This window comes from uncultured Gimesia sp., from assembly GCF_963976445.1.
GTDB lineage: Bacteria > Planctomycetota > Planctomycetia > Planctomycetales > Planctomycetaceae > Gimesia.
The window spans coordinates 1-48,149 of sequence record NZ_CAXBKP010000036.1 but is presented as its reverse complement, the minus strand read 5'-3'; the positions used below and the strand labels follow the sequence as shown (position 1 = coordinate 48,149).

Annotated in this window: 33 protein-coding genes and 1 tRNA gene; 21 read left to right on the top strand and 13 right to left on the bottom strand. The window is 50.3% G+C overall.

All coding sequences use genetic code 11. From position 1 onward, the window contains the following. The first annotated feature begins 328 nt into the window (after positions 1-328). The 4 genes from AAC022_RS25325 to AAC022_RS25310 all read left to right on the top strand — a co-directional run bounded on the left by AAC022_RS25325 (position 329) and on the right by AAC022_RS25310 (position 9,314). Positions 329-400 (top strand) — tRNA-Gly (locus AAC022_RS25325). Between the two features lie 199 nt (positions 401-599). After that, on the top strand, positions 600-2,072 hold the full coding sequence (gene tig, locus AAC022_RS25320; RefSeq protein ID WP_339735763.1) for a trigger factor: 1,473 nt from the start codon (positions 600-602) through the stop codon (positions 2,070-2,072). 131 nt (positions 2,073-2,203) lie between these two features. Next, a complete protein-coding gene (locus AAC022_RS25315) occupies positions 2,204-3,013 on the top strand; it encodes an SGNH/GDSL hydrolase family protein (RefSeq protein WP_339735761.1) in 810 nt (269 codons plus the stop codon). Between the two features lie 169 nt (positions 3,014-3,182). Beyond that, on the top strand, positions 3,183-9,314 hold the full coding sequence (locus AAC022_RS25310) for a hypothetical protein (RefSeq protein WP_339735759.1): 6,132 nt from the start codon (positions 3,183-3,185) through the stop codon (positions 9,312-9,314). Positions 9,315-9,329: 15 nt separating this feature from the next. Here AAC022_RS25310 and typA read toward each other — a convergent pair whose 3' ends face one another. Next, positions 9,330-11,153 carry a translational GTPase TypA gene (typA, locus tag AAC022_RS25305; RefSeq protein ID WP_339735757.1) on the bottom strand — a complete coding sequence of 608 codons (1,824 nt, stop codon included), beginning with the start codon at positions 11,151-11,153 and terminating at the stop codon, positions 9,330-9,332. A gap of 287 nt (positions 11,154-11,440) precedes the next feature. On the opposite strand from typA, the gene AAC022_RS25300 reads away from it, so the two are divergent. Together AAC022_RS25300 and AAC022_RS25295 are read left to right on the top strand one after the other, a co-directional pair. Continuing rightward, a complete protein-coding gene (locus AAC022_RS25300; protein ID WP_339735755.1) occupies positions 11,441-13,054 on the top strand; it encodes a D-aminoacylase in 1,614 nt (537 codons plus the stop codon). A gap of 1 nt (position 13,055) precedes the next feature. Beyond that, positions 13,056-13,826: a (5-formylfuran-3-yl)methyl phosphate synthase gene (locus AAC022_RS25295; protein ID WP_339735753.1), complete on the top strand. Its 771-nt coding sequence runs from the start codon at positions 13,056-13,058 to the stop codon at positions 13,824-13,826. Here the strand turns inward: AAC022_RS25295 and AAC022_RS25290 are convergent. Beyond that, a complete protein-coding gene (locus tag AAC022_RS25290) occupies positions 13,818-14,912 on the bottom strand; it encodes a PDZ domain-containing protein (RefSeq protein WP_339735751.1) in 1,095 nt (364 codons plus the stop codon). The genes AAC022_RS25295 and AAC022_RS25290 overlap by 9 nt on opposite strands. 85 nt (positions 14,913-14,997) lie before the next feature. Next, positions 14,998-16,005, bottom strand: coding sequence for a trypsin-like peptidase domain-containing protein (locus AAC022_RS25285; RefSeq protein ID WP_339735749.1), 1,008 nt, complete (start codon positions 16,003-16,005; stop codon positions 14,998-15,000). Between the two features lie 382 nt (positions 16,006-16,387). Here AAC022_RS25285 and rfbC point away from each other — a divergent pair, with 382 nt between their 5' ends. From rfbC to AAC022_RS25270, 3 genes are read left to right on the top strand one after another with little or no spacing between them, the layout of a single operon-like run. Beyond that, complete coding sequence (gene rfbC, locus AAC022_RS25280; RefSeq protein WP_339735747.1) at positions 16,388-16,936, top strand: dTDP-4-dehydrorhamnose 3,5-epimerase; 549 nt, start codon at positions 16,388-16,390, stop codon at positions 16,934-16,936. Continuing rightward, positions 16,933-17,970 (top strand): 4-hydroxythreonine-4-phosphate dehydrogenase PdxA, encoded by a 1,038-nt coding sequence (gene pdxA, locus AAC022_RS25275; protein ID WP_339735745.1) that lies wholly within the window; start codon positions 16,933-16,935, stop codon positions 17,968-17,970. The genes rfbC and pdxA overlap by 4 nt, the downstream gene beginning before the upstream one ends. Before the next feature lie 32 nt (positions 17,971-18,002). After that, entirely contained in the window at positions 18,003-18,671 is a 669-nt protein-coding gene (locus AAC022_RS25270; RefSeq protein ID WP_339735743.1) for a histidine phosphatase family protein, read from the top strand. 26 nt (positions 18,672-18,697) lie between these two features. Here the strand turns inward: AAC022_RS25270 and AAC022_RS25265 are convergent, their stop codons facing one another. Together AAC022_RS25265 and AAC022_RS25260 are read right to left on the bottom strand one after the other, a co-directional pair. Next, positions 18,698-20,155, bottom strand: coding sequence for a pectate lyase (locus tag AAC022_RS25265; protein WP_339735741.1), 1,458 nt, complete (start codon positions 20,153-20,155; stop codon positions 18,698-18,700). 43 nt (positions 20,156-20,198) lie between these two features. Further along, positions 20,199-22,376 (bottom strand): FAD-dependent oxidoreductase, encoded by a 2,178-nt coding sequence (locus tag AAC022_RS25260; protein ID WP_339735739.1) that lies wholly within the window; start codon positions 22,374-22,376, stop codon positions 20,199-20,201. A 289-nt stretch (positions 22,377-22,665) separates the two neighbouring features. On the opposite strand from AAC022_RS25260, the gene AAC022_RS25255 reads away from it, so the two are divergent. Continuing rightward, positions 22,666-23,145, top strand: coding sequence for a hypothetical protein (locus AAC022_RS25255; RefSeq protein ID WP_339735737.1), 480 nt, complete (start codon positions 22,666-22,668; stop codon positions 23,143-23,145). A 16-nt stretch (positions 23,146-23,161) separates the two neighbouring features. Here AAC022_RS25255 and AAC022_RS25250 read toward each other — a convergent pair whose 3' ends face one another. Beyond that, positions 23,162-23,707 carry a gamma-glutamylcyclotransferase family protein gene (locus AAC022_RS25250; RefSeq protein WP_339735735.1) on the bottom strand — a complete coding sequence of 182 codons (546 nt, stop codon included), beginning with the start codon at positions 23,705-23,707 and terminating at the stop codon, positions 23,162-23,164. 476 nt (positions 23,708-24,183) lie between these two features. On the opposite strand from AAC022_RS25250, the gene AAC022_RS25245 reads away from it, so the two are divergent. The 5 genes from AAC022_RS25245 (at position 24,184) to AAC022_RS25225 (ending at position 29,489) form a co-directional block, all read left to right on the top strand. Then, a complete protein-coding gene (locus AAC022_RS25245; protein ID WP_339735734.1) occupies positions 24,184-26,181 on the top strand; it encodes a PAS domain-containing protein in 1,998 nt (665 codons plus the stop codon). 135 nt (positions 26,182-26,316) lie between these two features. Next, on the top strand, positions 26,317-27,357 hold the full coding sequence (locus AAC022_RS25240) for a TauD/TfdA family dioxygenase (protein ID WP_339735733.1): 1,041 nt from the start codon (positions 26,317-26,319) through the stop codon (positions 27,355-27,357). A 150-nt stretch (positions 27,358-27,507) separates the two neighbouring features. Then, positions 27,508-28,014, top strand: coding sequence for a YbaN family protein (locus tag AAC022_RS25235; protein ID WP_339735731.1), 507 nt, complete (start codon positions 27,508-27,510; stop codon positions 28,012-28,014). Positions 28,015-28,195: 181 nt separating this feature from the next. After that, positions 28,196-29,119 (top strand): TIM barrel protein, encoded by a 924-nt coding sequence (locus AAC022_RS25230; RefSeq protein ID WP_339735729.1) that lies wholly within the window; start codon positions 28,196-28,198, stop codon positions 29,117-29,119. A 1-nt stretch (position 29,120) separates the two neighbouring features. Then, on the top strand, positions 29,121-29,489 hold the full coding sequence (locus tag AAC022_RS25225; protein WP_339735727.1) for a DUF2237 domain-containing protein: 369 nt from the start codon (positions 29,121-29,123) through the stop codon (positions 29,487-29,489). A gap of 95 nt (positions 29,490-29,584) precedes the next feature. Here AAC022_RS25225 and AAC022_RS25220 read toward each other — a convergent pair whose 3' ends face one another. The 4 genes from AAC022_RS25220 to AAC022_RS25205 form a co-directional block, all read right to left on the bottom strand. After that, positions 29,585-30,790, bottom strand: a complete 1,206-nt coding sequence (locus tag AAC022_RS25220; RefSeq protein ID WP_339735725.1) for a PQQ-dependent sugar dehydrogenase — start codon at positions 30,788-30,790, stop codon at positions 29,585-29,587. 136 nt (positions 30,791-30,926) lie between these two features. Continuing rightward, on the bottom strand, positions 30,927-32,132 hold the full coding sequence (locus tag AAC022_RS25215) for an NPCBM/NEW2 domain-containing protein (protein ID WP_339735723.1): 1,206 nt from the start codon (positions 32,130-32,132) through the stop codon (positions 30,927-30,929). A 40-nt stretch (positions 32,133-32,172) separates the two neighbouring features. After that, positions 32,173-33,270, bottom strand: coding sequence for a prenyltransferase/squalene oxidase repeat-containing protein (locus AAC022_RS25210; protein ID WP_339735721.1), 1,098 nt, complete (start codon positions 33,268-33,270; stop codon positions 32,173-32,175). A 112-nt stretch (positions 33,271-33,382) separates the two neighbouring features. Continuing rightward, entirely contained in the window at positions 33,383-33,703 is a 321-nt protein-coding gene (locus tag AAC022_RS25205; protein WP_339735719.1) for a hypothetical protein, read from the bottom strand. A gap of 383 nt (positions 33,704-34,086) precedes the next feature. On the opposite strand from AAC022_RS25205, the gene AAC022_RS25200 reads away from it, so the two are divergent. Beyond that, positions 34,087-34,902, top strand: coding sequence for a phosphoribosylformylglycinamidine synthase subunit PurQ (locus AAC022_RS25200; protein ID WP_339735717.1), 816 nt, complete (start codon positions 34,087-34,089; stop codon positions 34,900-34,902). An 18-nt stretch (positions 34,903-34,920) separates the two neighbouring features. Here AAC022_RS25200 and AAC022_RS25195 read toward each other — a convergent pair whose 3' ends face one another. Next, positions 34,921-36,141: a pyruvate carboxyltransferase gene (locus AAC022_RS25195; RefSeq protein ID WP_339735715.1), complete on the bottom strand. Its 1,221-nt coding sequence runs from the start codon at positions 36,139-36,141 to the stop codon at positions 34,921-34,923. A gap of 269 nt (positions 36,142-36,410) precedes the next feature. Between AAC022_RS25195 and AAC022_RS25190 the strand changes: the two genes are divergently transcribed. Continuing rightward, the gene (locus tag AAC022_RS25190; protein ID WP_339735713.1) at positions 36,411-38,222 is read left to right on the top strand and encodes a cation:proton antiporter; all 1,812 of its coding nucleotides are present in this window, start codon (positions 36,411-36,413) and stop codon (positions 38,220-38,222) included. Positions 38,223-38,281: 59 nt separating this feature from the next. Here AAC022_RS25190 and AAC022_RS25185 read toward each other — a convergent pair whose 3' ends face one another. After that, positions 38,282-39,739, bottom strand: coding sequence for a Gfo/Idh/MocA family oxidoreductase (locus AAC022_RS25185; protein ID WP_339735711.1), 1,458 nt, complete (start codon positions 39,737-39,739; stop codon positions 38,282-38,284). Between the two features lie 304 nt (positions 39,740-40,043). Next, positions 40,044-40,757, bottom strand: a complete 714-nt coding sequence (gene bshB1 / locus AAC022_RS25180; protein ID WP_339735709.1) for a bacillithiol biosynthesis deacetylase BshB1 — start codon at positions 40,755-40,757, stop codon at positions 40,044-40,046. A gap of 218 nt (positions 40,758-40,975) precedes the next feature. On the opposite strand from bshB1, the gene AAC022_RS25175 reads away from it, so the two are divergent. The 4 genes from AAC022_RS25175 (at position 40,976) to AAC022_RS25160 (ending at position 47,394) form a co-directional block, all read left to right on the top strand. Then, positions 40,976-41,269, top strand: coding sequence for a hypothetical protein (locus AAC022_RS25175; RefSeq protein ID WP_339735707.1), 294 nt, complete (start codon positions 40,976-40,978; stop codon positions 41,267-41,269). 298 nt (positions 41,270-41,567) lie between these two features. Continuing rightward, complete coding sequence (locus AAC022_RS25170; protein WP_339735705.1) at positions 41,568-45,122, top strand: DUF1553 domain-containing protein; 3,555 nt, start codon at positions 41,568-41,570, stop codon at positions 45,120-45,122. Positions 45,123-45,126: 4 nt separating this feature from the next. Next, complete coding sequence (locus tag AAC022_RS25165; protein ID WP_339735703.1) at positions 45,127-46,599, top strand: DUF1501 domain-containing protein; 1,473 nt, start codon at positions 45,127-45,129, stop codon at positions 46,597-46,599. Between the two features lie 87 nt (positions 46,600-46,686). Continuing rightward, positions 46,687-47,394: a DNA alkylation repair protein gene (locus AAC022_RS25160; protein ID WP_339735700.1), complete on the top strand. Its 708-nt coding sequence runs from the start codon at positions 46,687-46,689 to the stop codon at positions 47,392-47,394. Positions 47,395-48,149: the final 755 nt, after the last annotated feature.

The following is a 48,149-nucleotide window of genomic DNA, read 5'->3' as shown; positions in this document are numbered from 1 at the left end:
GAGAGACATTTCCATAAAATGCTTTCATGTATAGAGTTAACGCGAAGATGCTTCGCCGCAACATGGTGAGAAAACACAACACGAAATGAAGAGGCCTACTCGTGGTAAGAATCTGCCTGAATAATCCGATCGATTGATAGAGTCAGATAAAAACAGACGGAACGATCTCTGATTCAAGCTAATAATTCAAAAAAGTCACTGATATCCACGATTTACTTCGCCTCGTTCTCTTGACCTCTGCGAATAACAAGACATAATCTCAAGCACAGGAACCACATATCGTTACCTATGGTATTCAATTCACCAATGAATAGGTATGTGTTGACTTGCGGGCGTAGCTCAGTGGTAGAGCACCACGTTGCCAACGTGGATGTCGAGGGTTCGAATCCCTTCGCCCGCTCTTTTTTTCGCACATAGAATCTGCAGGGATCTACTCCAGCCCCCATCATAAATAGATAATGTGGGGCTTTTACTACATTAAGTAGTATCACGAAAAAGCAGCGTCGCAGTATAATACTGCGACCCTCAGATTGAGTGCAGAAATTTGGGAATGCCCCCACAGCTGTTTTCTACACATAAGTAAAGAAAAGGATTGGACCGTGTCTGACGAACTCGCCACAACTGATGCCACCGCTGAAGAAACTGTCTCTGCGGACAGCGAGTACAAGATGTCCGTGACCGCCAAAATTGATGAGGTTGGTCCCTGCAAGAAACATGTCACTGTTACTGTTCCTCGCACGGACATTGATCATTTCTATTCTGAATCCGTTTCAGAATTAGGAGGCCAGGCAACGGTTCCTGGTTTTCGCGTTGGTCATGTACCTAAGAAACTAGTCGAAAAACGTTTTCGCCAGGAACTGACTGATCAGGTCAAGCAACGGGTTTTGATGGAAAGCCTGGAGCTGATTGCAGAAGACAATGATCTCGACCCAATCAATGAACCAACGATTGATGTCGAAAGCCTGGAAATCCCCGAAGAAGGTGAATTCCAGTTCGAATTCGAAGTCGAAGTTCGTCCTGATTTCAAATTGCCAGAATACAAAGGCCTGAAATTAGAACGTCCTGTTCGCGAGATTGCAGACAAAGACATTGACGAATATCTGAATCGCTTCCTGAACCAATATGGTGAAATGGAAGAACGCGAAGGGCCAGCCGAAACGGAAGACTACCTTGAAGTCTCCATCAAATTCGAACACGATGGCAAACCACTCAGCGAAGTGAACGAACTGGTTATCCCACTACGACCCATTTTACGCCTACAGGATGCGGAAATCAAAGATTTCGGTGAGCTGATGGCCGGAGTCAAGACGGACGATACCCGCGAGACCGAACTCGAAGTCTCGGAAGAGGCAGAGCAGATCGAAATGCGGGGCGAAAAAGTCAAAGCCACATTCACCGTCAAGAGCGTGAAGTTCATCCAGGTCCCTGAGATCAACGAAGAACTTCTTGAAAAAGTCGGTGCTGACACTGAAGAAGAGCTGCGAGAAGAAGTCAAAAACATTCTCGAACGCCAGGTGACCTACGAACAACGTCAGACGACCCGATCACAGGTTCTGGAAAAAATCACCGAATCTGCCGACTGGGATCTGCCTGAGTCCTTAGTGACCAAGCAGGTTGAAAATGCGTTACGTCGCGAAATTCTGGAAATGCAACAAGCTGGATTTTCCCGTCAGGATATCCAGGCACGTGAGAACGAACTGCGTCAGCAGGCGATTTCTTCAACACGCAAGGCACTTAAAGAGCATTTTGTGCTGGATAAAATCGCCGCTTCAGAAAACCTGGAAGTTCAGCCTTCAGAAATCGATATGGAAATTTACTATATGGCAATGCAGCAAGGCGAAAGCCCACGCCGCGTTCGTGCCCGTATGGTCAAATCCGGCATGATCGAGAATCTGGAAGCACAGCTGCGTGAACGTAAAGCCGTCGATGTCATTCTGGAAAAAGCAGAATACACCGACACGGAAATGAAAACGCCAAAAGAAAATCAGGTTTCCGCAGTGGCTCGATCTGTCTGTTCTAGCTTCGCTTCCGGTGCAGGCGAAGAGGAAGAAGCCGAAGCAGACAAAGAATAGATTTCATACATTCTTTGTCTTTAAAGACTCAACCATAAAAGCGGTACTGTTTATACAGTGCCGCTTTTTTAATGCCGTCAAATCTATCAACTGACATTCTGCACTACACTACAACATGCTAAACTCAGTTTATGAATGATTTAGAGGTCATTGAAAATCCGCGTTCGCAGCGCCCGGTGATCCTGCTGGGCGCCAGCAACCTGACGCGTGATTTTCCCCTCATCCTACGGCTGCTACAAACTTCAATAGATTCACCGACGGATATATTCACCGCTATGGGACACGGACGGTCTTATGGCGCATGGAGTCGCCTGCTTCATCGAGCACTTCCGGGAATTACTAAGAGTGAACTCTGGGACGCGCTGCCAGAACGAACTTCTGAAAGTCATCAGCCTTTGGCGCTCTTAACAGATATCGGTAATGATCTGATTTATGGTCAATCAACCGATACCATCTTTGGCTGGGTCAAGGACTGTGTCAGACAGCTCCAGCAAATCGATGCCCGGATCACCATTACCCTGCTTCCGGAAGAGAGCCTTTCGCGACTCTCGAATCTCCGTTTTGAACTAACACGCCGACTGTTTTTCCCAACAAATCCTGCATCTCTGACTGATCTGATCCAGAAGGTTCAACGCCTGAATCAACAACTGCTGGAATTCGCAGTTTCCAATCAAATCTGTATCGTCGAAGCCTCCCAAGACTGGTACGGGTTCGACCCGATTCACTATCGCTACTCGCAAAGAACTCTGCTCTGGAAATTAATCCTATCAACCTGGCCTCTCCCACAGCTGGAACATAGTCCGGCAAAACAGCGCTGGTACGACACATTCTACTCCGTGTTCCACTTGAAGCCTGCTTTGAAACGTCAGTGGGGAAAAACACACCACACACCACAACCTACGCGAATCCTGTCTGATGGCACTCGGATTTCCATGTATTAGACTATATTTGTACTAATACCTTACCAGTTTTGGATTTACACCATCTCCATTTCTATTTTTCATGAAAAGTCTGGTTTGTGAGTGATATATTGGTAAAGACTACGCCTTTTAAAGAGTTTTCAGCTTTGATGCATTCTTGATCAATTTCTACAGGACCTGCAGCATGGACATGGCGATCCTCATTTTTTTTATCGCATTGACGATACTCGCTTCAATCTGCCATGGCTTGTGGGTACTCGGCACCCTGATCTATCGATTTTTCTCCCGTGGTGGCTCCTTTCCCAAAAAGACACCCGTTTCATCAGAAATCGAACCGGATCAGGACCGACTGATCACACAGCGTTATCTCAGACGTTTATACTACGAAGGGAAAATCCCCGAAAAGGAGTTTCAGAAACTCTTAAAATACACGGCAGAGGATTTGGATTCACCATCCGCTAAAGCCACCCCACAATCAGCTCAGCCAAAACCCCAGACGCAACCCGCGACGCCCCACCCGAAACCAACTCCTTCATACTCCGCGCATCTGGAAGAGAGCGCCGCTTCAGAAGTTGCTGACTTTCTGGATGAGGATGCGTTTCTCGATGAACCAGCCATTACAAAACCCCCTGTTATACCTGCAACGATCGTAACAGCAAAACACTCCCTTCCCCAAACAGCGCCCGTCGAAAAACGAGCGTTCGGTTCCTTTCTGAATGCGTTCATGGAAGAGAAAAATATTCGCTGGGGAGAACTGACCAGCGGGCTGCTAATTGTCGGCAGTGCGATCGGCCTGGTAGTCAGCCTGTGGTCAACACTAAAAAATCAGATCCCTTACCTGCCGGCTCTGCTGTTCCTGTTAGCAACCGCGGCCATTCATGGCGCGGGCCTCTATACTTTCAAACGCTGGAAACTGGAATCAACGAGCCGCGGGCTCCTGTTAATTACCGTGCTGCTGGTTCCGCTCAATTTCCTGGCAGCCATCCGACTTTCCGATCATCGCCCGGTTACCGATCCGTTATTTATTCTCGCCATCAGTATTGGTTTTGCCGCGTTTGGATGGATGGTCTTATCTTCCAGCCGGATTCTGGTCAGCTTTGGACGCTGGCAACTCTTACTGGCTGTGCTTGGCTCGTCTGCAGGTCAAGTAATCATTTCACGCATGTCGGTCTCCGACCCCACATTGCTGCGAACGAATCTGCTCGCAGCGTTACCAGTCGGCTGTTTTGTTATCGCTATGGCAAGTATTCTTAGACGCACTTTTGACTGGAAAGAGATCTCCGATTCGCTGGCCCGCGAATTGGTCACACTCGGCGGGCTTTCCCTCTTCGCTGTTCTGGCACCCTGCTGGCTCTTAGTCTGGAACTCAACCAGTCGCCTGGAAACCTTTGCCTGCCTGACATCGCTGGTCAGCGTCATGGAAATCCTGCTGATGGGCATGGGGCTGGTGTTACACCACCGAAAAGTGAACGACGACGCACCGCACTGGTCGCTGGCTGGTTCTTCCATCGTCGTCTTCTCTGCCTTGATGATGCTGATGAATTTTGCCATCGCCTGGCCTCGCGTTGATATCATGATTTTGCTCGGCGTCGTAAATGGCATTAGCCTGACGTTGCTGGCTATTCAAGGCCGCTTCGCACTCTGCCATATACCGGCTCTGATTTCGACTGCGATCGCCGGCTTACTGGGCTTCCACATTCTCACGGATACGATTGCCCTGCAGGGAACTTCACAGCGGATGCTGATCGAAGCCCTGCTGCTCGGGCGTAGTGCGATTGTGTTGATTTCGTTTGCAATTCTAACCTCTCTTGGAGCGATCTGGTTGAAACTAGCCAGGAAAGCGGAGGCTGCCCGGTATTATCTTTATACGGCAGGCTGTTTTTCGATCGGCTCAAGCCTGATCGCCGTGTATGCCGGCTATATCACTCGCACCGATGACGTCTGGTGCTCACTGGCGTTGCTGATCAATGCCTTCATCTTCCTGTTTGCAAACTGGCAAGCCCGAAAGCAGGTTCTTTCGGTACTTGCTTCAGCGCTGTGGTTTCTGGCGTTGCAGCACGCACTCTGTATTAATACCCCGGTCCAAAACTGGCTTGCCGAAATAAAACTCTTGCCGGATGCCCCGTTTGTCTGGGGCTGCCTGATTCATGCCACATCCGGACTGCTCTTCCTGCTCGGTTTAGAGTTCTGGTCTCGCTCCAGCACTCAGCTGACCCAGCCCTGGTCACTACGTCCATTGAAAGGGAATCCATTTACCACGCCGATCGTATTCGGTTCCATTGTGACCTCATCACTGCTGGTCCCGTACGTGCTCCTGCAAACCATGTCGGCAGAAATGCACGCCTTCTATGCGTTCTGGATTATGCTGATCTGGATCACAATCGCTCTGATTCAACGTTCCGACATCTGGTTTCTCTTTGCACAATGTACGGGAACCGTCGGCACACTGTATGCCGCGACCGCCATAGGAGAACACTATGGCCTGTGGGTCGAATCGGGGCGTGCAACACCGCGCTATTGGCTGTTTCACATTATGGCCATCGCAATCTGGGTTTTATTGGGATCGGCGATCCACTCCAAAAAATACTCCCGGAATATGCTTGGCGCTTTGTCTCGGACCTCCCGCTGGAATCTTCAACCGGTGCTCTTAGCTGGTTCGGTTGTTGCGACGGGCCTCGTTCTCTTTTTATCAATCATTCCCGCGATCGCTGCTGACTTTGACCTGGCATTCAATATTCAAAAAGTCCATCAAAATGTAAGCCCTTTGATGCTGATATTGTTTCTGTATCTGACTGTCATCACGGTCCTCTCACTCACGAAGCCTCGTGAATTCAGCGCTGGCACGCAAGTGGGCCTGGTCCTGGGACTGCTTATTTTTATCGCTGGATACAAATTTCAGATTCTGCAGATTTCCCAAACGGAGATTGGTTTCTCACTCGCACATTCAAAAGACGCATTTGGGATCTGGAGCTGGCTCTGTCTCGGTTTATTGACCGCTGCCTGCATCCCTTATCTCAACAGTAAATTTCAGAAGCAGACGACGCAAGGTTTGCTGTTTGTGACCTATCTGATTCCGTTTTTGATTGCGGGTTATTTTATTGAACAACACCACACGGCCGATGCCTTGCGCTGGGGCCTGGGAATTTATGCATTAGTCATGACACTACTGATTCTAAAATCAGAATCGCTGATGGAATATTTCCGTTCACGGCAAATCCGCCTGCGTTATTTGCCTCAGTTATTCGAAGACAAACTGACATGGCGGAATCTGAGTCTACTGGGAGCCAGCCTGCCACTCCTCGTGCTCACCCTCTATCAGGTCTTCGGTTCCTGGTTGGAAATCTCAGTCCCCCTCGAAGAGGGAGCAACTTCCAGCCTGGCGATGCCCCTGCTGACTTTTTGTGTTCCCATTTTGATGCTAGTCGTCGCGTCTGTGTTGTATGCGATTCACTTTCGCGCGGCCGGTTGGATGCTGATTGGCTCTCACCTCCTGGCGGCAACAGTCATCATGGGAACCATCCTGACATTTTCAGAACCCCCGGCCGAGTTCCGAATCGATGATTTACTCCAGATTTCCATTTACACTGGTCTCGCATTGGCTCTCTATGGACTGTTCTGGCTGGCGATCGAATCGAAAATCAATCGTAATTTTCAGGAACACCAAATCCTGTCTCCCGTTGCATGGCCTTTGCTTCGCATCCATCTCGTGACGCTGCTGTGTCTCGTAGCGGCCCCCTACTTCTTTCCGTTTATCATGAACCTGAACAGTCCCGAACACAACTGGGCCATGCGTTATCCGCAAATCCCGTTTGTTGCGTTGGCATCGTTCTTCATGTCAGCCACTTGCATTCATATTTTTGCTCAGCGGTATTTTAGTAGTCTCAAAACAAACGGACTCACCTGTCTCAGCCTGGCTTTGATCGGTTTCACCACGGTTTTGCTCTGGCAATATTCAAAGCTGACTGGCTGGCAGATCAACCTGATCATGGAAATCGGCTTAGTTCTGGTCGGCGTGTTCCACACAACACGTTTTTTTCTGGAACACCGCCAGCCAGAAACCGACCTGGAACAACAGACGACTGTGTTCCGCCACTTATACTGGACTCAGTTTATCTGCCTGACTCTCTTTGCGTTTACCCTTCGAGGTGCCTGGTCAGACGCGTTTCGGCCCTACCCCGCTCTGATGATTGCGACAGCAGGAACACTACTCTACTTCACGCTGGGAATTTGCCTCAGAAAACAAATCATCGCATATGCCTCGCTACTCACTGCATTGCTGGGAACCGTTTTTGTATTCACGGCGCACTGGATGGATGCGGGAGTTCATATCACGTCACAAGACTGGATGGACCTCTTAAAGTGGTCTATCACGACGGCTGCCGGCGTATCGGGATGCTGGTTAATCGTTGACCTTTACCGACAAACATCGCTTCCTAATGACATCCCGAAAACGGAAGCACCGGCGTTCCAGCAGATTCTAGCCCAGATCCTGAGCAGCCTCATTTTATTTTATACCCTGCTGATTACAGTCTCGCGCACCCTGCTGGTTTCAACAGACGTCCCCATAATTCGCGACCCTGCCGGCTGGACTGCTTTACTTGCAGTCACCATCCTGCTGACGGGGTTGATCTGGGATCGGAAAAGTCGATACTGCCTGCCGGCACTGTTTACGATGGGCATCTGTCTGATCGTCACTTTTCTCAGCACTGAAACGGAATTGCGACGACTCGCGCAGCACTCGGGGCTGGCGCTGTCCGGTTATGCATTTCTGCTCAGTATCCTGTGGAGCCTGCGAAGTCTGATCAGCCAGAAATTTTCCCAACTCGCGATCCCCAACTTCGAAGCGTTCCGAAAACAAACCCGAAGCTGGCTCCCCCCAGCGGTGACGCTACTCGCCGTCTATGCCATGCTGGCACTATTACATAGTGTGCTGCGATTTGAAGCGCAGTCTTTGCGATGGTGGTCTGTTTTGGGAACGGCGATCACCAGCCTGACTTTTTACGCGATGAGCACACACTCCGAACTCTCCCAGAAGTTTAAAAAACGAGCAATCCTCGCAGGAGGCCTGGCCAGCATTTATTGCGGCTGGGCGCTGCTACCCGCAAAAGAGAATTTTTACTGGCTCGACCATCTGATTCGTTTTTTGGAAGCGGTCTCGATTTTAAGCCTACTAACCACGCTGGTTCTGGTCAAGTGGCCGTCCCTGAAACGGGACTGGTCAGAAGCGTTGCGAAAAAGTTCGCGTACCTTTCTGATCGCTGCCGGCGTTTCACTGCTGGGAATCCTGATCTCAGAAACTGGTTTTCAGATCGCCGGAATTCCGCTGGTCATTTCCCAAGCCCGGATTGCCGTCGTCTCAGCGGCACTGGTATTACTCTCAGCCGCGTTAATCCTGATGGCATCGGTTCCGAAGTACGACCCGTTTCAACTTACACTCAAACGACGGATGTTATATGTGTATGCATCCGAAATAGTTCTCGCTCTCCTGTTCCTGCACATCTATCTCACCATGCCAGAACTGTTCCGAGGATTTCTCTTACCATACTGGCCTTATATCGTGATCGCAATCGCGTTTGTCGGGGCTGGTGTAGGAGAATTCTTCGAGCGTATCGGGATGAATGTGCTTTCTCAACCACTGCAGAGAACCGGTACTTTTTTACCATTGCTGCCGGCACTCAGCTTCTGGATTCACGCGGCTTCCCGGCAGGCGTCTCCCGTTGTAGGCGACTATTCGATGATTCTGCTGTTGATCAGCCTGGTGTATGTAGTGATGAGCTTATGGAGAAAGTCGTTTGTTTATACGACGCTGGCCGCACTCGCCGGCAATGGTGCGATGTGGGCCTTCTGGGCTGAACAGGGACAGTTCTTCACACAGCACCCTCAACTCTGGCTGATTCCCCCCGCCCTGTCCGTATTGATCGCAACTCACTTGAACCGCGAGAAGCTCAGCACCGCGCAGCTCACCGCGGTCCGATACTTTTCGACGATCTCGATTTATGTCAGCTCCACCGGCGATATGTTTATCGCCGGCGTTGCTGAAAACCTGTGGTTGCCGGTCATCCTCTGCGGACTGTCGGTGCTGGGCATGTTTGCCGGAATGATGTTCCGCGTTCGTGCGTTCCTGTATGTCGGTGCTTCGTTTCTGGTCTTGTCCATCGTCAGCATGATCTGGCACGCTTCCCAGTCCCTGGGTCACATCTGGCCTTGGTGGGCCTTCGGGATTGGACTGGGAATTTGTATTCTGACCCTGTTCGGACTGTTTGAGAAACGTAAAAACGAAATGCAGGAACTGGTTGGCAAACTGAAAACCTGGGATCGCTAAACAGCGAAACCAGATTTATTCGCCAGTCGTAGTGCGATGATTCCGTTTGCGTTCATTTTCCGTCAGATAGATTTTGCGCAAACGAATGATCTTTGGAGTGATTTCCACATATTCGTCGTGCTCAATATATTCCAGAGCCGATTCGAGACTCATATCTCGAGGCGGTTTGAGAACCATATTTTCATCTGAGCCGGAAGCCCGTACGTTGGTCAGTTTTTTGCCGCGGATCGGGTTCACCACCAGATCATTGCTGCGTACATTTTCGCCAACAATCATGCCTTCATAAACATCGACCCCGGGCCCGATAAAGAATTCGGCACGGTCTCTCAGTTTCCATAATGCATAACCGACGGCCTGACCTTTATCCTGGGAAATCAACACACCGTTCGCACGGTGAGGAACTTCCCCTTCACTGACTTTGTATGCTTCAAAACGGTGATTGATGATGGCTTCCCCTTTGGTCGCATTCAGCAATCGTGTTCTTAAACCAATCAAACCACGAGCGGGAATCGAAAATTTCAGGTGTGACATTCCCGTCTCACCCGAAGTCATATCGAGCATCTGGCCACGACGGGCACAGACCAGTTCCATCACGGATCCGACCACTTCGGAAGGAGCGTCAACTTCCAATGATTCAAATGGCTCATGCCATTTTCCATCGATCTTCTTGCGAATCACTTCTGGTTTCCCTACAGAAAGCTCAAAGCCTTCGCGACGCATTTGCTCGATCAATACAGATAAGTGCAAGATACCCCGACCGGAAACGGAAAAGGAATCCTTGTCTTCTCGTTCAACGACACGTAAAGCGACATTCGATTCCAGTTCGCGCATCAAGCGTTCACGCAGATTACGACTGGTCACATACTTTCCGTCTTGTCCTGCCAGAGGCGAACTGTTGATGGTGAATAGCATCGACAGCGTCGGCTCATCGACATCAATCCGCACGAGTGCTTCAGGCTTCTCTGCACAGGCAACGGTATCACCAATTTCAGGATTATCCAAGCCAACCAACGCGACGATATCGCCGGCAGTTGCTACGTCGGCGGGGGCTCTTCCGAGGTTATTGTAGAGTTCAACGGAATCGACGGTACACTTAATGTGATCGCCGTTGCGTTTGATCAGTGTGACGCGTTCTCCGGTCCGAACCTTACCACTATTGATGCGACCTGTCGCGACGCGGCCCACATATTCGGACCACTCCAACGTGGTCACCATCATGGTCAGCGGTGCGTCCTGATTGACATCAGGTGCAGGTACGTTTTCCAGTACCATGTCCAACAGTGGATGAATACTATCACCAAAGTTGTCGAGGTCGTGCGTAGCAAACCCTTCGCGGGCGCTGGCATAGATGTAAGGAAAATCAAGCGTTTCATCGTCCGCTTCCAGATCGACGAACAAATCGAACATCTCACTCAAGACGTGATCGGGACGACAGTCAGAACGGTCGATTTTGTTAATCACCACGAGAGGCTTGAGATGGCATTCCAACGCTTTTTTCAGAACGAAGCGGGTTTGAGGTCGAGGGCCTTCAAAGGCATCCACGAGGATCAAAACACCGTCCGCCATGCGCAAGACGCGTTCAACTTCACCACCGAAATCCGCGTGACCGGGAGTGTCGATGATGTTGATTTTCACGCCTTTATACATCAATGCGATGTTTTTGGCCAAAATGGTAATGCCACGTTCCCGCTCCAGATCGTTTGAATCTAGAATACAGTCGCCCTTTAATTGAGCATCACGAAAATGACCACTTTGATGTAACAAGGCATCAACCAATGTCGTCTTCCCATGATCCACGTGCGCGATAATTGCAATGTTCCGCACATCTTCTCGTTTCATGACTCTGAACTCTTCCCACAATGAATCTTTCGCGCGACCGTCTTAATATTCAAACGTTCCTTACAGGGAACAGAGGGTCTCAGCAAAAAACCGCCTTTCAGCGCATCAGGCAACTATATAAGGCGCAAAATATATCAACAATAGATTAGTAACGCAAAGCCCAGAAATAGACATTCTTACTGGCAGTTCTGTCTGGTTTTAGCGATACTTTGACCATTACTACGCTCAATCTTCATAAATCACGAGATTTCACCGTAAATCCAATGTTTACAAAGGGGTTCGACCGTATGGGACAGCTTCGCCTGCTGATCTGCTTTTGTCTATTTTTCGTGACTTTACTGCCGATTGACCCTGTCTCCGCTCAGAAACCGGAGCCATTCGACCTCATTCTTAAGGGGGGAACGATCATTGATGGCACAGGCAAGCCCGGTTTTACCGGCGATATTGCCCTCAAAAATGATCGAATTGTCCAAATCAGCCCGGAAATTAACGGGGCGGCTGACCAGACGATCCAGTGCCGTGGATTGACGATTGCACCGGGATTTATTGATTTACACAACCATAGCGACCGACAGATTGTTTCTCCACTGACTCGTGCCAATATGAATTATATCACTCAAGGATGTACCACCATCGTCACAGGCAACTGTGGCAGTGGTCCGGTCGATACGGGTGCATACTATCGTAAAATTGATGCTTCGGGTAGCGGAACGAATGTGATGCATTTGATCCCACAAGGCTCGTTGCGAGACACTGTGATGGGATCGGGCCAGAGAAAGCCGACCCCTGAAGATCTGAATAAAATGAAAGTGCTGGCTGAAAAAGCGATGCAGGATGGTGCCTGGGGCATGTCCACCGGGCTGATCTATGTCCCCAGCTCCTATGCCGAAACCGATGAACTGATCGAGCTGGCAAACATTGTCTCTCGGCATCAGGGGATCTATGCCAGCCATATCCGCAATGAAAGTACGGGGTTGCTGGCGGCCGTAAATGAAGCTCTAAAGATCGGCCAGCAGGCCAAGCTTCCCGTGCATATTTCGCACTTCAAATCTAGTGGTCAGGATGCCTGGGGCCTGGTAATCAGAGCAGCAAAAATGATTGACGAAGCGCGGAACGCGGGACAAGCTGTCACCGCCGATCAATACCCCTATATTGCCTCCAGCACATCCCTGGGTGCCACGCTGATTCCCGCCTGGGCCAGAGCGGGCGGGAATAAAGAGCTGGTCCAGCGCCTGGAAGCCCCCGAAACTTCGGAAAAAATTATCAGCAAGATCAATAGTAATATTCAAAAACGCGAAGGAGGCAAAGCGATTCGCATTGCCCGCTATGGGAAAAAGCCGGAATGGGTAGGAAAGAATTTACAACAAATTGCTGACGGAGAACAGAAAAGTGTATTAGACATTGTGCTGGAGATCACCCGCCAGGGAGGCGCGTCGGTCGTGAACTTCAGCATGAATGAAGACGACGTCCGTCAGATCATGCAAATCGACTGGGTTGCGACCGCCTCTGATGGGCGTGCTTATCTGCCCGGTTCAGACCGTCCGCATCCGCGCAACTATGGCACGTTCCCACGAAAACTGGGATACTATGCGATCCAGGAAAAAGTGATCCCGCTGGAACACGCAGTACGAAGTGCGACGGGGCTTCCCGCTGATATCCTGGGTTTAACAGACCGAGGTTACCTGCGTGAAGGAGCGTATGCTGACATTGTCGTCTTTGACCCCAAACAACTGATTGATCTAGCGACCTTTGATGCCCCGCATCAATATTCAAACGGAATTCGTTACCTGTTTGTGAATGGGACCCCCGCCATCAACGCCGGGTTTCCTACCGGCAGTCTGGCCGGCAAAGCCTTGCGTCATCAAGTCGCGGATCAGTCCTCAGAAAAGAAGACTCCTTAACATGCTACTGGTATCGTCAGCCTTGAATTCGCATCGCGTACAACTCCTGGTCAGCGTCCGAAATCGAGATGAAATCGCGCCTGCTCTGATGGGTGGCTGTGATATCCTTGATTTCAAAGACCCGTTTCAGGGTGCTTTGGGAATGATCGATGCGGAAACGCTCTGCTCGATTACCGAATATTTTGAGTCTCATCCCGTAGAGATTCCAGTCAGTCTAGCGCTGGGAGAACTGATAGAATGGTCAGGCAACAGAATCGCGACACGAATCCCGTCTGCCATCACCTATCTGAAAATGGGACTGGCACATACAAGACAAATGGCCGACTGGTATTCTGACTGGCAGGACTTTAAACAACAGATCGAAGAGACAAACCAGACCACTTTTCAATGGATTGCCGTGGCGTATGCCGACTGGGAACAGGCGGAAGCGGTCTCACCACAAGAGGTCCTGACAGCAGCGATTGACAGCGGATGCGCGGGACTGTTAATCGATACCTTTTTCAAACAAGGGCAAAGTCTGCTGGATCACCTGTCCCTGGACGAGTTGAATGCGCTGATTGAACAGGCACAGTCTCAGCGGCTGAAAATTGCTCTGGCTGGCTCACTACGACAGAAAGACCTTGCGGCGCTGTCCGGCGTTTCGCCTGACATTATTGGGATTCGGAGCGCCGCCTGTCGCGGGAATTTGAGAACGGACTCTGTTCAGGAACAGGCAGTCCGGGATTTTCGCAGACAACTGGATCAGCAATCTGCTCTGACTAGATCAGGATGACGTATCGGTTGAAACAGTTTGTTCCTTGGCATCCTTCAACGGATTGTAGGGAGCGTATTTTTTTTGTTTCAGCTTTTCGATCATGGGAACCACACGATTGGCCGGAATCGCAAAGGATTTGGTTCGACCGGCGCGGGCAATATTCAACCCGATGGCCTGGCCTTTGAGATCCACAATGACGCCGCCACAATCTTCAGGACGCAGAACAGTATCATGCTGCAGCACTTCGGTAAAACCGGTTTTTCGACGGCTTAATGCGCCACCCATTTTTTTCTGCATCTCACGCAGGCGATCGTAAATCAGCATCTGCGGATCAGTCAGCACTACCACGGCGGTTAGTTCTTCGTTTTCCCTTAAAACTTTGACCAGCAACCGGTCACCGGGTAAATACTTCTGTACAAAACTCGAAAGCGCACTGGCACTTTTAATGTTTTCACCGGCTACGTTCAAAATCAAATCCCCGGCTTGCAGTCCTGCTTCTTCAGCGCCGCTTTCACGCATGACCTGCTTGACCAATGCACCACCTTCGGCGTCATCAATGCGAACCCCGAGAACACCCGGAGCCGGCTTAATTGCCCGACGAGGGACGCTCAGAACTCCGACACTGACAGGAGACATACTTAACCCCGGAGTCACGAGCCATTGCCCGACTTTCGGATCGGAGGCGGATTGCCATCTCACTGTGGGCAGATTATTTGCTTTGATCTTAATCAGTGCCAGATCCAGCTTTCCATCAACGCCAACAATCTCTGCTTCGTAACGTTCGGACGTCGATAATTCACAGGTCACCTCACCATTGAGTTGACTGGCTTTGGTCAAGATCCAACCATCGGGGCCTACAATGGCTCCCAGACAGGCTTCTTTGCCATTGGAACGAATCCGCACGGTCCACGAACGGGGTGTTGAAACAACAGACCGAAATGCTTTGCGAATCTGTGAACCACTGGTTAACTGACTGGGACGCAATTGCTCCCAGGCATAACCGACAGAACCCAGCCCCCCCACGAAAACGGGGATGACCAAAAGCGCTAAAAGGAATCGAAAATTGATCGACTCTTTCTTTCTATTATTCTGGTCCTGGTTCAAGAGCTTCTCCTCACACTTACGTTTATCAACTTGATCTTTACTTCAGAGCAGAAAGAAAGATCGTCCCGTGTTTGAATTTTGAATTTTAGTCTCTGGCAGCGAGTTGGACTTCCAGCGAGATTGTTTTCTTATTTCGAATCAACTTAACCTGCACCGTTTGACCGGGCTTATACTGCTGGACAACTTCAGCCAGTTGTTCAATGCCAGTGATTTTCTGATTGTTTAACTGAATAATGATATCTTCTGCTTTTAAGCCTGCGATTTCTGCGGGAAATCCGCGTGTGACGCCGGTGACCTTGCAACCTTGCTCGGAATCAACTCCATTCACTCCCAGAACCGCGTTTTGTCCGAGAGGCTTTGCTCCCCACATGTCTCCTGAGACGAGCTTCTCCCAATCATTTTGAAACGCAGACACAGGGATATGAAAATTCCAGCTTGTCGAGGGACCGATCCGGCTGTGAATTCCGACAACCTCGCCCTTCATGTTGAACAGAGGTCCGCCAGAATCGCCGCCGATCAATGTACAGTCGGTTTGCAGCAGATGTTTCTTGCGAGTGACGACTCTCCCCAGACGAACCACCGGAGCCCGACCTGGCTGATATCCATTGGGGTGTCCCGTCGCCAGTACCCATTCCCCGGGTTCCAATTTTGAAATATCGCCCATCGGGACGGCAGGAAGTTTTGTGATATCAATTTCGTCGTCTTCAATCAGTTTCACCAGTCCGGCATCGAGCCCCCGGTTCAAACCCATTGTTCTCCCTTTTAGCGTTCGCCCATCGTGCAGAATGATCGTGGCATTTTTTTGTGCTAACCCAATAACGTGTGCTGCCGTCAAGATGTAACCGGCTTTGTTATCGATGATGACGCCACTACCTTGTGCATCTCCCACGCGAACAGACACGGTACTGTGGATCGCAGAGTTGGTGAGCGAAATCACTTTTTGCTCTATCTCTTGCAAATCTTCAAGAGAATCGGGAACGGTCTTGAAGAAGACTTCTGAGAGTGCAGCAGGAGTAGCCGGTGTAATCGGCTTCAGAGTTTTTACTTCTTCGGCACTGATGCGGGAAACCAACAGAAGAACAAACAGCACCATCGGACAGCTGAGAGCATGGCTGAGGTGAGTTCTAGTTGTTTCACCCGGAATTATTAAACGGTTTAATCTCATAATGCATCACGCAACGAAAAACAAAGATCTTCTGCTTAGGTAAAGAATGTTGACTATAGGATACGCGATGCAGGTACCAACTTTCAAGAAAAAAGACAAAAAACCACACAGTTGTTCATTTTTCTAAATGTCCTCTAAAATACGACTTGTGGCGGATTTTTTCTTCCAGAATATATCTCAGACCTGTAGGATCCGACATTCACGTTGCTTTCATCCAACATGAAATCGGCTATGATTGGCCCGGCTATTTCTGGTAATATTCGTGTTGATACCCCATAACCTGCCCTCAAATCGAAGTGTCTACAACAATATGGATATACAGCAGACAGATTTTCCCGGCCTTTTCGTCGTTACTTCGCGAGTTTTCTCTGACCAACGCGGGTTTTTCAAGGAAACTTATCAGCAGCAACACTACAAGGAAGCGGGCATAGACGATACGTTCGTCCAGGACAACTTTTCTCATTCTTCGGCGGGAATTCTACGAGGCCTGCATTATCAAATCCAACGCCCCCAGGCCAAACTGGTATTTGTGGTTCAGGGGGAAATTCTGGATGTCTGTGTGGATTTACGCAAAAGTTCCCCGACATTCGGTAAATCGTTCTCGATCAAACTGACAGCAGAGAATCATCAGCAGCTATTTGTTCCGGCAGGGTTTGCCCATGGATTTTATGTCCTCAGCCCGTTAGCAGATTTCATGTATAAATGTAGTGACTACTATTTTCCAGAATATGAAAGAACGCTGCTCTGGAACGATCCGGCGTTGGGGATCGACTGGCCTTTGACTGGAGAACCGATTCTTTCAGACAAGGATCAAATGGGGCTTCCCCTTAATGAAAGTGAAATCTTCGAAACGTTATGAAGCAGCTGCCTTTAATTGCGTTAACGATGGGTGATGTTTCTGGTATTGGGCCTCAACTACTGAATGCGCTATGCTGTCGCTCTGAAGTTTTTGAACTCTGTCGCCCCGTGGTATATGGAAACGCCGCGGTTCTGAGCCGCGCCGCACAATGTGCTGGAAGTGCTTTGAACGTCATTTCCATTGACGGCGTTTCTGACGAAATCAAATTCCAGTCAGGAACCGCTTACTGCGTTGATCGTGGAAACGCCGATATCACCGATGCGGTTCCCTGTCAGATTGATGCCCGTTCCGGCCGCGGTGCTTATGATTATCTGGTGAGCGCCATTGATGACTGTCTGTCAGGCCAGATTGATGCGATCACCACCGCCCCATTGAATAAGGAAGCCTTGCATCTGGCGGGCATCGATTATCCTGGACATACAGAGATTCTGGCTGATCGCTGTCAGGTTCATGATTTTGGCATGATGCTTTACCTGCCTCACAGTGATGTCATTAAACCAGCATCGGGGCTGGGAATTGTGCACGTCACGCTTCACACATCGATCGCCAGCGTTCCGGGTCTGCTCAAGACTTCAGAAATCTCTGAAAAAATTCGGCTGATCTCCGACTTGTCACGGGTCATGGGTGCAAGCACGCCGCGTGTTGCCGTCTGTGCGTTGAATCCGCATGCGGGCGAACATGGCCTGTTTGGCGATGAAGAAGCGCGGATCATCGCCCCGGCTGTTGAACAAGCACAACAAGCGGGCATCAATACGACAGGGCCTTTGCCCGCGGACACACTCATCCGTCGCGCCGTGAATGGTGAGTTCGACGCGGTCGTCGCGATGTACCACGATCAGGGGCACATTCCGTTCAAGCTGCTGGGATTTGACCAGGCGGTTAACATCACCCTCGGTTTGCCAATCGTCAGAACCAGCCCCAGTCATGGCACGGCGTTTGATATTGCCTGGAGCGATATGGTTCCCGATATCAAAGGGATTACCGAAGCCATCAAAGCAGCAGTGAAACTGGCGAAACACAGACAACACCAGTAACAGACCATTGTACTTCCGACAGGACTTTTAATATGGAACGCCTACAATTTATCCCGCGACCGGAGCCCGATGCGACAAACCTGTTATTGATTCGGCATGGAGCAACGCCCCCCAATGAACAGCGTCCTTACATTCTTCAAGGGTGCGGCATCAATCCGAGTCTGAGCGAATCGGGACAAAAGCAGGCGGGGGCACTGGCGGAATTTCTGGCGTCAATGAGTTCGATTCATCATGTTTACTGCAGCCCGATGATTCGTGCCCGGGAAACGGCACAGGCGGTCTGTGAGCGGTTCAACCTGACACCTCAGGAAGTCGCGGAAATCCATGAATGCGATGTCGGTCTGTGGGAAGGGAAATCCTGGGATATCATCATGCAGGAATATCCTGAAGAATATCAGGCGTTTATGAATGATCCGAGCCAGAACCGCTATGCAGGTGGTGAATCTTACAGCGATGTGCTGAATCGTTCGGAACCCGCCATTCAGACGTTACTGGAACGCCATTCGGGAGAAACGATCGCGGTGGTCGCGCATAACGTCGTCAACCGGGTTTATCTGGCAAAGCTGCTGGGACTCGAAATCGGCCGAGCCAAAGAGATCACGCAAACGAATACCGGCATCAATCTGATCCGACACAAACCGGGAGAGACAAAGGTCGTCACTATGAATGCCATCTTTCATTTAAGTGGTGTGCCACACTGAAACGGTTTTCTGTCTCCCCTGCGTCGTCAATCGGTCTTTAAGGATTCTAAATAGCTACTGAGCAGTTCCAGATTCCGACTGAAGACCTCACTCGAAATATAGTGGCTGTTGATGGGAAACTTCGGCTGTCCCACCAGTCGTTCTCCGGTACTGGTACTGATCCAGCGAGACTGGTCGTCCAGATCTTTCAGAATGATTTTGACCTCTGAAATGGTGACCGGTTTCAGCGATTGATAAGGCTTTCGTTTTTTCGCTGACTTCAAGGTATTAAATTCGCGCTGCAGTGAAACCAACTGTGATTCGATTTTCCAACCATAATGTCGGGGAAGATTGGAGTCGTCATAAGTCAGGCTGTATTTTTTACCGTTTCTGGTCATATACAGTGGACGATTGGTTTTCAATTCGTAGTAACGCGCGAGTTGACCATCGGGGAGTTGTGACTTCTTGAGGTAGGCCAGCGCACGCGGAATGGGCTTGAGATATTTTCGATCGCCGCTGAAATGGTAAATATTCATCAACGTCTGAATCACATCCTGAGTCTCACCGCCGGTAACAGCCGGTGGTTCAAATTTACGCGCCCAGATAGGCTGCATTTCGAAACTGTACTGTTGCGCCCAGGCTGGTTGTGGCGCGGGAAGTTGGGCCTGAATTAAAAAGTCACCCAGCTTAAGCACCGCCTGCCGAAAGCGATCCTCTTCATAGATCTGATAGGCCTCCATCAGTACGGAGGACACATACCCGGCCAGACCATCATTTAATGTATAGCAGTCCCAGTAATTCTTGACACGACCTTCCGTTCGCCAGTCATATTCAGGAAAGTTAGCTTTCTTTCCTGGAATCTGAGGCACCGGTCCAGTCCAGACTTGTGGAAAGGCGCCGACCGGATATTGGGCTGCGAGCAACGCATCCAGGGCAATCGTCGCCGCCTGATGAATCTGTTGATTGTGAAACTGGTGCGCGAGATCTACGCGGATCAGTAGTAGAATGGCCGACTGTGTAATACCATCATCGAGAGTCGAATTGTTCCTGCCCCTCCCTTTGCCGTTGCGATAGTCGGCGGTGAGTTTGCTCCGCGGGTTGAAATCAACCGAGTTTGTCCAGCCGCCGGATTTCAACTGGCCATACACCAGCGCCAAAGCAGCATCAGTGGCGGCATCGAGATAAAACTGATCTCCCGTCGCTTGAAACGCACTCAGATACGCCATCCCTACTGTGGGAGTTCCCGGCGGTTGAACCCAGATTTGGTCTGGGCCGGCTTTGCCTTCTCCCCACCGCTGCTGCAAGTCGAGGCTGTAGTAATAGACATAGCCTCCGTTGATGGCAAGCTTGTCACGATAAACCTGGCTCGCTTTCCGCATGCTGCGAATCACGTTTGATTTCAAAGCCGCGTCTGCTGCGAACAGGGAAGACTCAACAACAAGACTGGCGACGGAAGTCAGTAGAACACAAACGAGAATCGGCGAAGACCATTTTTTCTGTCGCACTACTGACTCCTTTTGCCAGACGTTGATAAATATCTGAGTCGCTTTACTTCGATACCGGCAGCCACTGGACGGCATCGATAATCACATAACCATCTGCGTCGGCATTCGTGACTTCCAGTACTGCTGGCTGTCCTGGTGTGAATTCATATTCTCCCAGAGAAATGAAAACGCCATCTAAAGGGGGCAACTTCTTCTGGTTGATCGTATGAGTTGCTTTCCCGTTCGCATGCTGGAGTTCCAGTTTGACCTTCGAGCTGCGATTGGAATTCGGCGTATACGCATAACGGACTTCGTAGCGTCCCGCTTTGGGTACTTTCGTTTCAAACCGGGCGACTGCTTTGCCGTCCTTCGTATTCGATTCGTGGCTGTAACTGGCGCCAATATACTTTTTGGAGGACCTGCTGGTCTCCCAGGCACCTGTCAGTTTTGCTTGTGAATCGTCAACGACGATTCCTTTCAGCGTCTTCGGATTCACACCACTCTTCCCGTATTTTGCTTCAGGGGGTGCTTCCAGAATCTGTCCTTCTTTCAGAAGCTGCTTTTTGAGGACCTCATAAGGGACATCCTGCACATCCAGCTTTTGATCAAGGGCGATGATAGCCGCTGTTGCGGCAGAGTGCCCCAGAATCATGAATACCGGCTCCATTCGAATCGACCCGAACGCGATATGCGAACTGGAAACACAGACCGGAACAAGCAAGTTACCACATTCCCCCTTCTTCGGCACCAGACTGCCGTAGGCAATTTCATAAGGGCCACGGGTTGAAACGCCGATGTCACCTTCATTCTGCACATAACCTTCGGGCGTAACGTAGCGCTGCACATTGTGCGAGTCCATCGTGTAAGAGCCCATGCCGACGGAATCCGGCGTCGGTCGTTTTTTGAGCAGCTCGTTCTCGGTCATCACATACTGTCCCACCATCCGCCGTGCTTCGCGAATATACAGCTGATGCGGCCAGTTTCCGTTATCCTTAAATTCATCGCCGGCCAAACCCCACTTGCGCATTTTATTTTGTACTTCTTTAGGAACACGGGGATCGTTGGCGATAAAGTACAGCCAGCCTTTCTGATAGGTTTCGTGCTCTTTGATGATTTCCTGTCTTCGCTGGTAGGATGCTTCAGGATAGTCATAGTTATAGCCGATGTTATCGGTACTCATCGGACCATGGTTGTTCGTATCCGTTTTGAAATTAGGAATCGGATCAAATTTCGAAAAGGTTTGTCGCCAACCTGCCTGATAGACACGGAGCAACAGTTCGTACTGATCTGCATCGTAGCCATCCGGTTTGGGAAATGGGACGCGGTTTTCAGAATGATTTGTCAAACACATCCGGAAACAGTAGGCCTGAATCTTATCATCGCCTGCACCATATTTTCCAGGATCGGCATCACTGATGCGAGGTAGCAAACCGCTGGAAGGATCGCCGGCCACTCGATAGGGACTGATTTTCTCTTTGACCGCATTCGGTCCAAAGTGATGTCGGTGATGCAGCACGCCAACCTGCACGCCGTTCCATTCTTCACCATAGACACTTTCAGCCTCGCGGCCGACATGATAACTCACATCGGCGGCTGCCATCAGATCGCCTTCATAAGTCGCATCAATAAACATCCGCCCGGCATAAGTCTTCCCGCTGAGCGTGGTGATCGAAGCGATGTCTTTGCCCGACTTTTTCACCCCCTGCTTACGGTCCAGCCATTCATTACGAAACACAGGAATCTTGTAATCGCTGACAAAGTCATCAAACACCTGTTCGGCGACGTGTGGTTCAAAAATCCACATCGTGCGCTGCTTGCCATCAATCGCAGCAGTTCCCTGCCCTTTGTCTCCGTAAGCAGATCGTTTCTGCCACTTCCAGGCGTCCGACTTCTGGTAATGTTTCCAGACCCGATGATAAAATTCGCGTGCCAGACCACCAATGACGGCTTTATTTCCCGTATCCGTCCAGCCTAAGCCTCCGCTGGAAAGTCCGCCGAGGTGTTGATCGGGGCTGACAATCACAACCGATTTCCCCAAGCGTTTAGCCTGCACGGCTGCAGTTACAGCCGCCGAGGTGCCGCCATAAATCACCACATCATATGCTTTTGTATGATCATTTTCTTCTGCATGAACTGCCTGTACGGTCACAGTCACGGCCACAGTCACGGCCACAGTCACGGCCACAGTCACGGCCACAGTCACTGCCAGGCAAAATGTAATTAACTGACGTATCAAACTCATAGGTCGTATTTCTCCAGATTGTTACTCTTATGATGACTTCTTCAGACTTCAAAAAATTGATCATTTATTCTACAGCAGAGTCGGACCAATACAAAGCAAGAACTGGTTCAGAATGAACTCTTATTATATGAATGCTGCTTAATAATGATTCTTTAGGGAATACGCTGTCCGTCGCCTATTACGGACTCCCTGCGTTGCTGAAACCGGGGGAAGATGGTTTAATATTCGCCTCTGAATCGAAATTACTTCATCGGCCCACCAGACAAATACATCACCCGACGGATTTACAGTGACTGAAGAATTAACCGCCTACCACGAAGCGGGACATGTGTTGATGGCAGTTCGGGTTGGTGCTCGCGTGCATTCGGTCACCATTGATCCAGACTGGGATGATGGACCGGAACGGTTTGGTGATGCGCAAATTTCCTGGCCGGAGGGTGTGTTCGATGAAAAAACGTTTCTGGAAAAAACCATTCTCGTAGCACTGGCCGGCCCGGTTGCAGAAATGATTCATACGGGCGATCCGTTTCACCCCGCCTTGGTCGGTGAATGGTCGGGAGACTGGCAACAGGCGCTGCGTGCCGCTTCCATCCTGGTATCTCAGCGACAGCCTCGATTACAATATCTGGAACAGAAAACGGTGGAATTGTATCACTTATTCCGAACTGATTCTTACTGGTGTGCGATCGGAGAACTGGTTGACCAGCTACTGGCCCATGAAACACTCGAAGAAGATATGATCAACGAGATTGTCTCTACCTGGATCTAACTTTGCCTGACGTTACTTAATCGGCTTGTTTTGATTCATGAGAATCCCGAATCGTTTCCAGTAAACGCTGGTGCTTGCTTGCTCTGTGTGGATTGTGCTCTTGAATCATGGCGACACCCTGTAATTGCGCAAGGTAATCGAGCGGAAATCCATGAAAGAGGGCGCCTTGCAGAACCAGATCATGATACCAGTCAAACGGTTTCATACTCTGATCGATATAGTCCGACATGGCCTGATAGGTATAAACTGGGAATATCTGATTCTGCCGGGTGACAACCCTCGTCTTCAGAATCTGGTAGCCCTCTCCCAGTGATTCATGTTGATCGAGAATTGTTTTTTGTGCGGCTGAGATTTGATAGACCACGCCCCAGACTCCTGTCGCATCCGTTTCCCGGAAGACAATGTCACATTTACCGGAACGATCCAGGCCCACTTTATGAAAGCAGAGTGCTGCCCTTTCCAGCTGGGCCACCCCTGCGATTTGACACGCACCAATGCGGGATTCCAATCTCGCTGGATGGAGATTTGACCCATACGCGAAATAATTCATTAACTCAGCCATAACCATTGTTCTTTCTTTGGCGTCATACCAGAACTTTTTGCACCAGACTGGCGTGACCTTTATAGTGATTTTACGTAGAAGCAATTCTTTATGTATCGTCAAACCCTCATACATTGAACGTGACTCTAAGTATTAACCCTTGATATTTGTCTTTGAGAAACGATGTGGAGGGGAATCCTGTTCCAGCGAACGTTAAGTCATGAGTAATTCCAGTAATCAATTCAATTGATAGATCAGACGCATTTTAAACTTTTTTTGTAAATGAATCCCCTCAAACCGCATACAATCCCTGATATACAGACTCCCACACTTCATCGCATATCGAGAGTCATCTGCAGTATTTGCCTTTTTTTAAGCTAATTTTCTTATGGTCTGCGTCTGCTCCCATCAAAAACAGAAATTAAAAACAACCGCCGCTTCTATTGTAAAGCGATACTTCTTAGAGAGACAACTATGTTTAGATTGGAAGCGTCCCCATGTCATTCAACCAAACTCAAGAACTTCAAGCTGATAACAGCAAACACCCGGTCTTAATCTGGGCGTCAGGCTTGGATCAGAGTCACGATTTTTTTAATCAGGCCTGGCTCGATTTTACTGGCAGTGAAGTACATCAAAATATCAACGCCGGCTGGTTACAGTTCATTCACCCCGATGATTTGCCCCTGTTCCAGTTGACCTATGAGAGAGCGCAGACTGCGCAACAGTCGTTTCAAATCGAATTTCGACTGAAGAAGCATGATGGGACGTTTCGCTGGATGCAGTGTAATGCTGCTCCTCGCCCAGACCTGACAGGAAATTTTTCCGGTCACATTGCCACCAATATGGACATCCACGATCAATTGGTCGAAAAATCAGAGCAGATCACATACGAAGAAAACTATGAACTCTTTCTGAACTGCATCACGGAAGGGATCTGGGACTGGATTGATGTCAACTCAGACGAGCAATGGTGGTCACCGCGTTTTTATGAACTGCTGGGCTACCGTGATCAAGAAATTGGAGCCAGTTTCAGCACATTCAAACGGTTGCTTCACCCGGATGATCTTCAAGCCACATTACAAGTCCTCGACCAGACCTTGGAAAACGAGATCCCTTTTGATACTGAGTTTCGATTGAGAATCAAAGGAGGCGAGTACCATTGGTTCAGAAGCACTGCCAAAATCATTCGGAATTCAAATGGGAATGCAGTCCGAATGACCGGTTCGAATTCAAACATTCATCGCCAGGTTCTGGCAGAAGAAGCACTCAAAGAGACCCGCAGATTAGCCGAACAGGCACAATTGGAAAAAGAAACCTTCCTGGCGTTAATGAGTCAGGAAGTCCGCACACCGCTCTCTGCAATATTGGGATTTTCGGAAATCCTGAGTGAATCCAGCGATGATCTGGAAACCCAGACTGCAGCGGAAACAATTTATACCAATGGCCAAAGCCTGTTAGATACGATTAACGACTTTCTCGATCTCTCCAAACTTGAAGAGGGACTGCTGGACATTGAAATTCTCGATTGCTGTCCGGTAAAAGTGATCGAAAATGTCCGTGGATACATGGTAAAGAAAGCAGAAATGAATGATCTGCAATTCAACGTCGAATATGAAACCGAAATCCCGGAAATCATCAAATCCGATCCAATTCGGCTGAAGCAAATCCTCACGACCGTGATTGGCACCGCGATCAAGCTCACCAAGAAGGGGGGCGTGAAACTCGGCGTCAAAACATCCCGCATTGAAAACGGTACTCATCAACTGACATTCACGGTGACGAATACGGGAACCGAACTTTCAATAGAACAATTCAGCGACCTGTTCACTCCCTATCGACTGACAGATGAATTAATGACACATCCGGTAAGTGGACTGGGGCTGGGGCTGGCCGTCAGCAAACATCTGACTGAAATGCTGGGAGGGCGCATTCAGGTCACAGATCAGGATGCTTCCAGCACCACAGTTGAGATCACCATCGCGGTGGGAGACATCAGTAAACTTAAAATGGAAAAGGTGTCCGCATCCAAAAGACTCGAAGAAATTAAAACCTACAAAGCGTCCCATGATTTTCTCAAACAGGATTGTCATATTCTGCTCGTAGAAGATGGGATCTACAATCAACGTTTGATTAATTTCCTGCTCACCAAAGCGGGTGCAGAAATCACGATTGTCGAAAACGGCCAGCAGGCGATTGACGAATTACAGAAAAGCCGGGAGATCGGAGATCCGATTGGGGATCCCTATGACCTGATCCTGATGGACATTCAGATGCCGGTACTAGATGGCTATTCCACCACACGCCAGATTCGTGCGCTCGGATATACCAAACCCATTATCGCGCTTACGATTCATGCAATGGACAGCGACCGCCAGAAATGTTTTGATGCGGGCTGTGATGAATATATGAGCAAACCTCTCGAACGCAAAAAATTGATCAGCATCATTAATTCGTTTCTAAAGAAACCACAAAACCAGAATCTGGTGGCAAAATAAGTTCCATCTGGCTCTGCCACCAGAAGCAAGATACGACTCCGAATTGCAACCACAACTTTTCACTCTGGTTTCATTCTGCTAAGATCATCTTTTATCATTACAGATGAATGATCGTCTAACAGGAGTGTTCCAAGCGTGAGTGACAGCCCGAAACCCAGTCCCCTGCCCGGTCCGTTTCAGATTCCCGCAGCCTGGAAAGGCACCGAATTGTTTGAAAGAGAGGACTGGTCAGTCAAACTGAATCAGCAACACCTGCAGGATCTGCAAGAGGCCCTTCAGACTATCTCAACGGAAGAACTGAGACTGGAACAGATCACCGTCAACCGGTTCCCACTCCCTCATCTCGGTCCCGTACTACGCCAGATTCAAGATCAACTCGAAGTTGGTTCCGGCGCCTGTCAGCTCAAACGGATTCCCGTCGAAGATTATACTCCCTGGCAGTTGGAGTGTCTGTTCTGGCTGATCGCGGTTCATCTGGGAACTCCTGTTTCCCAAAGTGCAACCGGAGAAAAACTCTTTCACGTCCGCGATGAAGGTTATCAGATCGGTCAGGCACAAGCGCGCGGACCAAATACCCGCAAACGACTCAGTTTTCATACTGACCGTTGTGATGTGATCGGCTTTCTCTGCATTCAACAGGCGATTTCCGGCGGCGATAATCAGCTGGTCAGTTCTGTCGCTCTGTTTAATGAAATGCGTGACCGCTGGCCTCAGTTGACCCAGGTTTTGATGCAGCCTTTTTATTATCTGAGACACAATGTGGATCAGGGGAATGCTAAACCGTTCTGCCAGCAACCCGTATTTTCTGTTCAAGACGGTCAATTTGCAGGCAGCTTTCTGCGCGTGCTAATTGAACGCGCTTATACATCTCCCGATTTACCTGATATGACTCCCGCGCAAAAAGAGGCGCTGGATCAACTGGAGGCCCTGGCTGAATCGCCGGAAATGAGCGTGACCTTTCAGCAGGAACCAGGCGACCTGCTCTTCCTCAACAACTGGGTCACATTTCACCGTCGAGATGATTTCGAAGATTCCACTGAAACACATTTAAAACGGCATCTACTACGTGCCTGGTTGTCTGTGCCCAACAGTCGTCCATTAGATCCACTATTTGCAGACAACTATGGGAAGACGGCTGCCGGCGCTGTTCGTGGCGGCATGCAGCCTGCCCGTTGAAACGAAAGGCACTCCTGATTGAATCGTCGCAAGACATAGGGCATTTACCTCAATCCTCTTCAGAAGAAATCGATCTTGTTCCCAGACTGGTTTCAGCTAAAATCAACACTTGATCTCTCCATTCGCTCAATCAATCCTGACCCTGGTTTCATGATTCGAAATTCGCAGCCGCAAAAAGAACTCTCGAAAGATTCAGATGGCCCGGGCCTGACCATCGAACGTATTGCGTTTGATGAAATTCATCCCGCGTTTCTGGATACGCTGAATGAAGCGGCCGTCCCCACGGTCACCGGATTCAAAAAAATAGTTTACCTCAGTCTGGCGGCACTGTTCTTCGTACTGGGAGTTCTCGGCGTTGCATTACCGGTCCTTCCAACAACGCCGTTCCTGTTGTTAACCAGTTATTTTCTGATCAGAACATCACCGCGTCTGAACCAGACCTTGTTACGTTCCCCGGTACTCGGTCAAGTTTTAAAAGACTGGCAACAGGCAGGTGGTGTCAGATTAAGCGTCAAAATCCAGGCGGTCTCAATTGTGGTCCTGATCATTTCAGCAACGCTGATTTTCTCACCACTCCCAATTCCCTTCAAGACCACGCTGGTGATCCTTGCCAGTATTGGCATTCTGGTCATCACACGACTGCCTCATCTCCGTTGATCACATCGGCCCAGCGAAACAGGCCCGAATGCTGCGATGGTTGACTCACTCTCCGAGATTGACTTTTGCATACTCAAATTGATTCCATGTGAAATCAGGTGCATCCTCTGGCCGCTTCGACTAGAATAAACCTCTTCCGACCTATCACCTGATATGAATTTCACAACAAGGAGTCCCTCATATGCAACGACGAGAATTTATCAAAAATAGTGTCATCGCAGGCAGTACAGCAGTATTGGCCGGCGCTGCCGCGCAAGCTGCTGAAACCGAACAGGGTAAATCGTTCCAGCTCAAATATGCACCACACTTCGGCATGTTTAAAAACGCCGCCGGCAAGGATCCGCTGGACCAGCTCAGTTTCGCCGCCGACCAGGGCTTTACCGCCTGGGAAGACAACGGCATGAAAAAGAAGCCCAAAGAACTTCAGCAGCAAATTGCCGATACCATGGAAAAACATAACATGGAAATGGGCGTGTTTGTGGCTCATGGCTCAATTGGCAAGCCGACCTTCGTCCGCAAAGACAAAGCGGTCTGGGATGCGGTTCTGAAAGACATTAAAGATTCTGTCGAAGTCGCGAAACGCGTGAATGCGAAATGGATGACAGTCGTTCCCGGTAACGTAGATGAAAATTCACGCGATCGACTGGCCGAGGGTTATCAGACGGCGAACGTGATCGAGTTGCTCAGACGCTGTGCCGATATTTTTGAACCACACGGCATGGTCATGGTTTTGGAACCACTCAACTGGTATGCCAATCATGGCGGTACTTTTTTACAAGGTTCTCCCCAGGCTTATGCCATCTGTAAAGCCGTCAATAGCCCGGCCTGCAAGATTCTGTTTGATATTTATCATCAGCAGATCACCGAAGGCAACCTGATTGTTAATATCGACAATTGCTGGGACGAAATTGGTTACTTCCAGTCCGGCGATAATCCGGGACGCAAAGAACCAGGGACCGGTGAAATCAATTACCTGAACGTGTTCAAGCACATTCATTCCAAAGACTTTAATGGTGTGATTGGAATGGAACACGGAAATTCCAAACCCGGCAAAGAAGGTGATCTGGCTGTGATTGAAGCTTATAGAGAGGTTGATCAGTTTTAATATGACGGATAAAAAAGCAAAAAATGTACTTGGCACTGAACTTGAAACCTGCTCGCTGGAACCACTCACCGGGTTTTATCGGGATGGATGCTGTAACACCGGCGGGTCCGATATGGGCCTGCATACGGTATGCACACAAGTCACTGAGGAATTCCTGGAATTCTCCAAAGAACGGGGCAATGACTTGAGTACTCCGCTCCCGCAGTATGAATTCACTGGCCTGAAGCCAGGTGACCGCTGGTGCCTGTGTGTAGAACGCTGGAAAGAAGCACTGGAAGCAGGGATGGCACCACATGTGAAGCTGGAATCCTGTCACATTTCGTCTCTCGAATTTGTCGACCTGGAAGACCTGCAGCAATACGCGATTTAACAGACTCTGTTATCGGAAAAAAGAAAAACACGGAACCACAATTAAAGTGGTTCCGTGTTTTATTGTAATGCTCGTAGCGACTCGTCTCCCGCTGATTATTTTGCTTTCAGCATGAAGATTTCGCTGAAGGAAGACGACAGAAACATTTCGCCGTTCGGACCTTCACCGAAAGTCATTACGGGAATGCTGGGTGATTCAATCACGTGGTTGGCTGTGACTTTCTTATTCTCAGCATCATATTTCAGAGCCCAGAATTTTCCGGAAACATAGTCGCCGTAAATGTATGAGCCGACGATGGCCGGAATTGTTTTGCCGCGATACACCGATCCGCCGGTAATCGATTTGCCGACTTTGTGATCATACTCCCAGATGGGTTCGATTAAATGATCCCGGGCTTCGACTCCATTCGGACCAAAAGGATGTTTTCCTTCCCGAACCGACCAGCCATAGTTTCCACCTTTCACGATGATGTCAATTTCTTCCCAGAGCCCCTGCCCGACATCGCCGGCCCATAACAAGCCGGTTTTGGAATCGAAGGCGATCCGCCATGGATTGCGGAGCCCATAAGCCCAGATTTCTTTACGGGCGGTTTTGATCTCGACACTTTTTCCTTCGACAAACGGGTTATCTTTGGGAATTGCATAGTTCAACCCCGGGTCTTTGTGGTCGACATCAATTCGGCAGACTGTTGCCAGAACCGTTGTCAGATTCTGACCATTTTTAAACACATTGTTCCCGCCTCCCCCATCACCAAAGGCAATGTAGAGTTTTCCATCCGGACCAAAGACGACTGTGCCTCCACCATGATTCCAGGCAGGCTGCTTGACTCGCATCAACACTTCTTCCGAATCAGCCAGGGCTTTGTTCGGATTATCCTTTGACACGCGGAAACGGGAAATGACTGACGTATTCTGAGGCTTGTCTCCAGTACTGTAATAGATAAAGAACTCGCCGTTCTGTTTATAATTCGGGTGAAAAGCAAATCCCAACAGACCTTCTTCGTTCTGTTTGTCGCTGTAGACCACCCGGTCAGAGATATCCAGAAACAGTTTGCCTTCTTCCAGATCTTCATCTTCGGGTGTGTTGGGGACCGCGTAGATCTTCCCTTTTTGCGAAGCGATAAACAGACGGTCCGAATCATCGTCTGCATGCGTAATGACAATCGGACGGTCAATTTTTAGATATGGAAAGACTTTGACAATTTTCACTGGTGCAGGCGACGTATCGACTTTATCAGCAGCCGACAATTGCTGAGTGACCGCAAGCGTCACAATGAACAGCAGCGTGGTAATCGTTTTCATAAGATGTCTTCTTTGCATTGGATTGAGATTAACAGGTGGGACATACGGCAGACATTAATCACAAGAATAGAAAAAACCGTCTCTCAACGCTACTGACCGAACAGCCTACTTTGATGCGTCTTCCGGAAAAACAGCATCATTTCTGCAGAATCAAGACAGGCCGACACCAGTTGACCAGATCCTGGATGTCAGCATTCTTTCCGAACTCGACTTTCAGCACCAGTTCGCGGGCGCCACTGAGGTCAATGCGCGGCACAGCCCTTGCCCGTTGCTGTTCCGTTCCCTGGATTGATCGCTGATAAACAACACGTTGATCAACGAGAATCGACACTTCCACAGTCCCTTTGCCATTCGTGGAATCATCAATGCCAACTTCAGTCTGAAACGCAGCGTACTTGCCATCAAGTGTATAACGTAATTCAGCGGCGCTATGCACTCCCAGGCCGGTAGCGTACTCCCTACCCCCTACGCGCAAGGGACCTGCTACCACATTGCGATTACGGCGCCAGCCCCACTGCTGGGTGAAATAAGGCGTAAACTGATATTCGCTCGGCTCGAGTTGCGATAGAGGAACGACCAGTCCTCCTAATGGCGAAATAGAAACAAGTCGATCCAGCCTACATTTTAACTCTGCACCAAATAAGGTTTTCGCAGCGATCACAGTTTTATTCAAGACCAGGGACGACACACTCAAACGTGTACCATCGGTGAGCTCAAGCCGATAACGTAACTGATCTGGCTGTGGGAAATTGATCAACTCGGGATTAAAACAGAAAAAGTCAATTCCGGATCGAGGGACTGCTGTTTCCCCGGCATTCGATTCAAAACGAAACGTCTGCGCATCAAACCCCAGAAATTCTCCTTCCAGAAAATCACCGTTTTTCAAATAGAACAGATCTGATTTTTTTTTGAGCTGCGCAATCTTTTGCAGTAATCGCACCTGCGATTTTTGAAACGCGGGCCATTGAAAAAAGACGCTCTGAATTGTTTCCAGGGGAATTTTCCATTCGCCTGTTTCCGGACAGGAACTCAGGCGTACGAGTATCGATTCCTCTTCCGAGCGCAGAATCTCTACATGAATGCGATCATCATTCGCCAGAACGACAAGCCCTCCACGAGTCGGATTGGCTAGAGGTTTCCCTGCCACAACCCGAATGATCTCAGCAGCGGGAACGGTGCGCGTTCCTGCTTCCGTCTGAAATGTGAATTGGTTCTGACCAATTTGAAGCAGCGTCCCCTTTAGAATCGTGCCATCTGCCAGATCCAGATCTGCTGCAGCGACGAACCGATCCGTACCACAGAACAGGAAACAGACCAGAAACAGTTGGACAGACAAACGCATAACACACCGCACGATGAAAACTCAAAAGAATCAGACAAAATTAGCGTTGAAAGATGGGGATATTATTTCGGGGAATCTGCAATACAATACAGGACATGGCAGTACTATATTCAACACAGTTTGCACTGCCGGGCCGCCAACTGCCAGTCGTCATTTGACCGGCCACCAGTTCTTCCCGTATTGCAGTATACCAGTCGTCCCAGTACTCGGTACCTGCCTGCCACATTGCCTGGACGGCGTAGTATTGTCCGTAATAATAATGGCTGCCCCTGAAGTAACGTTGATTGGGAAGGTGCCGCATCAAGTAACCGAGTCCGTTTTTGATTTCTGCACCTTCATAAATCCCGGCACTATACAAGGCAACAACCCCCGCAGCGGACCGGGGAAATTCGCTCTCCGCCTGCAGCACCAGTTGATACCGAAACCCGCCATCCGGATTCTGACTTTTCTTAACATACTCAATACAGCGGTCGATGACTTCCTTCGAGATAAAAATGCCGCAATTCCGCGCTGCTCGGAGCGCCATAATCTGACACACGGTTACCGAAAGATCAGCGTCTCTACTCTCCGGGGTATAACGCCAGCCTCCTTTCGCGTTTTGCGACTTGACAATCAGTTCGACGGCTTTCTCCAGCTTGATGCGCACATCCTTACTGTGCGTCATCCCATACACCTCTGCCAGAAACAACGTTGCGAAACCGTGTCCATACATCGGTCCGTGTGAAATACTATCGGGGGAAATGATGTATCCCGAAGGCTTACAGGAAGCGAGAATAAATTCCACTGCCTTTTGGACCTGCATCCCATACTTGCCTCTGCCCGGAGTGCTGCCCTCTGCCAGGAATGCCATTCCACACAAAGAGGTCACAGCCACATTATTTTTGAAGGTGGTACCAGACCCGAATGAACCATCGGGGTGCTGTCGTTCTGCCAGAAATTTTAATCCCCGACTCACGGCATTCCGCGTGGGAAGCGTATAATACTTCTTCCCCTGTGCGTCGATCGAACGGTTGACTTCGACCTGCGCCATCACCGGCTTGATGCCAACGATGAAAGCCGGACTCAAAAGCAGCAAAATTCCTTGCACGTAAAAATAAGTCGCGGGAATCAGTTTTGCCTCGGAGCATCGATATCTCAAGATAGCCACTTGCCCTGAACAGAGTTGAATGTATTTCTTCCGGTATTTCATTGTACGGAAAGCAGAACGAATGAAAAGCGGAAGCACAGAAAATCAGCATCTGACCGCACGATTAAGGACGGATCACTTCAGGATATTTTGAGTTACCGCCCGACAATTTGGGTACAGGATGCAGGGTTTGTCCCGGTCGTGGCTGTACAAAAGGGCGACTTCGGATGGACTGCTCAATCGACAGCCGTGATTCGGTACGTTGCGTTCCAAATTCGCGCGGTCTGACGACACCGGGCCCCAGAGCACTAGAAGGCAGCGGATCTTCCAGTTCCATCATCTTCTGTTCTTCCATTTTCTGACTGCGTGTCATCCCCTGGCGACCCGGAAATAGACGCGGAATCCGCGTATTATACGAATTAAAGCAGCCCGAACATGCGGGCATCAATAATACGACCAGGATCAATCGAAACAGGGGGTTCATGAAAAGTCAGACTCAGAAAAAAATGCGCTGGTAATCACTCAGAAGAAGATCGGACCAGAAAGGGCTCGACAAATGGTGGGGAACTATAGCAAATTCACCAGAGAGCGAACAGATTGATTTTCCACAGACCTAACTGACAAAGAGTCGCCTAACTTGCTCGTATTTCAGGGCTTATGACTGTACAATTCAGACCGACATTCCCTGAATCAGGAAAACCCGGTTTTTCAGAGGGTATCAACGTCCTGACGCTGGAATTATAGCGGTTTTCGGAATAGCATCCTCAATAATGGAGACGATTCCTTTCACCACACGGAAATTGAAAATCAAGGATTAATTCTGTTCTTATGTCAACTCCCCCCAAAGTTTGTGTGTTACGCGCCCCTGGAACGAATTGTGATATTGAGACGGCACATGCATTTGATCTCTGCGGAGCCGAGTCAACAAGAATTCATCTCCTGAAACTGCTGGAAAATCCCAGCCAACTTGATGAATATCAGATTCTCTGCTTGCCCGGCGGTTTCAGTTATGGGGACGATGTGGGTGCGGGGGTGATCTTCGCCAGCCATCTGCAGGGACAACTTGCTGATGTGATTGGCAACTTCCTGGCGGCTGACAAACTGGTGTTGGGAATCTGTAACGGTTTTCAAGTATTGCTCAAAGCCGGAATTCTACCCGGCGGTGCTGCAAACTGGCCACCCAAAGCGGATCAAAGCCGCGATGCGACATTGACTTGGAATACGAACGGCAAATACACGTCGCTCTGGGTGAATCTCGGAGTACTGGCACCGCAGAATGTCTTTTTGAAAGGCATCGAGCAGATTGAACTTCCCATCGCGCACGCCGAAGGACGCATCGCCGTCAGCGATGATTCGATTATCGCTGACTGGCAGGCGAATCAGCAAATCGCCATGTGTTATCGCGAAGCGAGTGACGCGGATACCGTCCTGCAGGAAGACATCCTGCCTTACCCCGTGAACCCCAACGGCTCCGTGTATAACATCGCTGCCTTAAGTGATCCTTCGGGACGCGTACTGGGACTGATGCCTCACCCCGAGCGTTTTCTGTTTGCCACGCAACATCCACAATGGACGCGTCTAGGACTGGAAGGCGAAGGCGAAGGCATGAAACTGTTCCGCAATGCCGTCAATTATTTCGAATAAGCCGAGCCCACGTTCGCTTTACTTCGAAAGTTTCCGTAACAAGTCATCATCGACCAGTTCCCCCTTGGGTAGCTCCTTGATCGCCTGTAAGACGCGCTGCACGATTTGCTCGTTCGGCTCTTTTCCAAGTTCATGCAGCCGATGCAGAATGGCTTTCTTGCCGCTGTGTCGGCCCAGAACCAGTTTGATCCCGCTCTCGCCGACCGTTTCCGGGCGATAAGGCAAATAGGTATCAGGATTCTTGAGTAACCCATCCTGATGAATGCCCGCTTCGGTGGCGAAGATATTACTGCCGGCGACGGGTTTCATGGGAGAAAGGGCAATGCCCGTCAATTCCGAAACCAGCTTGCAGAGCGGCGCCAATTGAGAGATATCCAGATAATGCGGCCGCTCAAACTCGTCCTGATGCAGATGCAACGCCATCGCCACTTCTTCCAACGCCGCATTCCCAGCTCGTTCTCCAATCCCATTTACCGTGCACTGCACCACATTCGCGCCGGCATCAATACACGCGAGAGTATTCGCGACCGCCAGACCGAGATCATTATGAAAATGCACGGCCAGCAGAACATTTTCGATGCCCGGCACCTGATCCTGAATCTGACAAATGAATTCCTGTGCTTTATAAGGCGTCAGAATGCCCACCGTATCCGGAAATCCGATCGTCGTCGCACCGGCGGCAATGGCTTCCCGATACACTTCACATAAAAAATCGACTTCGGTGCGACTGGCGTCTTCCGGGCTGAAGGCGACGATATCAAACTTCTCCGCCGCATACTGAATGCTGTCGACGATCAGCTTGAGCACTTCAGATTTGTTTTTCTCGAGCTTGAACTGGCGATGTAAAGGACTCGTACCACAAAACAAACTGACCCCTCTTTTATGCGGCGGATTTCCCGCCAGTGCTTCCTCCGCGGCATCAACGTCACCAGGCAAGGTACGACATAAAGCCGTCAACACCGGCTTTTTGATGACCCCCACCATACTTTGAATCGCATCAATATCCGCCTGCGAAGAAGCGGGGAAACCGGCATCCAGTGAATGCACGCCGGCAGCTTCCAGTGCTTTGGCGATCTGTAGTTTTTCAATTGGGTCCAGTGTGGCGCCGGGCATCTGTTCGCCATCGCGCAAGGTCGTATCACTGAATAAGACCGTTCCTGAGCGGCGGTGATGTCGAATGACGGCCCGCTTCACTTTGTTTTTAATATTTTTTTTCGCACCGGAGAAAAACTGAAACATGCATCTGTATCCATACAAAACTTGGAATCCGTGTTTCCGACTGGAACACGATTATAACCAGCCCCCGTATTTGTGACAGCTTTTTCAGAAATATTCAATTTATTTAATCCGGATTGATCCCCAAAATCACAGCCGGCGTTCGGCCCACTCTCAAAAAAACAGGTTTTCTCAACAGTCCTGAACAAGTCAGTAAAGTAAGCCCTTTCCCAGAATCGCGAAGTGCTATAATATCAGAAACAACATTGCCTGAAATAAAGGATTAAGCAGCAATGAGTGAGGCCTTCTTCCGTATTTTACATCCCGACGCTTTCATCATGCTTGCAGCAGTTGAAGGAAGTATGTGGCATTCTCTGGCGGATATCCTGATCTTGCTGGCCGCAGCAATCGTCCTGGGCACGATTGCCGAGCAGTTGAGACAGAGCGCCATTCTGGGATATATCGCTGCCGGAACGCTGGTGGGCCCCAATCTGCTTGGCTGGGTCTCAAACCAGAAAAGCATTTTTGATCTTGCCGAACTGGGAGTCGCGTTACTGCTATTTGCTATCGGACTAGAATTCTCACTGCCACGACTTCTTCGGCTGGGACGTATCCCGCTGATAGCCGGCATCTTGCAGGTTATCTTGACACTGCTGGCCGGAATGACCGTTTCTATTTTACTCGGATATGCATTCGCAGAAGCATTAGCCGTTGGCGCCATGATCGCCTTGAGCAGCACCGCCTGTGTAGTCCGCATGCTCAATGACCGCGCAGAACTGGATGCGCCCCACGGGCAAACAGCGCTTGGTATTCTGCTGGTTCAGGATATGGCCGTGATTCCGCTGATGTTAATTATCACCGCGCTGGTCAGCCAGGGAACACCGGGGGAAATTATCAGCCAGCTGGGTATCTCATTTTCCCTCGCAGCGCTGTTTGTGGCTGTGTTTTACGGGCTATTTAACTTTGTCCTCCCCCGTCTGCTGGAATTATCATCATTGCGTCGCAATCGGGATTTCCCCATTCTCTTGACAATGGTGATGGCGGCGGGTTCTGCCTGGGCAGCCCATCGGCTGGGACTCAGTCCGGCGCTCGGCGCTTTCGTTGCGGGCGTTCTCCTGGCGATCTCTCCGTTTGCAACTCAAATTCGATCTGATATCCAACCGCTGAAAACCGTGCTCGTCACCCTGTTCTTTTCAGCCGTCGGCATGTTTGGAGATCTGAACTGGGTTGTGGAGAATTTTGGAGTCGTATTGGCAGTGGTAGCTGCGATCGTTACCGGAAAACTGTTGATCACATTTGGCGTGACCTGGCTCTGTGGCCAACCCTGGCAATTTGCTCTCGGTACGGGTCTTTGTCTCGCGCAGGTCGGGGAATTTTCGTTCGTCCTGGCGACGGTAGCACGTGGCGAACCTGGTACAGAGAGCATTCTCTCCGAATCAACATTCCGCGCTATTGTCTCTGCCACCATCGCTACGTTGATGTTGACCCCGTATCTAATACAACTGGCGCCGGTCGCTGCCAATTTCCTTCGTCGCTTCAGTCGAAAACAGCCTCGATTAGACTTAGGACAGGAGAATCCAGAAACGTCGGTTACTGATTCCGAACAGGAAACATCAACCAATCTGATTCTCATCCTCGGCTTCGGCCCTGCAGGTCAGCGTGTCGCAGGAGAACTCCTGCAAGTCGGTCTGAAACAGATTGTGGTCATCGACCTGAATCATGAAAATCTGCGAATCGCTAAACAATACGGGCTGAAATCATTGCTAGGCGATGCCACCCAAATTGAAGTACTGGAACACGCGGGGTTATACCGCTCGCGACTTGTCATCACGACTCTGCCCAGTCCGACCGTCTGCCGCCAGATCATTTTTATGGTTCGCCAACTCGCTCCTGGAACAGCCTTGTATGTCAGGTGCCGCTATCATCTGCACCACTGGCAACTGCTGGCAGCGGGCGCCGATGTGATTGTCGACGAAGAGGAGCATGTAGGCGAATGTCTGGCAAAACACATCCTGGAATCCCCGCTGCTGCAACAGTTGTTGCAACCGACCCAGAAACCAGATTCCACTGAAGACGCAAACCGCTCAACGCAAGCCATTGAATAAAAAAAGCCTCCTTCACCAGGAAGGAGGCTTTGATTGTCATTTCAAATCTCAGTTGAGACTTATAGATTTGCAGAGGTGGGAACCACGAATGGCTTGCGATATTCGCGTGTCAGTTTTGGATTCGCAGTCGAAGCCATACCACCGGTAAAAGTTTCTTTCTTGCTGTCGATCGACAACTTAGGTCCCATACTGATCACGGCGTCATCAGCATCAAGCTTGTTGTTGCTCAGGTGCTGACGGAATCGGCCGAGAGTTTCCAGAGCTTCGCTGTCACCTTTCATTTCGCCGGCAACTTCCTTAACCGGCATTGTTTCGCCGAGTTCGTAGGAAATGTTACCCAAGTGACACAGGGCACTGGAAACGTGACCTTCTTCGATATCCGCATTCAGATCGCTGATCTTGCGGCTGCGAACGGCATCCACAAAGTTCCCGAAGTGATCTGCTGATCCAGAGAACTTCTTGATCAGTTTGCCATCGTTGTTAAATGCCGAAGCACTGTTGTAGCTGGGGATCACCACATAACCGTCGGTACCGTAGAAGATGACTCCTACTTTAGCGCCCCGATAGGCTTCGGTTTCCAGACCACGTACTTCGAATACCAGTCGCTTGTCACCAAACTGGTGAATGCTGACCTGGGTATTGGCGACATCGCCGGCATCAGTATATCCCAGACGACCACCGTAAGCCTGAACGCTATCACCAACATTATCGACGCCTAAGCCCCAGCGAGCGACATCCATCTGATGAATGCCCTGGTTCCCCAGGTCACCGTTACCTGTTGGTGTCTGCCAGTGCCAGTCGTAATGGAACCGCTTACGGGTCAACTGAGCCATCGGTGCTGGTCCGAGCCAGAGATCATAATCAACGCTGGCAGGCACATCGTAGTTGCCTTTAGCACCAATTGATTTACGTCGTTTATAGCAGGTACCACGAGCCAGTTTGACTTCGCCGATACCACCGGCTTTGATAAACTCGACCGCGTCGATCAGACCGGGTTGTGAACGGCACTGAGTTCCGGTCTGCACAATCTTGTTGTACTTGCGAGCTGCTTCAACGATGCGACGTCCTTCACTCACATTGTGACTGACTGGTTTTTCGCAGTAAACGTCTTTGCCAGCTTGAATCGCCCAGATCGCTCCCAATGCATGCCAGTGGTTCGGAGTGGCAATGCTGACGACATCGATTTTCTGATCGTCAAATGCTTTTCGCAGGTCTTTATAGTAGGTAGGCTTTTTGCCGGTTTTCTTAAATACGTTTCCAACCCCTTTGGTCATTCCGACACTTTCATCGGGATCAACAATCGCAACCACTTCTGTATCTTTGCGACCTGTGAACGCCCCCAGGTGAGATTGTCCACGGCCGTTAACGCCCAGCAATGCGACACGCAGTTTTTCGTTCGGGCTGCTAGACTGTTTCTCTGCTGCAGAGAGTTGAGGAACAGAAGCGCCCAAGGCTGCTGCACTGGCGGCAGCAAACATCGATTGTTCCAGAAATTCGCGACGAGAATGTTGAGACATCTTCTTTTTTCTCCTCAATTTAATGTCAGATGGAAGGATTGCTTTATGCACGTTACGGTGGGGGGATCACAGTCATTCAAACAGCTGGTGTTAAGCTTGACTCTGTATCACCAGCCAGCTGAATCAGGACTGTGCTATACAGTCGATACGTCAATCGTACTTTTTTAATTCTGTTACGCAAAGTCTAACCGATGAAAGTACGAACATTCAAGGTTGAACACCAAAACCTCACTTCGAGAGGGCGTTTTTTCTCCTGAACCGTGTCTGCTTTCCCCTTTTATAAAATCCGCAATACCATGACTCTCTACGTCAGTTCGGCAGCTGACAATGGTAGAAAACTTTGAATTCCGATCTCTTCGCGACTGGCAAAAGGTTCACCATAAGCACGATGAATTGTCCAACCCCAGTAGCGGGCACGGTCTTTGATGTCATCCAACACAGTCGGATGTTCAGTAGGCCGACCAGTAATCAACTGACTTTCGTAACTGCGAACCGCCTCCATTTTCTGTTCGATATGCTCAGAAATATCGAAGACAAAACTCGGCTTGGGATGAATCCGCAGGTGAATGCTCCAGAAATAATAGATCTGAGGCGGCCAATACCGTTCTCCCGCCATGTCGGTTTTACTCAGTTTCGCCCAGAATCGGGCTGCATCCGTCAGATGACTAGCCGAGACATGATCGGGATGTACGTCTTCCCAATAGGGAGCCAAAATCACTTTCGGGCGCTGAGTGCGAAACACAATCGCCAGTTTCCGCCGGGCTTCCAGACTCGACTCCAAACTCCGATTCGGCAGCTCCAGATTTTCGCGATAATCCAGATCAAGAACCGCAGTCGAAGCAGCCGTCTCTTGTTTTCGAATCTCAGGGCTACCATAAGGCGTTGGCTCACCATTGGTTAATTCGATGACTCCCACCCGCAAGCCCTGCGATTTACAAGCCAGAATCGTCCCGCCCACACTAATCTCTGCATCATCCGGATGAGGGGCGACAACAAGTATATCTAAAGCGGAATCCACGTGATCTCCTCGATGTATGGCTGAATTCAGATTTAAAACCACCCCAAAAAAGGGGTAGGCGCAGTTTACCAAATCAGTAAAATGCCGGCTCTCTTCTCTCACAGGGATCTTCATCCCTACTCAAAAACTCACATCACTACATTATTGTTGACCATCAATCTTAACGGCTGAGGCGCTTCCTGTCCTCATCTGACGATGATTGTATGGAGGAACATCTCATGAAATCCTTCGTTTTGACGTGTATCGTCTGCGTTCCGGCATGTTTTCTCACTACCGGTTGCGCTGCCATCATGGATCCGATCACCGAATTGAACCGCGAAACCATGCGGGCGTTCAAACCCAAACCGTTCGACTCTGACTGGAGCGGCGAAGAAGAAATCGACCAATGGGCTTCGGTAGGCGAAGAAGCACGCGGCGATCGTCCGATGGAATCAGATCCCGATGCCTGGTGGCAAAAATACGTCATGAGCTCCAAAGCCCGGAATATCGAGCGTAACCTGGGGATTGAATAACGCCTCGGAAGCCTGATCAGGCTTCTCGGACATGTCTCTCTCTAAAATGAGACATTTTCTTGCATCTGCTCGCGCAGGAAGGTAAGATAAAAGCTGGTGCTTGCGCCACTTAAATAATTTCAACTTACCTGCTGACTGTCTCCCTGACAGTCGGCTACCGTTGGTCTACACACTGACGGACTGGTGTCACCAAACCTAAATTCGTAATGTTTGATGCCACACTCTCTGCTTCATCTCTAGGATCGAGGTGATTCACCAGGTGCATCTGCATTGCACTCCTTCCCGAAGGTGAATACCGATGTTTGATCTCTCCCTGAGAAACATTTCACTGAGAAACATTTCACTGAGAAAGATTTCACCGAGAAATATCTCTCTGACTGGATTTGCTCTCCTGCTGATCGCCACCAGCAGTACCACCATCCTTGCAGAAAAACCATCAGACAAGAACCAGGCGATCATCGACGTCGATTTCAATCGCGATATCCGTCCGATCCTCTCTAAGAACTGCTTTCACTGTCACGGCCCCGATGAAGAGACACGCGAAGCCAACCTCCGACTCGATCAGCGAACGTCGGCAACCGCAAAACTGGAAAGCGAAGAACACGCGATTGTCCCCAAGAACGCCGAGCAGAGCGAACTCTTTCAACGCATCATTTCGTCTGATGAATCATTGGTCATGCCCCCCCCTGATGTAGGTGAGAAATTGACAGATTCCCAGATCGCGAAAATCAAGGCGTGGATCGAACAGGGCGCCCCCTATGCCCGGCACTGGTCCTTCATTCCGCCAAAACGTTCCCAACGCCCCACCGTCAAACAGAAAAACTGGCCGGCGAATGACATCGATTATTTCGTACTCGCACAACTCGAACACGTAGGTCTCAAAACAAGTCCAAAGGCAAACCGTTATACGCTCATCCGTCGTCTGAGTCTGGACCTGCGCGGGCTGCCACCGACTCTCGCAGAAGTCGATCAGTTTCTGAAAGACAAATCTCCCAATGCCTATGAAAAACTCGTCGATCGGTTTTTAGCCGATCCCGCGTTCGGCGAACGCTGGGCCCGCAAATGGCTGGACCTCGCCCGTTATGCCGACTCGAAAGGCTACGGCTCTGATCCCCTGCGAATGGACATCTGGCGTTATCGTGACTGGGTCATCTCCTCGTTCAATAACAACATGCCCTTCGATCAATTCACGCTCGAACAACTGGCCGGCGATCTCTTGCCGAATGCCACGCTCGAACAAAAAGTCGCGACGGCCTTTCACCGCAATACCATGACCAACACCGAAGGGGGCACCGACGACGAAGAATTCCGAACCGCCGCCATCACTGACCGCGTCGATACCACATTCCAGGTCTGGATGGGCCTGACCATGGGATGTGCCAAATGCCATACCCATAAATACGATCCGATTTCGCAGAAAGAATACTATCAGCTCTACGCATTCTTCAACCAGACAGCGGACAACGATCAACCAAATGATGCCCCCACCATCTCCGCCCCGACACAGGGAATGCTGGAAGCAACAAAACGCATCGATACCGAAATCGCAGCACTGAATCAAAAACTCAAAACCCCCACCAAAGAACTCGTGCAGGCACAACAGCAGTGGGAATCCTCTCTGCACGCCAAACCGAACTGGAACGTACTCACCCCGCTGACAGTCAAATCGTCGGCCGCCACAACAAAATTCCAGATCCAAAAAGACGGCTCGATCCTCGCATCGGGACCAGCCGCCAAAGAAACCTACACAATCGAAACCGAACTCGAAGTTCCCGCATTCAAAGCCTTGCGACTCGAAGCGCTTCCCGATACAAGTTTAAAATCAAACGGACCGGGCCGCGCCACGGATGGCAATTTTGTTTTGTCAGAAATCAAAGCCGAATCGAGACCCGCTCAGGCGGAAGACACACCCGTCAAAGGTCAGTTCCTGCGAATTGAACATCAGGGAAACGAAAAACAGATTCTCTCTCTGGCCGAAGTCCAGGTCTTCCAGGCGGACAAAAACATCGCCGGTCAAGGCGTCGCTACACAGTCCAGCACCACACATAACGGACCCGCCAAGCTGGCCATCGATGGCAATACCGATGGCCATTTCTTTAGTGCGAAATCCACCACCCACACCGACACCACCGTCAAACCCTGGTGGGAACTCAATCTCAAAACAGACACCCCCATTGAACAGATCAAAATCTGGAACCGCACCGATGGCACCGGCGAACGACTTGCCAACTTCAAAGTCAGTCTGCTCGATGCCAAACGCAAACTGGTCTGGCAAACAATCGTCGCCGCTCCCCCCAAACCAAGCACCACGCTGCCACTCTCCAGTCGCAGAACAGTTCCGCTCAAACGGGCGTTTGCTTCATTCTCACAAACCGGCTTCCCCGTCAGTGCCACCATTGATCCGGCAAACAAGAACCAGAAAGGCTGGGGCATCGCATCGCAATTCGGAAAAGCACACAGCGCCTATTTTCTTCCCGACAACACGCCCGTCGCCGCTACGGGGAAACAACGGCTGATCATCACCCTCGCACACAACTATAAAGATCCGCAATACGCGTTAGGCCATTTCCGTCTGTCTTACACGACCGAATCAAAACTGGAGCCGCGGCTCAAAGTCCCCGATGACATTCTGGCCATCGTAGACAGTAAAGAGCGAACGCCGGTTCAACAGGAAAAACTCGCCAACTACTACCGCAGTTTCGCTCCACTCCTGAAACCAACGCGGGATCAAATCGCGCAGCTCCAGAAATCCAAACCGAAATATCCGCAGCTCCCCATCATGCAGGAACTGCCGACCGACAAACAACGCAAAACTCATATCATGGTCCGGGGCAGTTTTCTCTCTCCGGGTGATGTCGTTGAACCAGCGCTATTGAGTGCTTTCAATCCCGCTCCGAAACAGGTTCCTCAAAACCGGATCGCTGTGGCGAAGTGGTTGACCTCACCAGAAAACCCACTCACAGCCCGCGTCGCCGTCAATCGATATTGGTCTCAATTATTCGGCGCCGGACTCGTCGTGACTGAAGAAGATTTCGGTACGCAAGGCGAACTCCCCAGTCATCCCGAACTGCTCGACTGGCTGGCAACCGAATTCGTCCGCATCGGCTGGGATAGAAAAGCGCTGCTAAAAACAATCGTCATGTCCAACACCTATCGGCAGGATTCCACCACGACACCCGAGCATCTTCTAAAAGACCCCCGCAATCAACTCCTTTCGCGCGGCCCACGTTACCGTCTCGAAGCCGAAATGATTCGTGATCAGGCACTGGTCTTAAGCGGCCAACTCAACAAAAAAGTCGGCGGCCCTTCCGTCTATCCTGTTCAACCCGATGGCATCTGGCGAGCCGCATTCAACGGACAACGTAACTGGGCCACCAGCAAAGATGACAACCGCTTCCGGAGAGGCCTTTACACCTTCTGGCGGCGAACCGTCCCCTACCCCTCAATGGCAACCTTCGATGCACCGAGTCGAGAAATCTGTACGATCCGCCGCATCAACACCAACACGCCGTTACAGGCGATGATCACCATGAACGACCCCGTCTTCATCGAAATCTCGCAGGCACTCGGTCTGCGGATCTTCAAAGAAGGCGGCTCAACACCACGCGAACGAATTGCCTATGGCTTGAAACTCAGCCTGCTCCGTACCGCGCAGCCAGAACAAATCGAACCGTTATTAAAACTCTACGAATCAGAATTAGCCTATTACAAATCGCATCCCGAAGAAGCGGCGAAACTCCTGGAGAATTCGCTGAGACCTCTACCGGATCAATACAACAAATCAGAACTGGCAGCCTGGACCGTCATCGCTAACGTCCTGCTTAATCTGGATGGCGTTCTCACCAAAGGATAAATTCATGAATCTTCATCAGAAATCTTTACAGGCCCAACAATTACAAGCCGTCACCCGGCGCCACTTCCTCGCCCAAGGCTCCACCGGCATCGGCGCGATGGCACTCAGTGCGATGCTGGGTGAAAACCAAAGCCTTTCCGCCAACAAGCCCGAGAGCACCGAAACACACGCACCGAAATTCCGCATTCCGGGCAAAGCAAAAAGCGTCATCTTTCTACACATGGCCGGCTCGCCTCCACAGCAGGAACTGTTCGACTACAAACCCGAACTCGTCAAACGCAACATGCAGCCCTGCCCCGATTCGTTCCTCAAAGGACGCGGCTTCCCGTTCATCAAAGGGCATCCCAAAATGCTGGGCACGCCCTACAAATTCAAACAGTGCGGCGAGTCGGGAACGTGGATGAGCGAACTCCTGCCGAACTTCCAGAACGTCGCCGACGACGTCGCCGTCATCAAGTCGATGCACACCGATCAATTCAATCATGCGCCCGCCCAACTGTTCCTGTATACCGGTGCCCCCCGCTTTGGGGGTGCGTCGATGGGCTCCTGGATCACCTACGGTCTCGGTTCCGAAAACAAAAACCTGCCCGGCTTTATGGTCCTGCTCAGCGGCGGTAGTGATCCCAGTGGTGGAAAAAGTCTCTGGGGCAGCGGTTTCCTGCCATCCGTCTATCAGGGTGTGCAATGCCGTACAACCGGTGACCCGATTCTCTACGTCACCAACCCCAAAGGCATCAACCGCGACGTCCGCCGTCGCAGTCTGGATGCCCTCAAATCGCTCAATGAATTCGAACTCAAACAGTTCGGCAATCCCGAAACACTCACCCGTATCAACCAGTACGAACTCGCGTTCCGTATGCAAATGTCGGTCCCCGAAGCCGTTGATTTGGCTAGCGAAACTAAAAAAACGCACGACCTCTATGGCACGACCGGCGGTTCGCCTTCGTTCGCGAACAACTGCCTGCTTGCCCGTCGAATGGTCGAACGGGGCGTGCGTTTTATACAACTGTTTGATTACGGCTGGGACATGCACGGCACCGGCGCAGGCAACGACTTGATGACCGCCGTCCCGAAGAAAGCCAAAGACATCGACCGACCGCTGTATGCGTTGATCACCGACCTCAAACAACGCGGCCTGCTCGATGAAACGCTGATCGTCTGGAGCGGCGAATTCGGACGCACCTCGATGAACGAAGAACGCAACGGTTCCAAATTCCTCGGACGCGATCACCACCCCCACTGCTACACCATCTGGATGTCCGGCGGCGGCATCAAAGGCGGCACATCCTACGGCGAAACCGACGAACTCGGTTACTTCGTCGCCGAAAAGAAAACCAGCGTCCGCGATCTGCAATCCACCATCCTGCATCTCACCGGCCTCCACGCCCGCAAGCTGAAAGTCCCCTACCAGGGCTTGGACCAAAGACTCATCGGCCCCGCTGATGAAGACCATCTGCTGAAGGGTATTTTGGCTTGAGGACGGAAAGAGTTTATACTCGCTCCTAACGATCGTTCTGATTAATGAAAGCCAGAAAAACCGTCGCACCAACTCGGGAGAACAAAAATGACGGTAACCGAAGTCGTAGCGCAACTGGAAGAATTTGGAACGGATTCTACCAAAAATATTTTGATGAATCACGGCGCGCAGGCCCCTGTGCTCGGCGTCAAGGTGGCCGACCTGAAGAAACTTCAGAAGCAGATCAAACAAGATTACCAGCTGGCGCTCGATCTGTTTGATACCGGCATCTATGACGCGCAATACCTCGCTGGCTTGATCACAGATGACGCGAAGATGACCAAAACAAATCTGCATCGCTGGCTCACCAGAGCCAACTGCACATCGATTAGCGGCACCACCGTCGCCTGGGTAACTGCAGAAAGTCGATACGGCCACGAACTCGCGCTGGAATGGATTGATTCGAACAAGGAAGCCAAAGCCCAGGCGGGCTGGCAGACGCTCGCGAGCCTTGTCTCCATCAGGAACGATTCCGAGCTGGATCTGGCCGAAATGAAACGACTTTTGAAACACATCGCGCAGACAATTCATCAGCAACCCAATCTGGTCCGCTATGCCATGAACGGCTTTGTGATCTCCGCTGGTTGCTACATCAACAGCCTGACGGCAGCAGCGATTCAAACTGCAAAGAAAATCGGCACCGTCTCGGTCGATATGGGAAAGACCGCCTGCAGCGTGCCCTCTGCGGTCGAGTACATTCAGAAAGTACAACAACGAGGCACGATTGGCAAAAAGCGAAAAACGGCCAAATGCTAATTTTCCAAAGTAGCGCGCCAACAGGCATCGCAAAACAAAGCGTCCCCGCTTCCTGCCTGTGAGAACTCTAATACCTGTCATATCGATCTTCCCCCTGAAGTTCACCTGACCAGATTACCCTTGGACAGATTACCCTTGGACTGAATAAAATCCCCTTGACGCCAACCCGACGTTCGCCAAGATTCACCCCGTTGTGTGTCGCGCGCGAGTGCACTACTGGTTCAGCTGAAGAACCAAAACCACTGAGAAAACCAGCACTATAAAAGCCCCTCGTTTCAGCCACATTTGATAAAAACCAGCCTCTCAAAGCGATGCATGTCGACACAAACCGTCGCACAACGGACCTCAAACCAACCACGCCCACCACAACTCCGACACACATCTGCACTCTTTCGCCAACCATTTCTTTTCTCTCCCCCTTGACGGCCCCACGCTCTTCCTGAAAATATCCAACAATCAATCGGGCAACAATCAATCGGAAAACAGTCAGTCCCCAAGAAAACAAACATGAGAGAGCCCCGAATACACATCCAGACCAAGCACAGCGAGCAGATAATCTCAGAGAAAACAAACAAACCAGCATCACATTACCCCTTACAATAACAGACGTCCGTGTGCCACTGTTGGCTTGCCAACAGTGATCAGATCACCTACCACAAACCCCCACCAAGAGAGCTGAATATCTCCAACCCTGAGCGGATCGGCGCCAGCCTAATGGCACTTACTTTAGAAAATCATTGTAACCCACGGCAGAC

What these genes read in the sequence shown, in the direction of transcription:
- AAC022_RS25205 (WP_339735719.1), bottom strand. Translation starts at nt 33,703, where the DNA reads ATGCCCGCATGTTCGGGCTGCTTTAATTCGTATAATACGCGGATTCCG.
- rfbC (WP_339735747.1), top strand. Translation starts at nt 16,388, where the DNA reads ATGGATATACAGCAGACAGATTTTCCCGGCCTTTTCGTCGTTACTTCG.
- typA (WP_339735757.1), bottom strand. Translation starts at nt 11,153, where the DNA reads ATGAAACGAGAAGATGTGCGGAACATTGCAATTATCGCGCACGTGGAT.
- AAC022_RS25250 (WP_339735735.1), bottom strand. Translation starts at nt 23,707, where the DNA reads ATGGCTGAGTTAATGAATTATTTCGCGTATGGGTCAAATCTCCATCCA.
- AAC022_RS25295 (WP_339735753.1), top strand. Translation starts at nt 13,056, where the DNA reads ATGCTACTGGTATCGTCAGCCTTGAATTCGCATCGCGTACAACTCCTG.
- AAC022_RS25170 (WP_339735705.1), top strand. Translation starts at nt 41,568, where the DNA reads ATGTTTGATCTCTCCCTGAGAAACATTTCACTGAGAAACATTTCACTG.
- AAC022_RS25270 (WP_339735743.1), top strand. Translation starts at nt 18,003, where the DNA reads ATGGAACGCCTACAATTTATCCCGCGACCGGAGCCCGATGCGACAAAC.
- AAC022_RS25260 (WP_339735739.1), bottom strand. Translation starts at nt 22,376, where the DNA reads ATGAGTTTGATACGTCAGTTAATTACATTTTGCCTGGCAGTGACTGTG.
- pdxA (WP_339735745.1), top strand. Translation starts at nt 16,933, where the DNA reads ATGAAGCAGCTGCCTTTAATTGCGTTAACGATGGGTGATGTTTCTGGT.
- AAC022_RS25195 (WP_339735715.1), bottom strand. Translation starts at nt 36,141, where the DNA reads ATGTTTCAGTTTTTCTCCGGTGCGAAAAAAAATATTAAAAACAAAGTG.
- AAC022_RS25200 (WP_339735717.1), top strand. Translation starts at nt 34,087, where the DNA reads ATGTCAACTCCCCCCAAAGTTTGTGTGTTACGCGCCCCTGGAACGAAT.
- AAC022_RS25235 (WP_339735731.1), top strand. Translation starts at nt 27,508, where the DNA reads ATGATTCGAAATTCGCAGCCGCAAAAAGAACTCTCGAAAGATTCAGAT.
- AAC022_RS25245 (WP_339735734.1), top strand. Translation starts at nt 24,184, where the DNA reads ATGTCATTCAACCAAACTCAAGAACTTCAAGCTGATAACAGCAAACAC.
- AAC022_RS25190 (WP_339735713.1), top strand. Translation starts at nt 36,411, where the DNA reads ATGAGTGAGGCCTTCTTCCGTATTTTACATCCCGACGCTTTCATCATG.
- AAC022_RS25175 (WP_339735707.1), top strand. Translation starts at nt 40,976, where the DNA reads ATGAAATCCTTCGTTTTGACGTGTATCGTCTGCGTTCCGGCATGTTTT.
- AAC022_RS25225 (WP_339735727.1), top strand. Translation starts at nt 29,121, where the DNA reads ATGACGGATAAAAAAGCAAAAAATGTACTTGGCACTGAACTTGAAACC.
- AAC022_RS25315 (WP_339735761.1), top strand. Translation starts at nt 2,204, where the DNA reads ATGAATGATTTAGAGGTCATTGAAAATCCGCGTTCGCAGCGCCCGGTG.
- AAC022_RS25165 (WP_339735703.1), top strand. Translation starts at nt 45,127, where the DNA reads ATGAATCTTCATCAGAAATCTTTACAGGCCCAACAATTACAAGCCGTC.
- AAC022_RS25185 (WP_339735711.1), bottom strand. Translation starts at nt 39,739, where the DNA reads ATGTCTCAACATTCTCGTCGCGAATTTCTGGAACAATCGATGTTTGCT.
- AAC022_RS25160 (WP_339735700.1), top strand. Translation starts at nt 46,687, where the DNA reads ATGACGGTAACCGAAGTCGTAGCGCAACTGGAAGAATTTGGAACGGAT.
- AAC022_RS25285 (WP_339735749.1), bottom strand. Translation starts at nt 16,005, where the DNA reads ATGGTGCTGTTTGTTCTTCTGTTGGTTTCCCGCATCAGTGCCGAAGAA.
- AAC022_RS25310 (WP_339735759.1), top strand. Translation starts at nt 3,183, where the DNA reads ATGGCGATCCTCATTTTTTTTATCGCATTGACGATACTCGCTTCAATC.
- AAC022_RS25300 (WP_339735755.1), top strand. Translation starts at nt 11,441, where the DNA reads ATGGGACAGCTTCGCCTGCTGATCTGCTTTTGTCTATTTTTCGTGACT.
- AAC022_RS25230 (WP_339735729.1), top strand. Translation starts at nt 28,196, where the DNA reads ATGCAACGACGAGAATTTATCAAAAATAGTGTCATCGCAGGCAGTACA.
- AAC022_RS25220 (WP_339735725.1), bottom strand. Translation starts at nt 30,790, where the DNA reads ATGAAAACGATTACCACGCTGCTGTTCATTGTGACGCTTGCGGTCACT.
- AAC022_RS25215 (WP_339735723.1), bottom strand. Translation starts at nt 32,132, where the DNA reads ATGCGTTTGTCTGTCCAACTGTTTCTGGTCTGTTTCCTGTTCTGTGGT.